The following is a 53067-nucleotide window of genomic DNA, read 5'->3' as shown; positions in this document are numbered from 1 at the left end:
GATAGCGGCGGGCTCTACCTGCTCGTCCAGCCCAATGGCTCGAAGCTGTGGCGCTACAAGTTCCGTATCAATGGCATCGAAGGTAAACGCGCACTGGGCGCCTTTCCGGAAGTCAGCTTGGCGGACGCCCGTGGACTCCATGCAGAGGCACGGCAGTTGGTAGCCCAAGGCACCACCCCCTTGCAGGCGCAGCAAGACAAGGAGATCTCACAAGCGCAAGAGCAGTTGGAACGAGTCAAGGGAACGTTCTCTGCCATCGTGTCGGACTGGAATACAGCGACGTCGGCAGACCTGCGAGCGTCTACGGTGAAGCAGCGCAACCGCGAGATCAACAATGACTTGCTGCCGAAACTGAAGAATCGAGCGATCGGCAGCATCACGCGGCTCGAACTGACCGCGCAGTTGAAGGTGGTCGAGCAACGCGCGCCGGAGGTCGCACGCAACCTGCGCAATCACTTATGGGGCATCTTCGAGTACGCCATCGATTCAGGACTGATCGAGAACAATCCGGTGCCACCCGTGCGCGTGATGAAGAAGCGCACCCAGACCAACCACCCCGCCCTGTCCGAAAGGCAGATCGGCGTCTTTCTGCGGACGCTGGATGGCAGCGGCAGGATTAACGAGGAAACGCGCATCGCGATGCTGCTGGTGCTTCTGACCGCCTGCCGCAAAGCCGAAGTCATCGAGGGCCGATGGGATGAAGTGAATCTGAAAGGCGCGCAATGGGAGATTCCTGCCGAGCGAATGAAGGCCAAGCGAGCCCACTGGATACCGCTGTCTACACAGGCAGTTGCGCTGCTCACTCGTTTGCGTGAGCTTGTGCCCGCAAACAGGGAACACCTGTTCCCCAACCGCGTGGACCCGCATCGGCCAATGGCCAATCGCAGCCTGAACGCCTTGATGGAGCGACTGGGTTTCAGCGGGGAAGGAACTCCGCACGGTATGCGCGCGTCGTTCAGCACCCACTTCAACAGCCTCGGCGGCAACATCGACGTGATCGAACACTGCCTCGCGCACGTGCCAGCGAATGCCGTGCGTGCGGCCTACAACCGCCATGCCTACCAAGATGAGCGGCGCGCGATGCTTCAAGAATGGGCGGACCGTCTGGACCAATTACGCAGGGAATGCGCAGCCCCCAAAAATGAATGCGCCTCAGCCGCTCCCTTGACTCTCACGGACACGACCAAATCCAAGCCGCGCCACACCCGCGCTCGTTCTGCGCGAGCCGCTTCGCGCCCAAACGTCAAAGCCGGGCCGTTGCCGGCCTCGGTCGTCGCCTATTGATCCGGCCCTGTGAAGTCATCACTTTTTCGTTGCTCTGTCACAGGATAGGTGAAGAGGAAAACTTCAAAGTTCACAGGGCCGGAGCAATAGCTAGGCGACGACGCTCCCCGAAAAAATCCGATGACGACGAAACCACTCATTCCGCTGCTCGACTATCTGCGCATTCATGCGGTCATCAGATCGGTCCTGGACAGCGTTGATGCGCATACGGCCCATGCGTGCATGTTCTTCAGCATCGCGGGCGCTGCCATCCTGCGCGAGTTCTACAAGAAGGATGCCGTGCAGCTCGCCAGTGCGGCATTCTTCCTCGTCAACGAACAACAGCGGAATGTCATCTCTTTCGCCACATTGACAGAAGGACAGGTTCAAAGCTCGGACACGTCGTTTCACGCGTGGATACAGTGCGATGGATATGTAATCGATTTCATGGCGCCAATATTCCCGGAAGCCTGCACGTCCGCCGGCCACCCGTTCATCGCACCGCGGCGCATGTTTCAGAAGAAGTGGGCCGATATGGCTTCCAGCCATGAGCATCTGGATCAAGAAGGTGATTTCCACCTGGTGCCGAACCCCGAACTGACCGTCAACCTTCGGCAATCGTTTCTGAAGAAGCCTGCCGGGGCAGATCTCGTCAACGTCTGCCTACACTGGTACCGGAGACCACCGAAATCGATTCTTCCCGAGTTGCGAATGCAAAACGACTTGGGGGAAGTGACTCGGATCAAATTGAACAACAGCGCGGTTTCAGGCGCTTGGTGAATTCAATCCGTGGCTCACATCAATCCCTTTAGTTCGCAGTGTTGATTGTATGCAGCTGGCGATCTCATCTTGAATGCACCGCTTGAAGCGGGCATCGTCCCCACGATGGAGGATCGTGGAGACGATGGAAAATTCTTTGAATCAAGACCGCCCACGGCGGCGTGAGTACAGCAAGCAATTCAAGGCAGAGGTGCTGGGCCGCTGCGCCCAGCCTGGCACCAGCGTAGGCGGCGTGGCCCTGGCGCACGGCCTGCACTCGAACATGGTGCACCGCTGGATCCGTGAACAGCGAGAGCGGCAAGCAGCGGTACCGCCCGCATTCGTGCCTTTGACTGTCCCATTCATTCCAGCAGCGCTCCCTGCCAGGCAGGCTGAGCCTGCTGGCGAGCAGTCCTTGCCCGAGGTTGATCTGCAGATTCAGCGCGGCGAATTGCTGGTGCGCCTGCAATGCCCGCTATCGCAATGCGGGGCAATTCTGCGCGAGCTCTTGCGATGATCCGCATCGACGCCGCCTGGCTGGCCACGGCCCCGCTGGACATGCGCGCCGACACCGACACGGCCCTGGCCCGTGTCGTCACCGTGTTCGGTGCCGCTCATCCCCACCATGCCTACTTGTTCGCCAACAAGCGCGCCTTGCGAACTTATCAGTCAAAAGTCGGCTGAGACGCCTTAATAACCGCACCATCCCCCGTAACCCAGGCGTCGTAGCCACCTGCCATTGAAACTACATGAAGGTATCCCATGCTTTGCATGGTGGCTGCGGCAAGCGCGGAACGTCCGCCCGTCTTGCAGTACAGCAATGCGCTAATGTCTCGTCGCTCCAATTCCGGTGTCCCTGACAACTTGAACTCGAGCAAACCCCGCGGAATGTTGATGGATCCGGCCAAATGCCCCGCTGCGTATTCATCCGCCTCACGAACGTCGATGATTACTTCAACTGAGCGAAGAGCATCTGGAGCATGCTCGACGGCTACCTCGGTGCATTGAGCCTTCGCTGCGAGGACGAGATCGTGTGCTGTTTTCATAGGTTTGCAATAAGACTAGGTTGAGACGGACAAAGTGTGGATCGTGTAAAAGCACTGAACGCAGCCCCGAAGGGGATCAGTCAAACGACTCCTCTCGATTCGCTTTCAGAAAGCAAGGGTTCGCACGCCGGGTTTGAGGAGATGGGCAGCGACTTCGGCGGGTTTTGCTGGGGTCACACCTGTGAGCAAGTCGGCGGGCTGACGACCCGTGTTTGGCAAGTAAAGCGCACACACCTCTACCTTAGCTCCGGCTTTGATTAAGCCTTGAAGCATTTGTTGCGGTGTGACGTTGCGCGGTTTGAGGCTGGGCATGGTCTGGCCATTGACAGCGATGTCACCGGCTGCGTCACACAGCAGCACGCGCACGTCGACCTTCTGTTCTAGCGCTTGTCCGGCAAGGACGAGACCTGCGCCCTGTGCCATGGCTGCGCCCGAATGTATGGACACAAACAACTCGTCGGCCTGCGCCACGAGAGCTGTTGACATAAGGATGGTGGTGATCAGGAAAGACTTCTTCATGGTGTGTAACTCCAGTGGGTTGGAAAAAAATCGCGGGAAAAAAGAGACGAAGTGCGAATTCAACGGCGTGGTGCGGGCTCGTGAAGCTGATTTCAAGGTGCCTGAATCGCTGCGGGAAGCCCCAACGCCAAGCGAAGTTCGGTGGAATTGCGTACCGCATCGAGGCGCGTAATGCGGCCATATTCAAGTCGTAGCAAGGTGGCGGCACCTGGCTGGCGGGGTAGATCGGCGATCTGGGTCACTTCATTGGCATCTCGCACCAGGGCGATCGAGAAAGGAAGTGATCGAAGCTTGGGAAGCGCAAACATGCTTGTGACAAGTGCAGGCATTCCGCTGATATCAGCAAGGTATATCAGTCGCATGCCATCCACTACGTTGACCGGTTGAGTCGACAAGACGGCGCTGACCATGTCGCTCACCGACTTTTCACTGGCGAATAGCACCCACTGGGTATCAGAAGGAATAACCACTCGTTTATCGTGCTGATCTTTGAGCGTCAATGTGGGAAGTACAGATCCCACTGAAAGTGGCGCTGCCGCTAGCGTTCCGTGCAGCGACAGCAGTACGGAGCTAAGCACCGCATAGGATCTGAGTGCGCGCAATAGCCGCCGGAGCGGACTCTGGGATGCCGCGTTCATGGTGCTCACTCCAGGAGATTGGTCAGGTGATGGTCAGTCATCGCGGGCATCCTTTGATGAAGTAGTCCGTGTCGATCAGGTGATCGGCCATACTGGAAAACACTCGCTCGATGGATGTTCGCAAGGCTAGGTCATCCACCTGTTCGGCCAGCGCCAGTTGCATGCACAACAGCCATTCGTCACGCACTGCCGCGTTGATGGCATAGGGCGAATGGCGCTTGCGCAGCCGGAGATGACCGCGCTCCCGCTCGTACAAGGGTGGACCGCCGAACCATCCGCTGAGGTACTTGAACAGCCTGTCGACGCTGCCTGACAGGCTGCTCGGATGAAGCTGGCGCACGGCATACGCTTCGGGCAACTCGTCCATCAATTCGTAGAAACGGTCTACCAATCTTCGGATCGCCGGCGCACCACCAAGGCGCGTATAAACGCTGTCGGGAACGATGTTGGCTGTAATGGTGTCGGCAGAGCCGCAAAAGGTTGTCATAGGGTGTAAGTGGACAGCGTAGCGTCGCGCATTGACGATGCATTGGCTTCATTTTTGGGGGTGCGCACGCGCGCAAGAAACTCATCGCGCGTGGTATTGCCAAGCCAGGGGTGCCAGCGTCGCTGCTCCAGCACGTTCGACACGACGCGGCCCTGCTTGGCGTGGCCGTAGAAAAGCAAGGTCTCACCAGGCAGGGTGAATACATGGCGGGTCGCGCTGTCCCATAAGGCTTCGGGCAGAGCTGGTCTCGGTTGGTGTGGGCAAGCATCCACCGTCAGCAGATCGCCGCAGAACAGCCGATCGCGCCACAAGTAGCTCACGCAGCCCTCAGTGTGACCCGGAGTGGACATGACTCTCAGCAGTTCGTTGCCAAACATCAGCGCACTCGTTTCACAAGCTATCTTGTCGCTTGCCTCGACCGATAGCACCTTTTGCATGCGTTTCGCGCCAAGCGCGTCTAATGCAGCGGACTCACCTGGAAGGAGTGCGTCATGCTCGTGAGTACGCAGCAACCAGCACAAATGCAACTGGTGTTCTTGCAGCATGGCTCTGAGCAGGGGTACATCTGTGCCGCGTGGATCCAGCAGAACGCACTCGCGAGTGTCAAGATCGGCAAGCAGATAGCTCATTGCACCATCGGTCTCGTCAGGGAGTATTCGAAAGTACATAACGTAGGTTAGGTCGCAGCCGTCAAAATTGCTGGATGTGCGATAACTCGACTCATCTATGGCCGAGCTCGCGGCGTATGGTTAGTAATGGCAAGGCATATGCGGCGACAGCGCCGCCTACGGCCATAGCCAACCCAATCAACGTGACCCAGTCCACCCAATAGCCTAGGTCGGACAGCGTAGAGCTCAGTGCTTGTGGAAGCAAAAGAAACGCTGCGAAGGCGGCAATGCACCCAATCAGGAATGCTGACGGCAAGCTAGCGCTCCATCGGGCACCAGCGGATCGCAACGTGATGCCCATTAACACCAGCCACAACAATGATGCTGCTAGCAACATGGGCCAGACGCTTAAGGCAACTTCCCAGAGAATATTCAGCATCAGCCAGAGTTCATACATGGTTTGTATCCTTGAGTTGTTGGTTCCAGTACCAGGGCTTCAGACCCGGCCCTTTAGTACGGATATGTATGCTGGTTTGAGCATGCGAACCTTCATCAGCCATGCGAAAAAACTGTCCTGTAGCGGTTCGATCATTGGTAGCGTAGGGGTGAGGTTGCCCTCGTAGTCGAACTCGATCAGCATGGCAGAGCCCTCGCGCGTGATTAGCGGGCAAGAGGTGTAGCCGTCAAAGTTCTCGTTGGCTACGCGCCCAGCAATCACTTCCACCAAGTTGTGCGCCACCAGTGGGGCACTCTTCTTTACCGTGGCGGCGGTCTTACCGCGTGGCGTGCCATTGATATCGCCGATGCCGAACACGTTAGGAAACCGGCGGTGCTGGAGGGTGCGTTTGTCCACTTCCAACCAGCCACCTGTGGCAAACGGGCCATCCTTCCATGCCAGCTCGCTGTTCTTTACGGCATCTGGAGCGCGTGTAGGGGGCACCACATGGATAAAGTCATAAGGCATCTCCTGCGTCTGCCCATCGGGGAAAGCAAAGGTGGCGCGACGTGCACCGATGTCGATAGCGGTGAGCTTGCGAGAGAAATCCACGTCGATTCCCAGGTCACGCCAGCGTCCGAGGACGTTGTCGTTGACCGCCTTAACCCCAAACACGTTGCCCAGCGCTGACTCAAAACGGATCTTGGATGTCCCCAAGGTGCCCGCCTTGAACAGTCGATCCCGCAGCATGAAAGTCATTTTCAGGGGCGCACCTGCACATTTGAGTGGCGTAGAAGGCAGCGTCATTACCGCGTTGCCCCCTTTGGCGGCGAACGCTTGCATGGTCGCCCATGTGGCCTGTGCAGCCTCTGGGCTCGGGTAGACGCTGGTCAGACCTTCGCGTCCGATGGCTGATATATCCATCCCGGTTATCTGGGCGTAGTCCAAATAAACGCCGATGCCAACCACCAGGAAATCGTAGCGAATGCGTTGCCCGCTCACGGTACTAACGGTGTTTGCCGCAGGATCAAAACTGGCAACCATGTCTTTCACCCATTCGATGCCAGCGGGCAGGAAGTCTGCATTTCTGTCGCGCACCTTAGACACAGGCCAAACACCCGACGCAACCAGGGTGTATCCAGGCTGGTAGTTGTGTTCTTCTTTGCGGTCGATGATGGTGATCTTTGCACCGTCAAGCAGCTTAGACAGCCTGTTGGCGACTGCGATGCCGCCCAGACCGCTGCCAGCTATCACGATATGGGCTTTTGTTTTTGTGGCCACATCAGCCAAAGCCGGGGCAGTCAATGTCGGAACGAGTGGCGTAGAAGCCAGAGCCTGCAGCCAGCGCCTACGTGTCGAATTCGTGTACGCAGCATACTGAGTGTTCATCATTTTTGTCTCCTATTGATCCGGCCCTGTGAAGTCATCACTTTTTCGTTGCTCTGTCACAGGATAGGTGAAGAGGAAAACTTCAAAGTTCACAGGGCCGGAGCAATAGTTAGGGTGGTTGACGACAAAAGGGTTTGGCGCAAGCTCGAAGCTTGTCTTTGCCAAGCCAATTTAGGTTTTCAGCACCCACCGCAGCACCATGGCTACTGCGGTCAGTACTGAAATGCTCGCGAGCCAGATGCCCGCCATCCAGAGCAGGCGGCGCCAAAGAGGTGGCAAAGGCTCATCGGAGCTTGCCGAAGGGATGTTGGGCCAGCGCAGAAGAGGAATCTTCATGCGTGGTACCCGTCTGAGTTGACCTTGCCGCGGAACACCCAGTAGGACCAGGCGGTATAGCCCAGGATCATGGGCAGCACGAAGGCCGTGCCCCAAAGCATGAAGACCTGGCTGCTGCGGTCGGTGGCGGCTTCCCAGATGGTGACGGCTCCGGGAATGACATACGGGAACACACTAATGCACAGGCCCACGAAGCTCAGCAGGAAAACTCCCAACGTGAGTAGGAAGGGCGCGGTCTCATGGCCGGCCTTGAGGCTGCGGACAAAGGCCACGCTGGCCAGTGCAACCATCAACGGCACGGGCGCCACCCAAAACAAGTTGGGCAAGTTGAGCCATTTACTGAAATAGTCGGCGCTCAGGAACAAGGTTGCTATGCTGACCGCCACGATAGCTGCCAGCGTAGCGCCGCCCAGCCACCAAGCCATGGATCTGGCCTGGCGTTGCAGTGAACCCTCCGCCTTCATCACCAGCCACGTCGAACCCAACAGCGCGTATGCCACCACAAGACTCAAGCCGGTGAGCAGTGTGAAGGGCGTGAGCCAGTCCCACCAGCCACCCGCATAGGATCGTCCGCTGATGGACACACCTTGCAGCAGCGCGCCGAGGATGACTCCCTGCGAGAACGCGGCCAAAAACGATCCACCGGTGAAGGCTAAATCCCAGAATTTTTGATGACCCGGATCTCGCCACCGGAACTCGAAGGCTACACCGCGGAACACCAGGGCCAACAGCATGGCGATGATGGGCGCGTACAGGGCGGAAAAGATCAGGCCGTAGGCCAGCGGAAAGGCAGCCAGCAACCCGCCGCCGCCCATCACCAGCCAGGTCTCGTTGCCGTCCCAGACCGGTGCGATGCTGTTCATAGCGGTATCGCGGTCATGGCCTACCTTGAAGGTGTTGAACAGGATGCCGATGCCGAGGTCGAAACCGTCGAGTACCACGTAGATGAAGACGGCCACCACAATGATGAGGGCCCAGATGATGGTCAGGTCGATGTTCATACGGTTCCCCTTATTCGTTGGCCAGGGCATCGGGGTGCAGCGCTACGGCGGGCGTGGTGCCAGCGGCGCGCGCGGGGATATTGGGCGGTGCCGACTCGTGTACCACCGGCGGCTTGGCCATCAGCTTCAGGATGTAGAGGACGCCGGCGCCGAAGACCGCGAAGTACACGACCACAAAGGCCACCAGCGAAGCTGCCACGGCCGGTGCTGCCAGAGGTGAAGCCGACTCGGCCGTGCGCATCAGACCCTGTATGGTCCAGGGCTGGCGGCCCACCTCAGTAGTGATCCAGCCCGCGAGCACCGCCACCAACCCCGAGGGGCCCATGGCCAGCGCAAAACGGTGCAGCCACTTCCATTCGTACAGGCGGCCGCGGGCACGGGCCCACAGACTGAGCATACCGAGCCCGGCCATCAGGAAGCCCAGGCCGACCATGATGCGAAACGCCCAAAACACCATGCCCACCGGCGGATGGTCGGCCACCGGCACGGTGTCCAGACCCTGCATGGGCGCGTTGAGGTCGTGCTTGAGGATTAGCGAGGACAGCTTTGGAATCTGCACCGCGTAGTCGACCCGGCCTTCGGCGCTGTTGGGAATGCCGAACAGGATCAGGGGTGCGCCTTCCGGGTGGCTCTGGTAGTGGCCTTCCATGGCCATCACCTTGACCGGCTGGTGCTCGAGCGTATTGAGCCCGTGCAAGTCACCCAGAAAGATCTGCAGTGGTGCCACGATGGCTGCCATCCACATAGCCATGGAGAACATGAGGCGGGCGCGCGGATTGCCGCGGTCTTTCAGCAGGTGCCAGGCGCCGACCGCGCCCACGAGGAATGCGGTGGTCAGGTAGGCGGCGGATAGGGTGTGGACCAGTCGGTAGGGAAAGCTGGGGTTGAAGATGATGGCCAGCCAGCTGCCAGCGGAGATGAACTGCCCGTTGGCGTTGATCGCGTAGCCCGCCGGGGTCTGCATCCAGCTGTTGACCGAGAGGATCCAGAACGCCGATACGAAAGTGCCCAGGGCGACCATCAGCGTGGCGGTGAAGTGCAGCTTCTTGCCCACGCGGTTCATGCCGAACAACATCACACCCAGGAAACCGGCTTCGAGGAAGAAGGCGGTCAGCACCTCGTAGGCCATCAGCGGGCCGATGATCGGTCCGGCCTTGTCGGAGAACACCGCCCAGTTGGTGCCGAACTGGTAGGACATGACGATGCCCGAGACCACGCCCATTGCAAACACCAGCGCGAAGATCTTGATCCAGTAGCGGAACAGGTTCATGTAGTCTTCGCGACCGGTCTTAAGCCACAGGCCTTCGAGCACCGCGAGGTAACTCGCTAGGCCGATGGTGATAGCGGGAAACAGGAAGTGGAAACTCACCGTGAACGCAAACTGGATGCGCGCCAACAGGAGTGCGTCGGGCAGGTCAGACATCGGGTGTTTCCTTGAATCGGTGAAGTGGCAGACGCCTTTCACTTATCAAGAGCCGTGCCAACAGGCGCAGGTATAAAAAACTTAACGAATTCAAAGCTCCCGGCGTGATAGGCAGCCCGACTGCCAAGACGCAGCCGGTTTTTTTCTGCCAAAGCAGTCAGTTGCCTGCCAAAATGGCAGATCAACTTGGCAGCGATTGACCGCAGGTTCCCGCTGGAATCCAGTGCAATGTTCCGAAAGACCCACCCGATGGCCCACGTGTTGCCCGAACTGCTCTCGTACCTGGAAAGCCTGGCCGAGCCACACATCCTGCTGGACCGCCAGTACCGTATCCTGGCCGCCAATGCGGCCTACCGTAGCCAGTTCAGCCCGCGCGCCTCGGTGGTCGGGCGCACTTGCTACGAGGTATCCCACCACTTCAGCGTGCCGTGTGACCAGGCGGGTGAAAGCTGCCCTCTGGCGCGTGCGCGCGAGTCGGGCCAGCGCGAACGCGTGCTGCACCTGCACCACACGCCCCAGGGCGAGTCGTACGTGAACATCGAGCTGGTGCCACTGCTGGATGCCACGGGTGAACAGGCATATTTCGTGGAGAAGATGGAGCCCTTGCGCGTGGCCCAGGGTCAGCCCGTGCGGCAGGGACTGGTGGGCCGTTCGCCGGCCTTCCAGCGCATGCTGGAGCTGGTGGCTCGGGTTGGGCCGTCGCAGGCCAGCGTGCTGCTGCTCGGAGAGTCGGGCACCGGCAAGGAGTTGGTAGCCCAGGCTGTGCACGATGCCAGCCCGCGCGCAACCCACCCGCTGGTGGTGGTGGACTGCGCGAGCCTGCCCGAGACCCTGTTCGAGAGTGAACTGTTCGGCCACGAACGAGGCGCCTTCACTGGTGCCAATACCAGCAAGCCCGGGTTGGTGGAAGCCGCCAGTGGCGGTACTTTGTTTCTGGATGAAGTAGGCGACATTCCGCTGGCCATGCAAGTTAAGCTGTTACGCCTGCTGGAGAGCGGCACCTACCGCCGCGTTGGCAGCAACGAGCTGAGGCGCACCGATGTGCGCGTGGTCTCGGCCACACACCGCGACCTCAAGGCCATGGTGACCGACGGGCGCTTCCGCGAAGACCTGTATTACCGGCTCAGCACATTCCCCATTGCCCTGCCGGCGCTGCGGGAACGGGGAGACGACATTGCGCTGCTGGCGGCAGCGCTGCTGGAGCGGGTGGCGCCGCAACGGCGTCTGAGCCTGTCTGCAGATACGCTGGCCTTGCTCCAGCGCTATCCGTTCCCGGGCAATGTGCGTGAGCTGCGCAATGTTCTGGAGCGCGCCGCCTTGCTGGCCGACGGCCACAGTATCGAGCCAGTGCATGTGGAGCGCGCACTGGGTACCGACGCGAGGCCTTCGCCGGTGGCATTGCAACACGCAGAAGCGCCGGAGGCCACAGCATCCGGCGCGGAGTCTTCATTGCGAAGCGTCGAGCGTGCCGCCCTGCAGGCCCAACTCAAGGCCCACCGCGGCAGCCGCGCCGAACTGGCGGAAAAACTCGGAATTAGCGAGCGGTCTCTCTACCGCAAGCTTCGCGAGATCGGTGACGCCCCTGACGCGGCTTGAAGCACGGAACCCGGGCTGCCAGGTTCAGAGCTTACGGGTCGAGAAGTACCAGTCTTTCATGGCGTAGCCCTCGCCCTTGCGCGCTTCGATAGCGGCCGGTGTCTTGGGTGGCGGCACGATGACATCGCAGCCCGGCGTCCAGCCTTCGGGGGTGGCGATCTTGTGGGCGTCGCTGGTCTGCATGGCGGTCAGAAGGCGCACGAATTCGTCGATTGAGCGGCCATTGCTCATGGGGTAATACACCATGGCGCGCAGCTTGCCTTCGGGGTCGATGAAGAATGTGGCGCGCACAGCTTGGGTGTCCGCCGCGCCCGGGTGGATCATCCCGTAGGCACGTGCCACATCCATCTTGATGTCGTCAATGATGGGGAAGGGAATCTCCACGCCGAAGCTAGTCTTGATGCTTTGCATCCAGGCCAAGTGCGAGTAAATGCTGTCGATAGACAGACCCAGCAGTTCGCAGTTCATGCTCTTGAAGGTGTCTGAAGCCTTGGCGAAGGCGATGAACTCGGTGGTACACACGGGCGTGAAGTCAGCTGGGTGCGAGAACAGGATCAGCCACGTGCCTTTGTAGTCGTCCAGGCTGCGCTCGCCGTGGGTCGTGTTGGCTTTGAACGCCGGTGCGGCTTCGTTAAGGCGGGGAAAGCTTGAGTTTGATGCGTTTTCCATGAGGGACTCCGTTGGAAGGTTGAACAATGAACCGAACAGCGGTTGGCTGTTCGATGGGTTCAGTGTCGACCCACCACGGAACACCGCTCATGACATGGATCATGGCGGCGTTTGTCATATCCTATGACGCTAATAGCCTCAGGCGGCTGCGCTTCAAAGGTTGGAGCCGGGTTGCAGCAGCGATTCGTCCATGATGCGGTACAGACGGCCCAGTTTGTCCACTGGCTGCAAGGCACCTGCTTTCACCAACGCAGAAATTTCGCGACTCACCGTCTCCTGTTTCAGGTCCATCATGGCGCCCATGTCCTCGCGCGAGAACAGCGTGACGAAGGCCGGATCGGTGGTGTGGCGCATCTTGAGGATGAACTGGCAGACCCGCTGTTGCGCGGTGCCGAAGTTGATCGAGGCCAGCCAGTCGTCGGCTTCTCGCAGCGCCTTCTGCCACTTGTCGAGCAGGCCTGCGTGCATGCGCGGCGAGTTCAGATTCAGCTTGTGCACCACCTCGGTTGGAATGCGGCACAGCGTCACATCAGTCAGCGCGGCCGCCTCGCTGTCGTAGCGGCCGGTGGTCAGCGCCTCCAGGCCGACCACATCGCCCGGACGCAGCAAGCGCAGGATGCGTCGGCGCCCGTCACCTGTGATTCGGGACAGTTTGAGCATGCCGGAGCGCAATGTGAAGATGCCACCCGCTGCGTCCCCCTCGTTGAACAGCACCTGGTGCGCCCGGTACGCCATGTCATCAATGGGCGCGTGGATGAGGGCAAAGTCCTCCTCGTTGAGGTTGGAGAACAGGGCGACCTCACGCACTGCACACGACCTGCAGTCGGAGGTGCCGCGCCAGGCGGATTGGGTATGAATGGGGATCATGGTTGATGTGAAACTGAGGCTTGGACAAGGTTCGAGGCGTGTAGACGTATCGCTGTTGGCCGGACGCCATACCGCGAGGCTAGGCGATCCACGGCAGAAACCAGCACGTGTCCCGTCGGTAGGCCGCATAGCCCGGGTGCGCCATAAGCATCCAGCGCTCCTCCAGCACAGCCTTGCTGACCAGCACGGCAACCAGCGCACCGAGGGCCAGCCAGGCCAGCCAGGTTGTGTTGGCCCATGCGGCTGCAATGCCACACGCCATCACCGCGGTGTACATCGGGTGGCGGATCCACCGGTAGGGGCCCTGCTGGACCAGTCGCGCTCCGGCGCGCGGTACAGGCCTGATGTTGAAGTTGCCCGGCCGGTTGGTTGACACTGCCCAGATCCCCACAAACGCGCCTGCGACTGAGGTAACCCAGGCACCAGCAGGCGCCTGGTCCGACAAGAATGAAGGCAATCCCAGCCACGCCAGCAGCACGATCAACCCGAATTGCAAGGCCACCAGGACGCTGCCCAGCGTGCGTTGCACACCGTTATCGCTCATGTCGACCCCCCGTTTTCACAGGCGACGCGCGACCATGCCGATCAGCGCAGAGCGGCCATGGTGACCGCTGCCCTCGGCCAGCTCGGCTTCGTATTCGCGCAAGGTGTCAATGTCGAGCTCGCTAAAGGCTTCCCGCAACAAGGATTCTGTGTAGAGGTGCGACACCAAGGGCGGCCCCCCTGTGCGGTAGTCAAGCTGCCGGGGGGTGTAGCCCTGCAGCACGAGCCATCCGCCGGGTTTCAGGGAGCGCACCATGCTGGCAAACAGGCGCGCGCGCAAGTCCGGATCGGCAAACTGCACGAAGATGGCCGCAACCCCGTCGAGGGCAGCGTCTGGCCAGGCGTAGGCATCACAGTCGGCCACTGCGAAGTTGACCGTCACGCCCCGCTGCGCCGCGAGTTCCCGGGCTTTGGCCACGCCGGTTGCCGCGATGTCGAATGCATCAACCTTCAACCCTTGTTCCGCCAACCAGACACTGTTGCGACCTTCGCCATCGGCCACGCACAGAACCTGCTCGCCTGGTGACCAGACGTGGGCATGCTCGCGCAACCATCCATTGGGCTCGGCGCCGAACAGGAAGCCGGGTGCGGCGAAACGCTGATTCCAGGTGTTGGCTGGATCGCTGAACGCTGGGGTGTTTTTCGAGGTCATGTTCTGGGTGGGGGTGCTCATCTGGGGGCGGTTCGTAGTTGGCGCAGGCGACTCTCCAGCGCGGCGGGGTTGAGGATGCCGAAATGTGCATCGACTTGTCTGCCCTTGGCATCAAAGAAGAGCGTGATGGGCAGACCGCGTGATGCGATGGCTTGTCCGAGCGAGGACCCGCTGTCCAGCAGCACCTCGCGCAGGGTGAAACCTTGTTGGTGCAGGAAGCTTTGCACGGTGGCGGGCGATTCGCCCTGGTTAACGAAAAGAAAGGCCACCGTGGGTTCTCGCTGCTGAGCGGCCGCCAGCATCGGCATTTCCGCCCGGCAAGGACCGCACCAGCTGGCCCACAGGTTGACCACCACTGGACGCCCGCGCGCAGCCTCGGTGAGGCTGAGCACCCGTGCATCCTCGATCCGAACCAGTTGAACGGGGGGCAGGCTGTGGGTACCGGCCAGCCCGCTGGCCAGGGTTGCCAGCCACCAGAAAGCGACACCCGCTGTGCTGCTCACCGCCAGCGGCCTGCGCAGCCAAGGCGTGACCGAGCCGCGCCATGCCAGCCACGCCACCCCAGCCACCAGCCCTGCCGGCGCACTCCATCCACCATCGCGCAGATCGAATGCCGCCCACGGCGATGCAAGATATGCATCCGCGTGCCACACGAGGTAGGCCAGCCGCGCCGCCACCAGACCTAACAGCGCCGCGTGGGTAACCGTGCGTCCCGCCTGTTCTCCCGGTACCTTGTCCGCGCCCTGGCGAGCCAGGCGACTGGCCAGCCACGAGCTCCCCCAGATCGCGATCAACAGAAGAACGGACGCCAGAGGCAGGGCAATTGGGCCTAGGGACAAAGACAGCATGGATTCAGTCGGCTCCGGTTCTCGGAGCGGAGGTGGCCGTTTCAATTGCGCGATGCAGAAAGCTCACCAGGGCGTGCACGTGGGGTGCCATGGCTTCGCGCAGGTCGTGGTCTCCTTCCACCAGCAGCAGACGCGCATTGCTGGATGTTGCCAGCAGACGGTAAGCATCATCCACCGGAACGGTGCGGTCCCGCAGACCATGCACCAAGAGGATTGGACAGCGCACGGCAGGCAACGTTCCCAATGGAGCAATCTCGTCAAAAGTGACGCCGATGACCCGCTGCACATGCCGCATCACATACCAGCCAAGCAGTCCATATGGGATCTGCTTATCTGCCATGAAGCGGCGCATCACCTCGGCGGGATGGGCAAACGCAGACAGGCTGACCACAGCGCCGACGTCATGGTGACGTGCGGCATGCAGCAACGCTGCAGCCGCTCCAACCGAGTGGCCCAGCAGCGCTACGCGGTCAGCGGCGATGTTGGGTTGGTGCTTGAGCCATGCGAGACCAGCGGCAATGTCTTCGGCGAAGCGCGGCATCGATGTGAACGTCTCATCGTCGCTGTGCCCATGGCACCGGGCGTCCAGCAGCAACACAGCAAATCCGGCGGCGTGCAGCGGTGGCACCACGGGTCCCATCATGGAGGCGTTGGCGCCCCAGCCGTGCATAACCAGCACTGCAGGTGCTGGCGCCGCTACGGTTTGCGGTGGTGACACCAACCAGGCGGCCAGGTGTTTGCCACCCGCAGTTGGGACATGGACTTGCCGAACACGATCCGAGGTCAAGCCAAATGCATCGTCCAAGGGCTCATGAGGCACTCGCGGCGCGCGCAACCCGCGCACGATGCCTCTGTGGGCCAACTTGCGAAGTGCCCAGACGCCGCCCAGCGTGGCCGCTGCCCCAAGCACCGCGGTCATGGGCGCCCGGTCAAATCGACCTGCCTCACATCACAACCCGTCGCGGGTTGGTACGGGTCACAAAATGCCGTGATGTTCGGCCGATCACCGCGCCGAAGATCACATGGCCGATAAGGCTGGGTAGCACGGTGGAGGCTCCAAGTTGCCAGGGAAGCGGGTCGTTGAAATAGATCGGCAATGCCAGCGAGTTGATCGCCACATAGTAAGCCGCCCCATACGCAGCACCGGTCATTACTGGCCATCGTCCGGCTTGGGTGGCCAGAAAGACGAGGAGCAAAGGCAGCGCTGAAACCCAGCCGATGACTAGGTGTTGCACAAAAAGTAACCAGGGTTGGGGGGCGCTGACGTACAGCCCCGCGAATTTCGGGCCGTAGTGGCCGATGCGCAGGCCCGCCGCTTTGAAGATCGGACTCAGCGGAACGATGGCCACGGAGGCGATAGTCCCAGAGCGGAAGCTTTCGACAAGGAGGGCCTTGATTTTCATGGCGCCAGCTCAGGATTGATCGCGCAGGGTGTGGCCGGCAGCATCGATCACCGTGACCCGCACCGGGACAGCCTGGCGCACGCTTTGGGTGACGGTGCAAAACTCCTCGAATTGCGTCAAAGCCCGCTCCAAGTGCTCCAGCGAATTCGCCACTACCCCAAGGGTGATAGTGGAGTGGATACTCAGAATACGCAGCCTTCCTTCGGGGTTGCGCCCCACCTCGGCCGTCACCTCGCAGCGCAGCGGTTCGGGTGCCTGCTTGAACTTGCGCAGCGCAAAAAGAAGTGAGTCGCTCAGACAGTTGCCCACCGCGGCACACAGCAACTGCGCAGGAGACGGGCCACCCCCCCTTACCTAGCGGTGCGGGCTCGTCGGCAATCAGGCTAGAAATGCCTTCACCAAATCGGATCTCAAAACGGTAGTCGGCCTGCTGTTGGTGCGAAACGGATACTGTAGTCATGCGGGTAATTTCGATAAGTTTGGGCGAATGTGCTCAAGGGGCGTTCACCCTGATGGGCAGATCGGACTCAGCCCTCCTTACAACTCACTTCTTCAGGGAGCAGGTGTTAAAGCCGAAGATGGCATAGGGTGGACACCAGCCGATCAGGCCAGTGAGTAAGGGCACGACACCCAGGTAGCCCCACATGCCGATGGTGTTGGTAGCCGCACCCGCAATCAAGGCCAGCCCGATGAGGATGCGCAATGTGCGGTCAATGCCGCCGACGTTCTTGGTCATGGTAATTCTCCAAAAGTAAAAATGGATGGCTAAATAGCCATGGGCGCACTTGATCAAAGTGCGTTCAAGGGGATCTTCAGATACGCGACGCCGTTGTCTTCTTTGGGCGGCAGCTCGCCAGCGCGGATGTTCACTTGAACCGATGGAAGGATCAAGGTGGGCATCTCCAGAGTGGCATCGCGCTTCGTGCGCATGGTCACGAATTCGTCTTCGCTCACGCCATCATGCACGTGGATGTTTTTGGCTCGCTGTTCCGCCACCGTCGTATCGAAAGCCACCGGTCGGTCGCTGGGAGGGTAGTCGTGGCACATGAAGAGTCGTGTTTCTGGTGGCAGGCTCAGCAGCTTGCGGGTGGACGCGTAAAGCGCGCGGGCGTCGCCGCCGGGGAAGTCGCAACGCGCAGTGCCCACGTCTGGCATGAAGAGGGTGTCGCCCACAAACACCGCTTCACCAAAGCGATAGGCAGCACAGGCTGGCGTGTGACCTGGCACGAACATCACCTCACCAGACAACATGCCCAATGGGATGCTTTCTCCCTCCTGGAAAAGATGGTCGAACTGCGAGCCATCCTGTTTGAAACTCGGCTCCAGGTTGAAAACGCCCTTGAACACCTTTTGAACTGCAGTGATGTTGCCTCCAATGCCGATTTGGCCGCCGAGATGGGCCCGCAAGTACGGTGCGGCCGAAAGGTGATCAGCGTGTGCGTGAGTTTCTAGGATCCATCGCACCTTGAGCTGATGGGTGTGCACATATTCGATCACCTTGTCAGCAGAGGTGTGCGCTGTGCGGCCCGACTTCGGGTCGTAGTCGAGCACTGAATCGATGATCGCTGCTTCGCTGCCAGGGCCGTTGTGCACAACATAAGACACCGTCCATGTAGCGGGGTCGAACATTCCATGCACATGAGGCTGAGGGGTTGATGTCGGTGCGGTTGTCATGGGCGGCTCCTTTCAAATAAGCTAAAGATAATATATTGACAAATAGTTTATTTGTCAATATATTATTTCTGTCGTATGGAAAGTTGTAGGCCGCCACACCCCTGGAAGAAGTACCGATGAAGAACTCCGTGATGGACCTGGAACAAATGCAGTTGGCCGCGGACCGGGCCTGCCGAATGATGAAGGTGCTGGCTAACCCTGACCGGCTACTCATCCTGTGCCAGCTCTCACAAGGGGAACGTAGAGTTGGTGAGCTTGAAGATTTGTTGGGCATCGCGCAGCCTACTTTGTCGCAGCAACTAACCGTGTTGCGTGATGAGGAGCTGGTGAGCACCCGCCGTGAAGGCAAAACTATTCACTATGCATTGACCAGTCCCAAAGCGCTAGCAGTGATTCAGGTGCTGTACGAGCAATTTTGTGTTTGCGAATCGGAGTGAGCCATGACGATTGATTGGACCAATTTCACACCCTGGGCTTCGCTGTCCGGCGGCATCCTGCTGGGCGTAGCCTCGGCCTTCTTCATCCTGGTCAATGGCCGGGTGCTAGGCATCAGCGGCATCCTGGGTGGCCTGTTACCACCTAAGCTGGGAGACGTCGGCTGGCGAATCGCCTTCCTGCTGGGCATGCTGGCCGCACCGCTCGTGTACGGCTTGCTGGCGCCTGCCGACTTTGTGCAGGCGCCACGCATCGACGCCGGTTTCGCCACCATCGTGGGAGCCGGGCTTCTGGTAGGTCTGGGCACACGCTACGGCTCGGGCTGCACCAGCGGACACGGCGTCTGCGGTCTTTCGCGCCTGTCGCCCCGCTCACTGGTGGCCACACTCGCGTTCATGGGTGCGGGTTTCGCCATGGTATTCGTGGTTCGCCACGTTCTGTAAGGAGCATCTACATGCACCGCATCACCGAGTTCTTTGTGGGCCTACTGTTCGGCCTGGGCCTGCTGCTCTCCGGCATGACCGACCCGGCAAAAGTGCTGGGCTTCCTCGACCTATTCGGCATCTGGGACCCTTCGTTGGCCTTCGTCATGGGTGGCGCGATTGCCGTGGGCTTCTTCGCCTTTGCGCTGGCGCGCAAGCGAACCACCAACTTCATGGGCGGTGCCCTGCACCTACCGAAGTCAACGCAGATCGACAAACGCCTGCTTATCGGCGGCCTGACTTTTGGCGCGGGCTGGGGTCTGGCAGGTTTTTGCCCTGGTCCGGGTATCGTGTCAATGGCCTCGGGCGAGCTGAAGGCTGCGGTTTTTGTGGCGGCCATGCTCTTCGGCATGGCAATTTTTGAAATCGCCGAGCGCGCAGGCTCGCGTCGACGTATGGGAGCATGAGGTGACCCCTTTCAACGCCGTACCTCTCTCCGAAACCTTGTCGGTCACCGGGCAAATCTCTCCAGACGACCTTCAGGCGATTGCTGCCGCCGGCTTCAAATCTCTAGTCTGCAACCGTCCAGATGGTGAAAGCCCAGGGCAGTTCAGCTCACAGGATATTGCGACGGCTGCACACGCAGCCGGACTGAAGCTGGCCTATCTGCCCGTAGTGTCGGGTAGCGTTCGCGCGCAGGACGGACGCGATTTTGGTGACTTGCTGAAACAGTTACCTGGCCCTGTACTGGCCTACTGCCGCAGCGGTACGCGATCAGCCTTGCTTTGGGCGCTTTCTCAAGTGGGTTCGAAACCCTGGCCAGATCTCGTACAGCGGGCCGCCCAGGCCGGATTCAACCTGACCAGTTTGGTGCCACCCGTGCCGCCATCGAAATCATGATGTTTAACGCCTGCACAGGTATCTTTCCATGATCACAATGCCATCCTGGCGCCGCGTGTTGCCTTCACTGCCTGTGTTGCAATGGGGTCGAGCGTACAACCGCGAGGCTCTGGTGAGTGATGGCGTGGCGGCACTCATCGTCACCATCATGTTGATCCCTCAGAGCCTCGCCTACGCCATGCTCGCGGGCTTGCCGCCCGAGGTGGGTCTTTACGCCAGCGTAGCGCCGCTACTGCTATATGCGGTGTTCGGCACCAGCCGCGTACTTGCGGTGGGGCCGGTGGCGGTAGTCTCGCTCATGACAGCTGCTGCCATTGGACACCACGCCCCGGCTGGTACACCCGAATACTGGGCAGTAGCCATCACGCTGGCTTTTCTTTCGGGCCTGCTGCTGCTGTCCATGGGGTTGCTACGTCTTGGCTTTCTTGCCAACTTCCTCAGCCACCCGGTCATCTCAGGCTTCATTTCGGCATCGGGCATCCTGATCGCGGCCAGCCAGCTCAGGACGTTGATGGGTGTGAGCGCCGAAGGGCACAATTTCCTGGATCTGAGCCTGTCCTTGATGTCACAGCTCGGCCAGGTGCATGTGCTGACCCTGGCCATTGGAGCTGCAACCGTCGCGTTTTTGTTCTGGGTGCGCAGCGGTCTCAAACCCTTGCTGCAGCGACTGGGCATGAAGCCGCGCGCGGCCGACGTGGTGGCCAAGACTGGGCCGGTGGCTGCCATCGCCGTGACAACGCTGCTCACCTGGGCGCTGGACTGGCAAGTTCAAGGCGTGAAGATCGTGGGCGCCGTGCCCCAGGGTTTGCCGCCGTTCACGCTGCCTCTGTGGGATCTGGGTCTGTGGCAGGCGCTGCTAGTGCCGGCACTGCTCATCAGCGTGGTCGGCTTTGTGGAGTCGGTATCGGTCGGGCAGACGCTGGCGGCCAAACGGCGCCAGCGCATCGAGCCCGACCAGGAACTGGTGGCGCTCGGATCGAGCAACCTCTCGGCGGCGTTAACCGGAGGCTTTCCGGTCACGGGTGGCTTTGCACGCTCGGTAGTTAATTTTGACGCCGGGGCGCAAACACCCGCCGCGGGTGTGTTCACCGCGGCCGGTATCACACTGGCCTCGCTGTTCCTTACGCCCGCACTGTACTACCTGCCACAGGCCACGTTGGCCGCCACCATCGTGGTGGCGGTACTCTCACTGGTGGATTTCAGCATCCTGCGCAAGACTTGGAACTACGCGAAGTCCGACTTTTCTGCAGTTGTGGCCACGCTGGTGGCCACCCTCACTGTGGGCGTTGAGACCGGGCTGATTGTGGGGGTAGGAGTGTCCCTGGCGCTCTACCTCTACCGCACCAGTCGCCCGCATATGGCCGAGGTGGGTCTTGTCGTCGGCACCGAGCATTTTCGCAATGTGCAGCGCCATGCAGTGGCGGTGAGCCCACGGGTGCTGAGCCTGCGGGTGGACGAAAGCCTGTACTTCGCCAACTCACGCGCGCTGGAAGACCGCATCAATAGCGCCGTTGCAAGCCGCCACGGGTTGGGGCACGTGATATTGCAGTGCTCGGCCATCAACGATATTGATGCGAGTGCACTGGAAAGCTTGGAAGCTATCGATCTGCGCTTACGCGGGGCTGGCGTGCGGCTTCATCTCTCAGAAGTCAAGGGCCCTGTGATGGACCGTTTGAGAAAAACCGAGTTTCTGAATGGCCTCAGCGGGCAGGTGTTCCTTTCCCACTATCAAGCTATCTTTGAACTGGCGCCCGAAGTGATCGCCTGATTGCACCCATGTTGCATCCATCCGATCTAACCAGCGACCCCTATGTCACGACAGGACTTGATACGTGCGCGTTGCTGTGTTCTTTAAACCCTGTATCTAGCACTCGATTGACTAGAAAAGAAACGATGCTGGCGGTGCCATGAGCAAAGCCGCGTAGCTGCATCAATAAGCCATTTATAAAAATACACTATGAACCACCTCAAAATTGGCACCCGCTTGGGATTGGCATTTGGCCTCATCCTCTTGATCACGATGTAGAAAAGGGAGAAAAGCCACCGGCATCGGGCCACTTGAAGGGCAGCCAGAGGCGTACCGATGGTCAGGGCTTCAATCGTCGCACGCACTTGCGCCCAGTGTTCGTGAGGCAGAAACCTGCTGGTCTTGGCGGGTCGCGCCACGGACTTGCGGCGCCGCAAAGCAAGGGGATTGCACGCAAGATACCCGGCTTGAACCAGCCAGTTAAAGAGACTGTTGAGGATCGACAGCGCCTGGCGCTGGCTCTGCCGGTCCAGCGGCTTAGCGAAAGGGCGCCAGTGGGATGAGGACCTCCGCGCCTTCTGTGCGACCTCCATGACCCAGCGTTCAGCCGGTTGCGGATCTTCCAGAAAGGCTTCATAGGCCAGGAAATCCTCGTGGGTCAAATCGGACAGGGCCTTTCCATGCTGGTGCACACACCAAAGCAGCAGCCTTTCCGCTTCTTTTCGATAGCTGGCCAATGTGGCCGGTGAATGCTTGTAGCGCGCCAGCCAAGCCAAAACCGCAGAGCGATCGTCATTGGCTGCGACCTAGGGCATACCCTGGGCCCGATTGCGGCCACTCTCTCCGGACAGGTGAAGGGGTAGCACCAAGCCGTCCAAGGGCTCAAGATGCGCAAAAACGACCGGCGTGACGCTCAAACTGCTCATGAGCCAAATTCTATGGACATTAGTCCGAAAAAATCCACTCGGGGTGACTCGCCTTCTACGGCGCAGTACAGTACAGGTACACAGATCAGTTTTCGAAGATTTCGCAAAACTTCGCTAACCTACTGATCTGTAAGTACTTTCTACCACTTCAACCTTCGATCAGCTTCGCACCGCTTACCCAGACTAAGCACCTCACACAGCGACTGCGCATGCTCCGTCTCGATCAAGGTCTTCAACTGCTTGCAGACCTTCGCAAGTCCCTCGAAAACATCGAGCCCATAGGGCACATAGGAAAAGTCGTCCTCACTGTCGAGATAGGCCCGCGCGCAGCGCGAGTCGAAGATCGCGAACGATGACAGCGCGGCGGGAGCCGCCTTTCCGTGGGTCCATTGCACATCCTGCGCGACGCCATCCACTGCAATCTCGAAGGCGGCTTAGGCCATTCCGGCCTTGCCTGTGGGGAGGTGGGCGTTCGGGTGGATCGCTTCCATCTGATCTCGGGTGCGGCAGGCGCGCTTGAGCACGCGCGAATATCCCGATTTGCCTGAACCGTTGTCGCCGTAAATGACCGTCATTCCGGCTGCACTGAACGGCAGGTGCTGGTTATCGGCAATCGCATTGACGTGCCGCAGGTTCTTCATGGCCCGCAGTTCGACGTGCGTCGTCACCTTGACCGGCGCAGGAATCTGGTCGGCCGTGAGGGGCTTAGGCTTGCGGTCCTTCGGATCGGAAATGCCATGTGCCATCTTGAGCAACGCGTATAGATCATCCAGGTATTCGGTCGTCAGCGTCAGTTTGGCCAGCAAGCGTGCCACGGCATCGCTTTGCCATGGGGACAGTCCTTGGGTCCAGCCCAGTATTTCCTGCAGTATCGACATTGAGTCTCCTCCAGTTGTCACTGTAGCTTTCCCTTTTGGGCTGACTCAGCATCTGAACGCCGGGTTTGTTCACTGCAATATTCTCTGTTGCAAACAGAAACATTATGACGTCCCTGCGCGATAGCGCCGTCGGGCTCGCGGGCGTTGCCCCACGCCTCGTGTCGAGTCGCGGCCGTTCGGCTTTGATCCCTGACGCCTCCGGCCTTCTCTTCGTTCACGACCTGCGCGCTGCGCTTGCCCCAGGATGGTGCATTGAGGTGGTGGGGTGGACTTGCTGTTCCCTTCAACGTACCACGCTGTTCTCGCTGTCAAGGTCTGCGCGCACTGCCCTGCGGTTGGTCGCTTGCGTCCTGGCGGCCGTCTGCGAACCCTGACACCTGCGCTGCAGCGTGTTGGGGCCGGTCTCGGGCAATTCCGCCCGCTACAGACCGGAGCAGACCATGTCGCAGCTTTCTCTTTCCATCGAATCGTCCCTTCTCGTTCGCGATGTCGCGGGTGAGTACCGTCCGGCGAACGCGGACGAGGTGCTGCAGGCCGCGCAGCGGCTGCTGGGTGCGCAACTGCGCGGGCGTGAGGTGCTGACGTCGCCGCAGGCGGTGCGGGACTTCTTGCGGGTCAAGCTGGGTGCGCTGGAGCACGAGGTGTTCGCGGTGCTGATGCTCGATGCGCAGAACCGCCTGATCGAATATGTCGAGTTGTTCCGGGGCACGGTGAGTCAAGCATCTGTCTATCCGCGCGAGGTGGTCAAGGAGTCGCTGGCGCTCAATGCTGCGGCGGCGATTTTTTGCCATAACCATCCCTCGGGTGTCGCCGAGCCGTCGCGGGCCGATGAGGTGCTCACCTCCACGCTGAAGACGGCGCTGAGTCTGGTCGATGTCCGGGTGCTGGATCACCTAATCGTCGCCGGCAACGACGTGGTGAGCTTCGCTGAACGCGGGCTGCTGTGAAGCAAAGGGCCTACGGCCCTTTGCTTTTTCTCCCAGACCGTGCGCGCTGCGCGCGTGTCCTGACTCCGGGCGATCGGCCATTCGGCCCATCCCCGCCGCACTGCGTTTGGAGCCCCTGCAATGCCGCCGAACAGGCTTTGCCTGATCGGCCAACCGCCATCCAGCCAGACGTGCCGTCGGCACGTGGGGGCGCTCGCCGCGCGGCGTTGGTTTCGGCGCATCCCCTTGCCCTTCGGCCGCTGTTCGTCTTTCCCCAAGTTCATCGCTTTCTCCCGCGACCGTAGCCCGCAGTGCCTGGCCGTCAAGGCGCGCAGGGCCGTGTCCTCGCCTTCGGCTGCGGGCCGCACCAACCCTGCGCTTCTTCCTTGACGGCCCGTCCCTCGCTGGCCCGGTTTTTCGCGGGCGATGAACTAAGGAAAGACGGCGGCAAACAGGGACCGGCCCAGGTCACTGCGCCGAACCAACCAAAGCCACAACGGGCTCCGAATCTTGGAATCCGGTCAGCTTTGAAACCACAGCAGCAACCTTTGGAGAAAGATCATGCAACTCGCATCACGTTTCGCTTCCCGTTCCCTCGTCCTGCGCAGCGAACATCCGCTGTCGGATGACCAAATCCGCACGGTGGCCCCGTCCATCTTCGCGGACGCTCCCCACGAAAGCCGTTCTCAGCGGTATGCCTATATCCCCACTGCCACCGTGCTGAACGAGCTACGGAAAGAAGGCTTCCAGCCCTTCATGGTGACGCAGACCCGCGTGCGCGATGAAGGCAAACGCGAACACACCAAGCACATGGTCAGGCTGCGCCACGCGGGCCAGATCAACGCGGCCGAGGCCAACGAAATCATTCTGCTGAACTCGCATGACGGGACAAGCAGCTATCAATTATTGGCTGGCATGTTCCGCTTTGTTTGCAAGAACGGGCTGGTCTGCGGCGACACCGTGGCGGATGTGCGTGTGCCCCACAAGGGCGACGTGGCCGGACAAGTGATCGATGGTGCATATGAGGTTCTGCACGGTTTCGACCGTGCGCTGGAGTCCCGCGAAGCCATGCAGGCCATCACGCTGGATGCCGGGGAATCGGAGGTTTTCGCCCGTGCCGCGCTATCGCTCAAGTACGACGACCCGGACAAGCCCGCGCCCATCACGGAAACCCAAATCCTGATGCCGCGCCGCATCGATGACCACTGCCCCGACCTCTGGAGCGTGTTCAACCGCACGCAAGAAAACCTCATCAAGGGCGGTTTAACTGGCCGCGCCGCCAATGGACGCCGCCAGAGCACCCGCCCGGTGCAAGGCATCGACACCAACCTGCGTTTGAACCGCGCCCTGTGGCTGCTGGCCGATGGCATGCGCCAGTTGAAAGCCTGATTTCCCCCGGAGGGGCGCAGGCCCCTCCATTTCTGCCCTTGTTTTTCGTTGCTTTTCTTTTTTATACCGATAGGAGCTACACCATGAACGCCGTTACCCATCAAGAAGCCCAAGCCCTGCATGCCGTCATCCCGGCGCAGCCCGCGCAGAACATGCTGCTGGTGCCGCTGTCGCAGCTTCGCCCCTCGCGCCGCAACGTGCGCAAGAGCGCGGGCCAATCCATCGACCCGCTGGCATCGAGCATCGAGCGCGTGGGTCTGCTGCAAAACCTGACTGTGATTCTTGCCAGCGATGGCGAGCATTACGAAGTGGTGGCCGGTGGCCGTCGCCTGGCAGCTTTGAAGCTGCTGGCGAAGAAGCGCCGCATTGCGAAGGATTGGCAGGTGCCTTGCCTGCTGGTGGCCGATGCGTCCGCCCGCACCGTGAGCCTGACCGAGAACGTGCAGCGCGAAGCCATGCACCCCGCCGACCAGTTCGAGGCCTTCGCCGCCTTGATCGCGGAGGGTCGCTCCATCGAAGACATTGCCGCAGACTTCGCCGTCACGCCGCTGGTGGTGCAGCGCCGTCTCAAGCTCGCCAACGTGTCGCCCCGGCTGATGGCCGACTATCGCGCCGATGCCGTGACGCTCGATCAGTTGATGGCCCTTGCCATCACCGACGGCCACGCCGCGCAGGAAAGCGCGTTCTACGATGCGCCGCAGTGGCAGCGCAACCCGACCGCATTGCGCGAGCGCCTGACCGAGCGCGAGATTGGGGCATCCCATGCGCTGGTGCGCTTTGTGGGGCTGGATACCTACGAAGCCGCAGGCGGCGGCATCCGCCGTGACCTGTTTGCGGAAGGCGATGCGGGCGTGTATGTGACCGATACCGCACTGCTAGAAACACTGGTGCGCGAGAAGCTGGGAAGCCACGCCGCCGCCGTCCGCGCCGAGGGCTGGGCATGGGTGGACGCCACGCCCGCCATGACCTATGCCGATCTGCAAGCCTTCCAGCGCGCACCGAGGGAACAGCGCACGCCGAGCAAACGCGAGGCGCAGCACATCGAGAAGCTGGAAGCCAAGGTGCAGGCCATTGGCGAGGCCGTGGATGCCGCGCTGGAAGCCGACGACGAGGACAAGGCCGAAGTCTTGCAGGAGGAAGGCGAGTGCCTGGGCCAGCAGTTGCAGGCGCTGGAAGATGGCTTGATGGACTACAACGCGAACGCCCGCGCAGCCGCCGGGGCCATCGTCACCATCGACCGCAACGGGGAGGCAGTGATTCATCGCGGACTGCTGCGCGAGGCCGGGGCCAAGGCGCTGCGCACCTTGGAAAAGCTGCGCCAAGGTTTTGGCAACGCGGAAGGCGAAGCCGAGAACGATGTTGAAGGCGAGGCTGCCGAGCAGCCCAAGGCCGTCAACTTGTCCGACCGGCTGGCCAAACGCCTGAGCGCCCACCGCACGGCGGCGCTACAAATCGAGATGGCCCGGCATCCGCAGGTGGCGCTGGCCGCGCTGGTGCATGGCATGGTGCAAACCGTCTTGCAGGACGGCTACGGCCACGATCTGCCGCTGGGCGTGCGCCTGACTGTGCAGGACAGGCTGGAAGGCGTGGCCCCGGACTGGCCGGAGTCTCCCGCCGCCGTGGCGTTGCGTGAACTGCAGCAGGCATGGGGCGAGAAGCTGCCCGAGAACAGCGCCGAACTGTTCGCCGTACTGCTGGCAATGGAGCAAGGCGAACTGGTCAAGCTGCTGGCGGTATGCGTGACATCCACGGTGGACGCAGTGACGCCCCGCGCCACGCTGCACCAGCCCGGCGAGAAACTGGCGCAGGCCATGGGGCTGGACATGGCCGCATGGTGGAAACCGACCGCCGAAGGCTACTTCAAGCACGTGTCCAAAGTCGTGATTCTGGATGCCGTGGGCGAGTTCGCACCGGACCACGTCAACCGACTGGCGAAGCTCAAGAAGGCAGACCTTGCCAGCGAAGCCGAGCGGCTGGCCAAGGGGACGGGCTGGATGCCTGTCCTTTTCAAGGCCAAAGGCCTGCAAGAGGTGGCGCAGGAGGACGCGGCAGCAGATGCAGAACCGGATTCCGCCGCAGCGGCAGATAGAGCGGCCGAGGCATTGGCCGCTTGACCCTCATCGCAGAACAGCGCCCCAGTGCAAGCCGGGGCGCTGGCCTGCAAGGAGCCAGACCATGCCCGCCACCAGCCCCATGAGCATGAGATGGCGGCTATCTATGCGCCCGGCACTGTGCGCGCCCGCTGCTGGCACGGTAAGGGTGATGTGCGCGGCTACCGTCCGCCTTCCGGCTGGACGGCCCGCGCCGACCTGACCGACATTCATCCCATCACAGGCCACGCTTTGCCGCGTGCCGTGTGGTGGATCATCGAGACGAAGGAGTAAGGCGGCCAGCACCGGCCCATGGGCGTGGTGCCCTCCGGCCGGTGGATTCAAAAATCCGGGCGCGGCAGTGGCCGCGCCCGGTATTGAAGCCCAAACCACACTGCCGCCGCCTTCGCTTCTGCTCGGGCGGCGGCGTTGAAGGCATCGCTGTATGCGCGATGCCTTCGAGCACTGGCCCGTGCAAAGCCAGTGCCATGCTCTGGGTCGATCCCATCATGGGCGTGGTCGGCGCGCTGGTGATCGCCCGGTAGTCATGGGGCTGATTCAAGATGCTGGCAGCGTGTTGCTCGGCGCCGCCACATGCCCTGCTGGCCTTGGGCGTGTCGGCGCGATGCGCCGCCGGGCTTTCGGGCTGCGCCCCGTGCCGTCTTTGCCGTCACGGCCATTCGGCTTCAATCCCTCACGCCTTCGCGCCTGCGGCGCTGCGCGCTGGCGCTTGCCTTCAAGGGATCGGAGCAAGGCCCATCCCCGCCGCGTTGCACTTGGCGCCCCTGCAAAAGAGCCGAACCGGCAGCGCCGGATCGGCCAAGCAGGTGCCCAGCCGCAATGGACGAGGCGCGGGCGTTACGCCGTGGTTTGCTGCGGCAGGTTGTGCAGATGCGTGCCGTCCTCAACGCTGTTGGTTCTTGCCCCTCACGTCACGAAGGACGGTTCACTGACACAACGCCCGGCCTTGCAATGGAGCTTCCACACCACGCCTCAAACATAGCGCCGCAGGGCGCGGCAGGGACGTTCTCGCCCGTCGTTGGGTTGTTGGTCTTGCCCGCGTCAGGGTGCGAGCCGGTGAAGCTGTGCAGCGGGGATGCCGAGCCGGGCCAGTCTCCTTTCGGGGCGAATCGGCCCAAGGCGTCCTTGTCTCGCTGTGAATCCTGGCGGGGGCGCGGCTGCGCCTCGTGCTTCATGGCTGCAACCGTCCGTCGCAAACAATTTCCCCGGCACGGTGTGCCTTCCTCGCGCAGCAAATTCTTTGCGCCTCCCGGCCCTCCACGATGTTGCGGCCGCAAGCGGTGCAGCCAGCCCGTCCCCCGCCGGACGGATCACAACAAGGACGCGATGGGCACGACCTTGCAACCCCGAAAGGAAACTTCATCATGGCCAACATCGGCACCTTCACCCCAGACAAAGACGGCTTCACCGGCACGCTTCGCACCCTGACGCTCAACGTCAAGGTCAAGTTCATCCCGAACGACAAGACCAGCGACAACGCCCCCGACTTCCGCATCCAGGCAGCGACTGGGCTGGAAGTCGGCGCGGCGTGGAAGAAAGTCAGCCAGGCCGAGCGGCCCTATGTGTCGTGCAGTTTGGACGACCCTTCGTTTCCTGCCACGGTCTACGCCCGCCTGATCGAGGGAGAGGACGGCACGCACAACCTGATCTGGTCGCGCAGCAAGGGCGACTGATCGTCAACCCGTTCCCCCGCCCACCGTGGCGGGGTGTTCTCTGGCGGCAGTGCTACGACTCGGCAGCCGCAAGCCGGCTTTCCGTCGCCGTCATCAAATCGGCCGAACTGCAACCCAACGCCCGTGCGATCTTGAGGATGATCGCCAACGTGGGCATGTGTTCTCCGCGTTCGATCTTCCCCATGTGCGAGCGCTCGATGCCCGCCAGATAGGCCAACGTTTCCTGGGCAACCCCTTGCTCTGTTCTGGCCGCACGCACCGCCGCACCGAAGGCTTGTGCCGGTTCGGCCTCGAAAGTGGTTGCGCCGGCCGGTCGGCCACGCTGGATTGATCGCTTCTGCATACACAGAAGGGTCGATTCGCAGCACAATTAAAACCACGTTATCTTTAACTCATTCTTTGATTTCAACCTACCATGTCGGGTGACGCTCTCATTCTTTCTTGTGCTTCTCCGCTTAAACCCAAAGCCGGTTCCGTATCTCTGTATTTGCGTGCGTTCGTTGACTTCCAACTCTACGTATTTGCGGATTTCCGTAAATCCGCAATCACATATCTGAGGTTCCCAGTGCATCCACCAATGCGGCTTCGTGCATCGCCGGCTTTGTGGGCATCCTGGCTACCACCGCTTTTTCCAGGTTCACCCCTCAGCGGACAAGTGCGCGAGCCTGGCGCACGCCGCTTGACGTCAACCCCGGCCCACACCGGACCGTGTTGGGGTATGACGGCCGCGCTCTGCGCGTGCGCCCCAGTTGCCTCGCTCCGCCGTGGAGCGAACCCTTCAAAGGTAGCAACCATGATCCAAGCTCTCCTCACCGACGAACAACGCACTCAACTGCTGGCCAATGGCCGGATCACAGCCGAAGGCGGCGACCATGATCCGCAGCCCGTCGTCAAGCTGTTCACGCCGGATGCGCACGCAACCTGGCTGCTTACCGAGCTTGACCCCGAAGATGGTGATACGGCCTACGGCCTACGGCCTCTGCGACATTGGCATCGGCATGCCCGAACTGGGAGCGGTAAAGATTTCGGATCTGGCGTCCATCGTCGGGCCGTTCAAGCTGCCCATCGAACGCGACCTGTATTTCACGGCGAAGCGCACGCTATCGGAGTACACGCGGCTGGCCCGAATCAATTGTTCGATCATCGACTGATCGAACCCGATAGCCCGCTTCAGAGGGTCATCCGAACGCTGTAAAGCTGGGCCAATGGCAGCGCACTGTGTCTATTTCGGTCTGAGTTCAGACCCTGTTCGCATCAATCCGCACTCTGCACTCGATCGGTGCAATGGTGGCCCAAATGGTCATGATCTTCGGCCCGCTTTGCGGCACCGTTGTTGATGCTGCACAGCAATATCGGTTGTGCAGCCGTCGCATTCGGACAAATCCAGCAACGCTTCGGAGACCATCGGTCTTGACATCGCCATCTTACAGAAACTCACATATCGTTTTGACGATGACTCCATAGCTTTCTAAATGCTGGTGCCTGTGGCGACTGTTCCTGCTGTCCAACAGGGGGATCTCCATGGCAGAAGCAATTTCCGATCAGTGGCATCCCAGCGCCGCGTATCTCTATGTTCTTCATTTGGACGGCCCCGCCTTGGCCTGGGAATACCTGCGGCGCGCCCCAGACTATCGGCGCGACTGGCTTCGCCGCTGCCGACATCCCGACACCGCGCTGCTCTGGGGTCTGCGCCTGCTGGAAGATCCTGGCCTGGATGCGCGGACCGCACACCCGACTTGGTTCCCCGACCACGACACGGTGGTGCAGCTCTACCCCGATGTCGATCCACCGCTCGATGCCTTGCCTTTTGAGTTCTGGCGCATCCCAGGCTACAAGCAACTGATCCATGATGGCCGGCGCCTGTTGTTGGTGGCCCGTCTGCCGGGCTATTGCCTGCGGCTGGCACTCGCGCCGGCGCTGGATGAAGGCATGGCCTACGTCCACGCCTTCCGCGCCTGCCATTCGCCCTGCGCCCGGTATCGCGCGTTGGCGGACGAATTGGGCAAGCTGGCAGCAGCGCGTGTCGAACCTGTCGCGGCGACGAAATGCCGCCCAAGCCAGACCATGCTGCTGGAGCTGCACACCTTGCAGGCGCTCGACGGCACCCTGGCGGGTGCGTCCCTTCGCACGGTAGCCGATGTGCTGTACGGCCCCGATGCAGTGGCCACCGACTGGCACGCGGACGGCGACCTGCGCGCCCGCGTGCGCCGCCTGGTACAGCGGGGCAAGAAGCTGATGCGTGGCGGATATCGCCGCCTGGCACAGCTTCCGCCGCTGGACTAGGGACGTTCTGCGTTCGCTGCAAAACATCCCTGAGCAGGACGCCGCCCTTTCTTGAGACTGGCCTCCATCCGGTCGCGCTGTTGTGGCCGGCGACCCTGACCGATGGAGGTTCACACCATGAGACCAGCTCCCTTGCGGCCCGCCGCCACACCCCCACCCGCGACCACGCAGCCAGCCCGTTACCTCACCAACGATGAGGCCGCCGACTTCTTGCGTCTCTCGCCGCGCACGCTGGAGAAGCAACGTGTCATCGGCGGTGGCCCACGCTTTCGCAAGTTCGGCCGGCGCGTGATGTATTCCGTAGCCGATCTGGAAACCTGGGCGGACGCTCGCAGTTTTGAGGCCACGTCCGACCCGGAATATGCCGAGCACCACTCGGGAGACAGCCGCGATGGTCAACATGGTCGCCGCTGACCATCGACGCGCCGGCAGCCATCGTCATGTCCAGCCCATCGCTGCCGCAGGTGCAGCCGATGCAGCAACGCGAACAGCTCGACCTGTTCCACGCGCTGCCGGGCGACATGGCACCGCGCGACGCCCAGGACTTGATGGCCTATCCCTTCTTCTCCCTGGCGAAGTCGCGGCGTATTGCGCCGATCGACTTCCGCTCCGGTGGCGTGACCGTGCGGGTGGAGGGTACGGCCGAACATGGCATCGCAACGATCTGGGATGCCGACATCCTGATCTGGGCAGCCAGCCAGATCGTCGAAGCCAAGGATGCCGGTCTGCGCCCCTCGCGGCTGATGCGCGCCACGCCCTACGAGATCCTGCGCTTCATCGGGCGCGGCAAGTCGCTGCGCGACTACCAGCGCCTCAAGGCGGCCCTGGATCGCCTGCAATCGACCACGATTGCCACGTCGATCCGCGAAACGACAGGCAGGCGCCTGCATCGCTTCTCGTGGATCAACGAGTGGAAGGAACTGGCCGACGTCAATGGTGTACCTCTGGGCATCGAGCTGATCCTGCCGGACTGGTTTTATGCGGGCGTGCTGGATGCGGCACTGGTACTCACCATCGATCCGGCGTACTTCAAGCTCACTGGCGGCATCGAGCGCTGGCTGTACCGGCTGGTGCGCAAGCATGGCGGGAAGCAGGAATACGGCTGGCAGTTCGACTTCCGGCACCTGCATCGCAAGTCGGGCAGCACGTCGCGCTTCTCGGACTTCGCTTACGACCTGCGCGCTTTGGTGGCACGCCAGTCCTTGCCGGGCTATACCTTGAGCATCGAACAATTGCCCGGCGAGGCGGAAATCCTTGCCTTCTGTCCCGTGCTGCATACGGCACGGGGATAACTCCGGCAATGCCTGTGCATAGACTCGTGCTATCAGGAGTAAGGGGTATCGTGCTATCGGGAGTACGACTGTCGTGCTATCAGGAGTACGAACCGCCCGCAAACCCAATAGCCGCGCGGGTTTCGGCCCCCCTTAACTCCCCTAACTTCAAATACCTAACTTTTAGTAGGAGCGCGCCGTTTCGGTGGACAACTGCTGAAAACCAAAACCGAAGTCAAAACCCAAGACGTTTTGCCAGGCAGAAAAAGACAGGCTTTCCACATCGGAGGGCCACGCCATGATCGTCGCCTTGCTCAATCAAAAAGGCGGGGTTGGCAAAACCACGCTCGCCACCCATATCGCCGGTGAGCTGGCGATGCGGGGGCAATCGGTCATCCTGCTGGATGCCGACCCGCAGGGTTCATCGCTGGACTGGACACAGCGGCGCAGCCAGCAAGGATTGCCACGGCTGTTCAGCGCTGTCGGTTTGGCAAGGGAAACCCTGCACCAGGAGGCGCCTGAACTCGCCAGGCGCGCCGATCACGTCGTGATCGATGGCCCGCCCAGGATCGCAGCGTTGGCGCGCTCCGCGCTACTCGCTGCGGATTGCGTACTGATTCCAGTCCAACCCAGTCCCTACGACCTCTGGGCCAGCGCCGAGATGGTGGCGCTGATTCGCGAGGCGCAGGTCTTTCGGCCGCAGCTGGCAGCGGCCTTCGTCATCAACCGGCGCGTCAGCACCACGGTGATCGGACGTGAGGCGCGCAGCTCGCTGGCCGATCAGCCCCTGCCCGCGCTGCGCGCCGAAGTTCGTCAGCGCATCGTCTTTGCCGACAGCGTGGCCGCCGGCCGACTGGCACGCGAACTGGCGCCGGACGGCGCGGCCGCACGCGAGATCGCCGCGCTGGTCGATGAACTGCTTCGGTTGTCACCATGAGCGGCGCGCCCAAAAAAAGCGCCTCGCGCATCCCCATCGGCGCTCGTCCGCCGGCGAATCCGCAAGCGCAAGCGTGGATTCGCCAGGGCGACGGCAGTGACATCCACAAGGGTGACCTGTACACCGCTCGATTGACCCTCGACGTAACGCCCGCGCTGCGCGCTCGCATCAAAGTTTCCGCCTTCACACAGAACAGCACGGTGGCCGAGTTGCTGCGTGCCTTGCTGGAGCGGGAGTTCCCGGAGAAGACACCATGACTGCAAACAACCAGGTGCAAGCAGCCGCTGACACGGCTGCGCCATCGCCCTCGCCATCGTTTTCCGCACTCGCAAGGCAGTCCAGCAACACGCCGCTGACCCGCGTGGCGCTCGCTTTCGTGAGCCAGCGCATTAATCTCTATCTGCGCTTTGGCAACCCGGCGCACACCCTCCAGCTCGACCGCTGGCGACGCAGCGCGGTGTTCCTGCCGGCGTCCATCCTCTGCCGTATCCGCTGGGAGTCCAACGACTACGGCACTACGCGCTGGCAGCTCATGGTGATGCAGGCCTGCACGCCATTGGATACCGTGCAGCGCATTCCTGGTGTGCAACCCGGCGCACGCATCCTTTTGCACGCAGAGGGCGAGCAAAAGGTGCACGACACGCTGGCGAGGATCGACGCCATCGAGGCTCTGGGCGTCGCCACCATCGACGTGTCACCCGCGTACTGGCGTACGCTGGGCAACCGTCTGGCGGCTGGCCTGCCGCTGCCCGACTACACCACCGAGCGGCACACCGCATGGTTGGCCGGGAGGGCACTGCAATGACGGCCACTACGACGACCATGCCTCGTTCACGCCTGCGTGCTCGCATCGTGCTGGCGGCCCTGTCTGTCTGCAGCCTCGCTGCGCTGGCCTGGGCATCCTCCGTGCAGCCTGCGGCGCGTTTCGTCTACAACCCGTCCGACAGTGTGCCGGTCGGCTGGTATCGCATAGCGCCAGCCGAATCGCCGCCGCGTCCTTTGTCCGTGGGCAGCATCGTGCTGGTCCGGCTTCCGACAGACGTGGCCGCGCTCGCTGCGCAGCGCGGCTACCTACCGGCGCACATCCCGCTGCTCAAACGTGTGAGCGCGCTCGCGCCACAACACGTCTGCATCGTTGGCGGCGTCGTGCAGATAGACGGCGTGCCTGCGGCCGCCGTGCTGCCTGCCGACCGCATGGGACGGCTGCTGCCGTCGTGGCCGCAGTGCCGACCGCTTGCCGAAGGTGAGCTGTTCCTTTTAAGCGCGACCCATCCGGCGTCGTTCGACAGCCGCTATTTCGGGCCGATTTCTGCATCCGCCGTGATCGGCATGGCGCAGCCGATTCACCTGGAGAAGCGACCATGACCTTGCCCGACTGCCGGCCTCGCTGGCGCATTGACCGTCGCTTCGCCTACCTCACGTCCGGCGCGCTGTCGCTTGTCATTGACGTGCTATCAGGCGTGCCACTGCGCATGCGCTCGCCGCGTCGCAGTGCGGGCAGCGCGAGCGCACCCGCGTCGCGCTTCGCACCTCACCCTCTGTTGTACTGCGTCGTGCGTTCCCCCGTGCAGATCGCTTGCCCCGAACGCTCCATGCCTGCGGCATGGCGGGCGTTCGCCGCGCGGCAGGCTGGGCCCTGCGCAGCGCCGCCGGGGCATCGCATTCCCGTGTCGTCAGGCCGGGAAAAGATGCAGGGCAAGATTGAAGGGTCCGGCACGCTGCCGGCCCATGAGCGAGTCTGCACGTGGGGTTGGCGCGGCACGCGCCTTTGGGCGGCACTGTGCCGCGAGGGTCGGCAAAGCCTTGTGGGCATTGGAGAATCTGCGTGCATGGCACGCCGTGATTCGATGGCTTTCGCTGGAGCAACGCCATGAGCAAGCGTGGCAACTCGGACGGTGACGATCATTTCCGCATCCGACCGGGCACCCCAAAGCAGCGCGGCCAGGCCTTTGTCTCGCAGGTATTGCGCCAGACCACCAAGGCCTCCAACGCCACCGGCGGGCAGCGTGGCAAGGGCGGCAAGACGCCGGGTTCGCGGCTGGGGCGCGGCCATGTGGCAGCGCGCTTCACCGGGCAGGTGCTGTCCGCACGTTCCAGGCGCGTCACGGTCAAGGTGCGGCTGGTCTACCTGAAGCAGGCAGGTGTGCGATCGACCATCACGCACCTGCGCTACATCGAGCGCGAAGGCGTGGGCCGCGAGCAGGACACCAGCGAGGCCTACGGACCGATGACCGACCGCGCCGACTTGCCTGCTTTCGAGGAGCGCGGCCGGGAAGATCGGCATCAGTTTCGCCTTATTGTCTCGCCCGAGGATGCCGAACAGCTCGACGACCTGCGCACCTATACCCGCCACCTGATGGGCCGCATGGAGGCCGACCTTGGCAGCCGCCTGGATTGGGTAGCGGTGAACCACTGGAACACCGACAACCCGCATACCCATATCGTGCTACGCGGCAAGGATGACACCGGCAAAGACCTCATCATCTCGCAGGCCTACATCACCCGCGGCATGCGCGAGCGCGCTGCCGAGCTATCCACCGAATGGCTGGGGCCGCGTACGGAGCTGGAGATCCAGCGCACGCTGGTGCGCGAAGTTGATCAGGAACGCTGGACCAGCTTGGATCGCACCCTACAACGTGAGGCACGGGACGGGCTGAACCATGTCGATCAACCAGCCGGCGATCCGAAGCTGCGACAGCAGCGTGTGTTGCTGGTGGGCCGTTTGCAGCGGCTTCAACGCATGGGACTGGCGACTGAAGAACGTCCCGGCGTCTGGGCGGTCCACGTTGACGCCGAACAGACTCTGCGGGCACTGGGCGAGCGTGGCGACATCATCCGCACGATGCAGCGGGCGATGGGCAACCAGCAACGCGACCTGGCCGTGTTCCAGCCGGGCGAGGACAGCCGCTCCATCATCGGCCGTGTGGCCGCCAAAGGCCTGGCCGACGAGCTGCACGACAAGGGCTATCTGGTGGTCGATGGCATTGACGGTAAGGCGCACTACGTGGCATTACCAGCCAAGACCGAAGTGGAGCAGTTCCCGATCGGTGCAGTGGTCGAAGTTAAAGGCTCGGCCAGCGTGCGTGAGACGGACAGGACCATCACCGCGCTGGCTGCCCATGGTCTGTACCGTACTGATCATCATCTGACGATTGCCCAATCACAGTCCACACCGGAGCCGCGCGAGGTGGTCGATACCCACGTTCGGCGACTAGAAGCACTGCGCCGACTCGGCATCGTGGAGCGCATGGCGGAAGGTGTTTGGCGGGTACCGGATGACCTGCCCGAGCAGGGCCGTCAGTACGACGCACAGCGCCTGAGTGATGTGGCGGTGGAACTACGTTCGCACCTACCCATCGAGCAACAAACCCGTGTGATCGGCGCGACTTGGTTGGACCAGCGACTGATCTGCGACGGCAAGGGTGTAGGCGATCTGGGCTTCGGCAGCGAAGTCAAGGATGCGTTGCAACAGCGCTCGGACTTCTTGATCCAGCAAGGCTTGGCCGAGCGACACGGGCAGCGCGTGGTCCTGGCTGGCAAACTGCTGGCGACGCTGCGCGGGCGGGAGCTTGCGACTGCCGGTCGGACCATCGCGGCCGAGACGGGCTTGCAGCATCGACCGGCGGCCGATGGCGAGCGCGTCAGAGGCGTCTACCGACGCAGTGTGATGCTCGCCAGCGGGCGGTTCGCCATGCTCGATGACGGGTTGGGGTTCCGACTGGTGCCGTGGAAGCCAGTGATTCAGCACCGGCTGGGACAGACACTGGTGGCGACGGTGCGCGGAGCCGCGGTGTCGTGGGAGGTTGGACGGCAACGTGGGCCGGCGGTCGGTTAGATCATCTAATCCCGCCGGTCTACAAGACCATGTCCCTAAAACGAGAACTCGCAGTCGGTGACAGTACTTACCTACAGCACAAAGAAGAGATAAGCAGCCTATCGGCCATCAAGCAATTTGTAACGACCCATTGGCCCCCATCAGCAGGTCGATAACGTCCGGCGCAGAAATGATCTCAAAGCGCGGATCCATCTGCTCGGCGCTCATGCCGTTGTGAACCATGCAGGACTTACAAATGGCGATGCGCCCGCCTTTGTCCAGGTACTTTTGCAGCAGATCGGCCACGGCTTCGAAAGGTGGACCGATATCCATGCCGTTTGCCGCATCTGGCCTTCCCAGCTCAACCGCCTCGACCATCAGGATGATGCAGGCCGTATGGCCCTTGAGCAGAGCATTGAGCGCCATCGTGAAGGCTACGGTCACCTTGTTGGGATTGCCCTTGCCGTCAAAGAGGGTGGTGACGAAATCAGACTGTTGCATGTTGGTACTCGGTGGATGGTTGGTAATAAACGGGGCATGCCAAAACATGCCGTCGGCAGTTACGGTGCGGGTTTCTCGGCTGCCGTAGAAAACTCGTTGAAGGCGGCCACTGCATTGGCCGCGTACATCGCGGATGGCCCGCCCCCCATGTAAATCGCCACGCCGAGAGCTTCATTCACCTCTGCGGTGGAGGCACCCAGCTTGACCAAAGCCTTGGTATGGAACCCGATGCAGCCATCACAGCGTGCTGCCACACCCACGGCCAGCGCGATCAACTCCTTGGTCTTGGCGTCCAAAGCACCATCGGCCATGGCTGCTTTGCCCATGTCGCCAAAGCCTTTCATCACCTGGGGGAGCCCTTTGTGAAGTGGGGCCAGATTGCCCATGATTTCGTGCGTAAGTTCTCTATAGTTGCTTGTCATTTCAAAGACTCCTGGTTAATGGGAAAGTACAACTGATCGGGCTTCAGGGTGCCGGCAGATCGCCCACCACCCCGCGATGGTGTAGAAGACGATGGCAGCACCGACCAAGCCCAGGCCAAACACCAGCGCGATCAAGAGCCAGTCGGCGGGGCCGCCGGCATCCGTGAAACCGGAAGAGGACACGTTCGCCATCAGCATGAGCGCAAAGACGCCACCGATCAGTCCCAAAGCTTGCGAACGCACGAACCTTCGGGACACGATCTTGCGCTCCCGGACCAGCAAGAGCATGAACGCCAGCGTGCCCAGCACCATGATGGCAACCAACGGCCAGAGCAGCGCCCCGAGCATTTCCTGGAACACCGACAGCAGGATGAGTGGATCAAGTTCTTTCATGGTCAAGACTCCTTATGCGTTGCCGCGCAGCATGCTGATGTAGGTGGGCTTGAGGGCCATGGTCTTCATGACCCAACTGATCCACAGCTCTTCGAGCGGCGCGATCAAGCCCGGGAAGGACGGCACCAGGTTGTTCTGGTAATCGAACTCCACCAGCATCGCCTGGCCCAACCGGGTGATCAGTGGGCACGAGGTGTAGCCGGTGTAAAGCGCATCGGAGTTCTTGCCCGCGATATCCGCCAGGAGGTGGTCCACGGCCACAGGCACCTGCCACTTCACGCTGGCGGCGGTCTTGCCCTTGGGGACGCCCGCGATGTCGCCCACGCCGAACACGTTGGGGTAGCGCACGTGGCGCAGCGTGCCCTTGTCCACTTCCATCCAGCCTTCGGCGGCCCAGGCACCCGTCTGCCACGGCAAAGGACTGTTGCGGATGACCTCGGGCGCGCGCATTGGCGGGATGACGTGGATGAAGTCGTAGCCTTGTTCTTCCATGCCCCCAGGCGTGCTGAAGGTGGCGATGCGCTTGCCCGGGTCGATGGCCTTGAGCACGCGCTCATAGTTGACCTGGATGCCACGTTCCTGGAACAACATGCGCACCTTCTCTGAAACGATGGGCACGCTGAACAACACCTTATTGTTGGAGTTGTAGACCACCTCGGCCTTGCTGCGCTGGCCGCGCCGCGTCAAGTGATCTTCGGTCACGAATGTGTATTTGAGTGGCGCTCCAGCGCATTTCATTTCGGTGGACGGGCGTGTAAAAACACCCCTGCCGCCCTTGTCTGCAAAGGCTGACATCGCCTGCCAGGTGGCCTGGGCACCCGCTGGGCTGTGGTAGATGCTGCCGATGCCGTTTTGGCCAATCAGCTTCTCGTCCATGCCTTCGATCAGGCTGTACTCCAGCACCATGCCGGTAGCGACCACGAGGAAGTCGTAGGGATAGGACGCGCCGCTGTCGGTGACGACCCTATTGCCCTGCGGATCGAACTCAGCCACACGCTCCTGTACCAGCTCCACGCCCTCAGGTAAATATTCCGCAGTGGTGGAGGTCACGTAGCCCACGGGCTTGATGCCCGCCCCCACCAGTGTGAAGCCGGGTTGGTAGAGGTGCTCCTTGCGCGCGTCGATCAAGGTGATCTTCGCGCCGTCCAGCGAAGCGGCCAGACGAGACGCTGTGGTCAAGCCCGCCGCACCAGCACCCGCAATGACGATGCGGGCCTTGGTCTTTGTTTTGTCCGCTGCGCGGGCTGAGACTGGCTGGAGCAAGGTGCCCGCAGTCCCCACGGCGCCCAGCATCAGCAAGGCGCGTCGACGGTTCAAGGCATTTGGTAAATCGATGCTTTCGGAGATGTCTTTGTATTTGTCGTGTTTCATGGTTTCAGCCCTTTCACTTCGGAGCGCAGTAAATGTCCCAGAGCGTGCGCATGACACGCATGACGTTGTCATTGGCCAGCCGGTAATAAACGAACTTCCCCTCCTTCTCGGTATCGACCAAGTTTTCCTGCCGCAGCACGGCCAGTTGCTGCGACAAGGTGGGCTGGCGAATGCCGGTGATCGCTTCAAGTTCGCCCACGTTGAGGCGCTCGGACGCGATCTGGCATAGCAGCAACAACCGATCCTCATTGGCGAGCGTCTTCAACAACGCGCAGGCCTTACCCGCATGCTCGCGAAGCTGTTCCGGTGTCTGTAGATGGCTTTTCTTGCTCGTCATGTGAGTTGCTGATTCAATTGATATATAAAAGTATAAACTATAAATATAGATATTGAAATCGGGCCAACGCATGGGACTCAACGATCAGCGAAACACCAGAAAACCATTCTTCTCAATCGGGCGCTGGCTCCCGATCCTGTCGTGGGCAAGCAGCTATGACCGGAGCCAGTTCTCAGGCGATCTGTTGGCAGCCGGCATCGTCACGCTGATGCTGATGCTGATGCTGATGCTGATGCTGATGCTGATGCTGATTCCCCAAAGTCTGGCCTACGCCCTGCTGGCCGACCTGCCACCTCAGGAGGGGCTGTATGCCAGCATGCTGCCCCTGCTCGCCTACGCGCTCTTCGGTAGTAGCCGAACGCTGGCGATCGGGCCAGCCGCAGTGACATCACTGATGACGGGGGCAGCCATCGGCCAGGTGGCTGCCGCAGGTTCGGCAGCGTCTTGGGAGGTGGCATTGGTTCTGGCCTTGCTTTCGGGTCTGATGCTGACCGCGATGGGTGTGCTGCGACTGGGACTCCTGGCGAATTACCTGAGTCACCCAGTCATTTCCGGCTTCATATCGGCGTCCGGCGTGCTGATCGCCTTCGGCCAGGCCAAGCATGTGCTAGGCGTTACAGCCTCGGGCGACACTCTGCCCGAATTGCTACCCGCGTTGTGGCGCAGCCTGCCCCATACCCATGTCCCCACGTTGCTGCTCGGACTGGTGGCACTGGTTTTTCTGTGGTGGTCGCCTAGCAGGCTCAAGCCCTGGCTGCGTCGACAGGGCGTCGGGTCAAGCATGGCCGACGCACTCTCCAAGGCGGGACCGGTGGCGGCCGTCACGGCGACCTGCGCGCCGGTGCGCTGCTTCAGGTACGGCGCGGCGCTCAGATGATCCGCATGGGCATGGGTTTCCAGTATCCACGCAATCGCCAGATCCTGCTCGCGCGCGGTTGCCAGAACCCGGTCGGCCGAACGGGTCGAGGCCTTTCCGCTGCGGTGGTCGTAGTCGAGCACCGGGTCGATCACGGCGGCTTGCCGCGTCGCGGGATCGGACACCAGATACGTCACCGTGTTGGTGGCCTCATCGAAGAAGGCCTGAGTCTGGGCGGAAGAATGCATGGCGCGCCTTTTTGTCGGATGTTGTTTGAACGTTTATTAGCTTATGCTAAATTAGCTTTTCATTAAATACTACTAGCCATGGCACTGAGCAAGAAAGACCAGCAGTTCCTCCAAGACGGCGCAGCCAAGGCTGCAGCCATGCTGCGCGCCGTCGGCAATGAAAACCGTTTGCTCGTGCTCTGTCTGCTGATCGAACACGGGGAGATGACGGTGGGCGCGCTGCACGAGAAGGTGGCACTGAGCCCGTCCGCCTTGTCGCAGCACTTGGCCAAGATGCGCGGCGAAGGGCTGGTGACCTTCCGGCGCGAGTCGCAAACCCTCCACTACCGCATCGAAAACCCGGATGTGGCCAAGCTCATCGCCACGCTCAAGAACATCTTCTGCCCATAACCTCAGCCAGAAAGCAACACCCATGTCTTTGAAATCCATTTCTCCCCAAGACGCTCGCGACCGCATGAACCAGGGTGCGATCCTGGTCGACATCCGCGCCTCGGATGAGCATGCCCGCGAACGCATCGCGCTGGCGCACCATGTGCCGATGGAGCGCCTGAAGAACGGCACCTTGCCCCTTGAAGGCGCTTCGGCGGTCATCTTCCACTGCCGCTCGGGCAACCGGACACAGGTGAATGCGCAGGCGCTGGGATCGTGCACAGCGTGCGATGCCTATGTGCTCGAAGGCGGACTGGATGCCTGGAAGAAGGCGGGGCTGCCAGTGGTGGCGGATGTGTCGCAACCTCTGGAGCTGCAGCGACAGGTCCAGATTGCGGCGGGTTCGTTGATCATGGTCGGTGCAGTACTTGGGGCCACGGTGTCGCCCTGGTTCCATGCCCTCTCGGGTTTCGTCGGGGCGGGGCTGGTGTTTGCGGGAGTCTCTGGCTTCTGCGGGCTGGCCCGCTTGCTCATGAAGATGCCGTGGAATCAAAGAGCCATGACCACATAAATGCGCCAAGGTGCTGAAGACCCATTTTTTCAGAAGGAGAATTTATGAAATTCAACGTAAGTGGTTTGGATCGCGTGCTACGCGTCATCGTGGGTGTAGTGTTGATTGCACTCGCGGCAACAGGCACTGTGGGGTGGTGGGGATGGCTGGGCATCATTCCGCTGCTGACAGGGCTGATGCGCTTTTGCCCAATTTACCCGCTCCTAGGATGGAGCACGTGTCCATTGAAGACCAAAAAGTAAAGGGCGATCCTAGATAAGGTCATGACCTAAGCAGTATCGAATGCCTCTGAAACGCTGCAGATTTAGTAAAAGGCATCGGTTAAATCTGGCACAAATTTCTTGTGCTCGAAATGATCTCCAGGTCTGCAGCTGGTTTGATAGGCATCCAGCCCAATCCCGCTGTCTTGCCATTTTGGTGGCGTCAAACGGTACTCGCCGTCGAGCGAAACCTCGCCCACGCCCATTGGCTGATCGAAATGAAGTCGGATGTAGGACAACAAGGCTGCACAGGAGTCTTAAAGAGAGTACCTCACGCAATTTTTGCGACATCGGATTCGATCATCGGGTTTTTCCTGAAACGGCAATTTCAATCGTAATTTGCAGGAGGCAATGACGTGGAACTCCGACACCTTCGCTGTTTTGTCGCGGTCGCAGAGGAGCTGCACTTCGCTCGCGCCGCCGAGCGGCTGCACATCGAGCAATCACCGTTGTCACGTACCATCAAAGAGTTGGAACGGCACTTGGCCGTACGATTGTTTGAGCGCACCACGCGCAGCACGCGCTTAACATGGGCCGGCACGGTGTTTCTGGATGAAGTCCTTCGCATCTTCGCTTATATCGACCAAGCCAAGACCAGTGTGAAGGCCGCTGCTACCGGCTACCACGGACGTCTGCGCATCGCTCTATCCGACGGCATTCCGCCGTCGCGTGTTTCCGCCTTGCTGGCACAATGCCGCAAGGACGAACCGGAGGTGGAAATACGTCTTTCCACCGTCTCGCTGTCGCATCAGATCAAGGGGCTGAAAAGCGACCTTTTCGATGTGGGATTCGCCAAGTCCGATGCCCTGGGCGAAGGCTTCATCGCCGAACCGGTTTGGCAAGATCCGCTGATGGTGGCCGTGCCGGCACTCCATCCGATCCTGGCGCATCGGCACCTGCCATTGGACGAGGTCGTGCGCTATCCCTTGGTACTCTGCCATCCAGAGGCCTGCGAAGGTTTCTGGCGACAGCTCCAGCACGTACTACGTGCCACCGATGTCCGGCTTAACGTGACTGATCGCGTACCGACCCTGGACTTGATGATGACTCTGGTGGGAGCCGGCTATGGCCTGGGCTTCGCCACCGAAGTCCAGATTGCTGGGTACTGCAACCCGGATGTGATCGCCCGGCCCTTGGCCGGGCGTCCTCCGATGCTGACCACCTATCTGCTGCGCATGGATGCTGAGCCATCTGAGCAGTTGAGTCGCTTCATTGACAGAGTGAACCCGCCAGATGGATGAACCATCTCAGAGCCCCAACATCATGCGACGAGAGGCCGTGCCATGAAGACGATTTCCGTATTGACGCTTGCCATTCTGCTGACGGCCTGCAGCCAGTCCGTTCCAACAGAGACGGTCGAATCATTGGTGGCCAATCCCGAACGACTGAAGGAACTGCGGCAGCAGTGCAAAGCTGACCGAGCGAAGCTGGGTGACACGTTGTGCAATGCGGTGGCCGAGGCCACGCGCAAGCGGTTCTACGGCAATGGCAACGTGCCCTATAGGGGTCGTCTCAGAAAACGGAAAATAAAGCACGCTAAGCCGGTGGCAGCGGTCGCAATGGCCTGAACTTCCCCGCACCGACCTTGGCACTGCTGCGCCATAGGTAATCGCCGGTCAGGTTGATATGCTCCCACCCCAGCGGGGACAGATATTGCAGCAACGTGTCGTCCAGCGCCTTGCCGTGGGCACGCAAAGCACTGGTGGCACGCTCCAGATAGACCGTGTTCCACAACACGATGGCCGCCGTCACCAGATTGAGGCCGCTGGCCCGGTAGCGCTGCTGCTCAAAACTGCGGTCGCGGATTTCACCCAATCGGTAGAAGAAGACCGCCCTGGCCAGCGCGTTGCGCGCCTCGCCCTTATTCAGCCCCGCATGGACGCGGCGGCGCAGCTCCACGCTTTGCAGCCAATCCAGAATGAACAGCGTGCGCTCGATGCGCCCCAGCTCGCGCAGGGCGACGGCCAAGCCGTTTTGGCGCGGATAGCTGCCGAGCTTGCGCAGCATCAGCGAGGCCGTCACCGTGCCCTGCTTGATCGAAGTGGCCAGCCGTAGGATTTCATCCCAATGAGCGCGAATAGCCTTGATGTTCAGCCTGTCGCTGCTAATCATCGGCTTGAGTGCATCGTAGGCAGTATGGCCCTTGGGAATGAACAGCTTGGTGTCGCCCAGGTCGCGGATGCGCGGCGCGAACCGGAATCCCAGAAAGTGCATCAGGCCGAACACATGATCGGTGAAGCCCGCCGTGTCGGTGTAGTGTTCCTCGATACGCAAGTCAGACTCGTGGTACAGCAGGCCATCGAGCACATAGGTCGAGTCGCGCAAGCCGACGTTGACCACCTTGGCGCTGAAGGGCGCGTATTGGTCGGAGATATGGGTATAGAACGTCCGCCCAGGGCTACTTCCATACTTCGGATTGATATGCCCGGTGCTCTCTGCCTTGCTGCCGGTTCGGAAGTTCTGGCCGTCCGACGATGACGTGGTGCCGTCGCCCCAGTTTCCGGCGAAGGGTTGTCGAAACTGTGCGTTCACCAGCTCGGCCAGCGCCGTCGAATAGGTTTCGTCGCGAACGTGCCAGGCTTGCAGCCAAGACAGCCTGGCGTAGGTGGTGCCAGGGCAGGACTCGGCCATCTTGGTGAGCCCAAGATTGATACCATCAGCCAGAATCGTCGTCATCAGCAAGGTTTTGTCCTTGGCCGTGTCGCCGGTCTTCAGGTGTGTGAAGTGGCGCGTGAAGCCCGTCCATTCATCGACCTCCATCAGCAACTCGGTGATCTTGAGGTGCGGCAGCAACATCGCCGACTGGTCAATCAAGGCTTGCGCGGCGTCTGGCACCGCTGCGTCCAGCGGCGTGATCTTCAGGCCCGATGCAGTGGTGATGATGGCGTCCGGTAAGTCGTTGGTCGCCGCCATGCGGTTGACTGTGGCGAGTTGCGCCTCCAATAATTCCAGTCGGTCATGCAGATATTGGTCGCAGTCGGTGGCCACGGCCAGTGGCAATTCGCTGGCCAGCTTCAGGGTGGCGAACTTCTCGATCGGCACCAGGTATTCGTCGAAGTCCTTGAACTGGCGCGAACCCTGCACCCAAACATCACCAGAGCGCAGTGCGTTCTTCAGCTCCGACAGGGCGCATAACTCGTAGTAACGCCGGTCAATACCCTCGTCGGTCAGAACCAGCTTTGCCCAGCGCGGCTTGATGAATGCGGTTGGCGCATCGGCGGGCACCTTGCGCGCGCTGTCGCTGTTCATGCCGCGCAGCACGTCGATGGCATCGAGCACACCCTTGGCGGTGGGCGCGGCGCGCAGTTTGAGCACGTCCAGGAACTGCGGCGCATAGCGGCGCAGCGTGGCGTAACTCTCGCCGATATGGTGCAGGAAATCAAAATCGGCAGGCCGCGCCAGCGTTTGCGCCTCGGTGACGCTGGCGGCGAAGGTGTCCCACGGCATGACCGCTTCGATGGCGGCGAACGGATCGCCGCCGCTTTGTTTGGCTTCAATCAGCGCCTGACCGATGCGCCCATACATCCGCACCTTGTCGTTGATCGCCTTGCCGGAAGCCTGGAACTGCTGTTGATGCTTGTTCTTGGCCGCATTGAACAGCTTGCCGATGATACGGTCGTGAAGGTCGATGATTTCATCAGTGACGGTGGCCATGCCCTCGATGGCCAGTGCTACCAAGGTGGCGTAACGCCGCTGCGACTCGAACTTGGCCAGGTCGGCGGGCGTCATCTGGCCGCCTTCGCGGGCGATCTTGAGCAAGCGGTTTTGGTGTACCTGCCGTTCGATGCCAGCAGGTAGGTCAAGCGCCTGCCAGGCTTTGAGGCGTTCGATGTGTTCAAGCATGTGGCGCGAGTTCGGCTTGGCGGGCGATTGGCGCAGCCACGCTAGCCACGTCATTTTGCTACCATCCTTGCGCTTGAGCAGTTCGTCCAGGCGCTGGCGATGGACAGGTATCAAGGAATCGGCCAATGCCGCATGGATGCTTCGGTTGGCACGGGTAATGGCCTCGGCGCTTGCGCGCTCGATGGCATTCATGGCGGGTAGGATGATGCTCTGCCGCCGCAGGTTTTCAACAAGGGTGCTGGCCAGCACAATGCCTTTGTCTGTTTGCAAGGCCAGTTCGGTCAATGTATGCACGGCTTGCCGGTAATGACTCATGGTGAAGGGCTTGAATCCAAACACCGTTTGCAGCTCGACCAAGTGCTCCCGCCGTGTCTGCTCGCGCTGGCCGTAATGGTTCCAGCTTTCCACCGGCACCTTGAGTTGTGCGGCCACCATGCGCAGCAGGGGCAGAAATGGAGGATCATCGACGCCCAAGAAGATGCCAGGGAATCGCAAGTAGCAAAGCTGCACGGCGAAGCCCAATCGATTCGCGGCGCCGCGACGCTGACGGATCACCGACAGGTCGGTTTCGTTGAACGTGTAGTGCCGTATCAGTTCGTCTTTGGCATCTGGCAGTGTCAGCAGACTTTCGCGCTCGGTGGCGGACAGGATTGAGCGGCGTGGCATGGTCAGTCTTCCCGCAGGTACTGGTACAAGGTTTCGCGGCTGATGCCGAAGTCACGGGCCACCAAGGTTTTCTGGTCGCCTGCCGCAACTCGCCGTTTCAACTCGGCAATTTGTTCGCTGTTCAGCGATTTCTTTCGTCCCCGGTAGGCCCCGCGCTGCTTAGCCAGCACGATTCCCTCGCGCTGACGTTCGCGGATCAGAGCGCGCTCGAACTCAGCAAAGGCTCCCATGACCGACAGCATCAGATTGGCCATCGGTGAGTCCTCGCCGGTGAACGTTAGCCCTTCTTTGACGAACTCCATGCGCACGCCCCGTTGTGTCAGCCCTTGGACGATGCGGCGCAGGTCATCAAGGTTGCGTGCCAACCTGTCCATGCTATGCACCACCACGGTGTCGCCCTCGCGGACGAAGGCCAGCAGCCTTTCAAGTTCGGGACGTTGTGTGTCCTTGCCTGAAGCCTTATCGGTGAATACCTTGCCGACTTCTATTTGTTCCAGTTGTCGATCAGGATTCTGGTCGAAGCTGCTGACGCGAACGTAGCCGATACGTTGACCTTGCAAGATGCCTCCAAAGGTAAAAATGTCAGGATGAAATCTATTACCCTTGGCTGAATGTGTCAATAAATATAAATTAATACCCTACTCTGACGTTGTTTGTGCTCAACATCTGACATCAGGTTAGGGTATAGTCTTAACTGACACCACCTCCCAGGGCCTGATATAAAGCAACACTATCGACTAGGCGTTGTGCCTGGACCGCAACCATATTGATCCGGATTGACTGTGCCTGTTGCTGCGCGATGAGCAGTTGCAGGTAGCTGGCCGCGCCCAGCCGGTATTGCCGCTCGACCGACTGCAAGGAGGCCTGTGCAGCCATATCAGCGGCAGCGAGGGCAGTCAAAGTTTGTGCATCGCTTTCCACCGCGCGCAGGGTGTCGGCGACGTTACGCAAAGACTCCAATACGACGCTCTGGTAATTGGCTACGGCGGCATCAAAAGCGGCGAGCGCCGCTCTTTTTTCAGCGGGTAGCCCTGGATTAAAAAGAGGCTGGGTGAGCTGCGCAACCAGGCCCCACACTGCCGAGCCACCACCGAACAGGGCACCGGTGGTCAGCGCCTGAGAACCAAGGTTGGCGCTCAGGTTGATCTGTGGGTAGAGCTTGGCGACAGCCACACCATAGTCTGCATTGGCCGCATGCAACAGCGCCTCTGACGCCTGGATATCCGGTCGGCGGCGCACCAGTTCTGAGGGCACGACGAGCGGCATCTCGACGGGTAGAGTGAAATCGGCCAGAGTGAAGGCCGGGATGCCACCCGTGCCTGGGGCACGACCGGCTAGCACCGCCAGTAGATGTTCGGTTTGTTGCAGTTGTTTACGCAGCGCAGGCAGTTCTGCCCGCGTTTGCTCCGCCTGAGCTTGTAGGCTCAACGCTTCATCAGGTGAGGCCTGACCGATACGCACGCGTTCATGGGCTAGGCGCAGTTGCTCATCCTGCACGCGCAAAATGGCAGTAGTGGCTTCTAGTTGCGCGGCGAGGCGTGCTCGGGTAATGGCAGCGGTTGCCATGTTGCCGGCAAGGGCCAGGCGCGCAGCATTCAGTTCGAAGCGACGGTAGTCGGCGCGAGCAGCCAAGGCTTCGAGTGCGCGCCGGTTGCCGCCAGCCAGATCGAGGTTGTAATGCACGCCAACGCTGGCGTTGTAGAGGCTGAATTGACGTGCCTCTCCGCTCAACCCTTGGCTACTGGGACTCATTTGCTGGCGCTGAGATCCCAGTGCGACATCTACCTGTGGATATTGCGTCGAGCCCGCCTGTGCGGCAAGAAGCTCCTGCGCCTGTCGCAAATTGGCGCTGATGCTCGCCAGCGTCGGGCTGACATGGAAAGCTTCGTTTATCAGTCCGTCGAGTGCGGATGAACCCAAGCTTTGCCACCATTGCGTTTCGATCGGAAGCCCTTCGACTAGACGTTGTGTTTCGCCGAACTGCGTGGGAGCGGACACGGTTCTATCAGCTATCGGTGTTGCAGTGTAGCGAGCCACATCGGGTGCGGTGGGACGCTGAAAATCAGGGCCGGCGGCGCAGCCGGCCAGACCGGCGGTGACCAGACCAGCTACCAGGTAAGTTGCCGCAAGCCGTCTTTCGAGGCTGATGGGGCGCTGGCATGTTTTAGCGTGCTCCATAAAAATGCTCCACGAAAGGTTTACGGAAAGCTTGGTGGCAGCCCAAGCAGCTTTCCTGCACGTGGGCGAATGATTGGATCACCGCCTTGCCGTCGCTGCTCGCAGCAGCCAGCTTCATGGCCAGCGCCGCCTCGTGAGTCTGCGCGTCAAAGTTTCTGAACTTGGTCGCATCAGCGCCGAGGTAAGCAAGGATGCGCATTTTTTCAGTAAGCGGTGGCTCGGGGTGTGCAGCAACTTTTGGGGCGAGCTGAACGACCTGAACCCATTCCTCCTGCGAAATCGCACCGGTAATAGCCTGCATGTTGCGCCCGAGTTCCTGCATGATCTTGCGTAGCGCCAGTGGCTCAACCTGGGTAGCGTCACCAGCCCAAGCTGGCAACTGAAAACCCCATAAAAGCAGGCAGGCCGTAACGGTCAGGGTGATAGTTCCAAATGCGTGGCTGTGTTTGCGGTGGGTCATGAAATTCTCCTGTAATTCAATCGTTCTCTCATTCGAACTCCCGCCCTTCGCCAGCTTCCTCATGGGTCACGCCGTCGCGGATGTGGTAGATGCGCTTGAATGTGGGGATGATCTTTTCGTCATGGGTGACGACGATGATGGCGGTCTCGAACTTCCGGGCCATGTCGTTGAGGATGCGGATTACAGCCATGGCGCGCTCGGAATCCAGCGGCGCAGTGGGTTCATCGGCCAGGATCACCGGCGGACGATTGACCAGTCCGCGCGCGATGGCGACCCGTTGCTGCTCGCCACCGGAGAGTTGCGAGGGCATTGCGCGAGCTCGGTGTTGCACATCAAGCGCTGTGAGCAATTCCAGTGCCTTCGCGCGCGACTCTCCATTCGCGACGCCTGCAAGCATCGGCAGCAGCGCCACGTTGTCGGTGACATCGAGAAACGGAATCAGGTACGGCGCCTGGAAAACGAAACCGATCTTGTCACGCCGTAAGGCGCGCAGGTCGCGGACTTTCCAGCCATCGGCGTAGATCACTTCATCGCCCAGCGTCATGCGACCGGCGGTCGGTTCGATCACCGCACCCAGACACTTGAGCAGCGTGCTCTTGCCGGACCCGGAAGGGCCGATCAGTCCCACCACTTCACCAGGCGCAACATGCATATTCACGTCTCTCAAGGCAAAGACAGCGGTGTCACCATCGCCATACCGCTTGCTTAAACTTTCGATGTGTATCCCTTTGCCACTCATCTCAACCTCCAATGGCTTCGGCCGGATCGACCTTGAGTGCCATGCGAATGGCGACGAGGCTAGCTAGAACGCAGATCACGAGCACGGCAAAAAAACCGGCGACAGAATCCATTGGCGTGAGCAGGACATATTTTGGAAAAGCCGGTGCTGAAAAGGTGGCTGTGATCTTGCCGACCACGAAGCCAATCACGCCCAGGGCGAGCGCCTGCTGCATGATCATCGCGGCGATGGTTCGGTTGCGTGTGCCGATGAGCTTCAACACCGCGATCTCACGGATTTTGTCCATCGTCAGCGAATAGATGATGAAGGCAACGATGGCCGCGCTAACGATGGCCAGAATCACAAGGAACATGCCGATCTGCTTGGCCGAGGTGGCAATCAGCTTGCCGACGAGGATGTCTTCCATCTGTGCCCGGGTGTAGACCGTCAAACGCTTCCAGCGCTGGATGGATTCGGCAACCTCGTCCGGCGCATGACCAGGTTTCAGAGTGACCAGCACGGCATTGACGAACGCGTTGCTGCTCTGTGAAGCAATCACGGCATCCAGCAAACCTGGATCACCGGGTCGATTGAAGACCGGGTTGGCTTCGGTGCGACGCCGGCTTTGCCAGATGGCATCGTTGTCCTTGAGGAACTGGGCCTCCTGGGCATCTTTGAGCGGAATGAATACCATCGGGTCGCCGCTGGACGACACCATGCGCCGTGTCAGCCCCACGACGGTGTAATGATTGCGGCGAATGGCAAGACGATCTCCCAGTTTGAAGCCGGTGGCGATGTCGGCCACAGCCTCGTAGTGACCGCGCGTGATCTGGCGTCCAGCGACGAGATAAGGAGGCCATCCGGGTGTAGCCCCCAACGCACCGGGCGCGATGCCGACCACCATGGTGCGTACATCACTCTCGCTCTTGCGTACCTGCATGGTCAGGTAGGTCGCGTTCGCTGCCTGTGAGACTCCCGGCATGGCGAGAATGGCGCGATACACGTCATCGTTGAGGCTGGACGACTCCGCATAAGGACCCAGAGTATCCTTTTGCACCACCCAAAGGTCAGCGCCACTGTTGTCGAGCAACGCCTTGCCGTCGTCCACCATGCCTCGGTACACCCCAGCCATGACTAGGGTGACGCCGATCAGCAGACCCAGACCGATGCCGGTGAAGACGAATTTCCCCCAGGCATGGAGAATGTCGCGGCCGGCCAGGCTGATCATCGTGAAACTCCCGGGATATGCTCGACCACATGGATGCGGCTGCGCGCCGTCAGTGCCTTTTCGCTATAGGTCACAACCTGGTCCCCATTCTTGAGCCCTTCGCGCACCTGCACGTAACCATTGAGGTCGGAAGTGCCGAGCTTGACCGGGGAGAAATGCAGATCACCATCCACGATTTGCCAGACACCAACTTTATCGCCTTCACGCTGGACGGCAGCGTTGGGGATCAGTGGAGCGGCCGGGAGCGCCGGCAAGTCAACCGTGACTTCGGCCAGTTCACCCACTGGTGGCAAAGGTTCTGGTTTGTTATCGAATGTCACCTTGGCAAGCGTTTCCTCGGTTACCGCGTCGGCCTTGGGTTCCACCCGCAGCACGCGACCTTTCAAGGTCTGGCCACCACGCGAACGCAGGACGATATGAGCCGGCAGCCCCCCAGCCAGCCCCGATGCGCTGATCTGGTCGAAGCGCACATTGATCCACAAACTCTTGGGGTCGATCACTTCCACCACGGCCTGGCCCGCGACGATGGTCGTGCCGGGATCGGCATCGCGCACGGCGACTACACCGTCGACCGGCGCGATCAGGCGCAGATTGCTCCGCTGCGCGACGAGTGCTTCGCGGTCGGAGCGTGCCCGGGCAATATCTTCCCGAGCGGCGGATAGGGCGGCATCGGCGATCTGCAGTTCCTGCCGCTTGGTGGTGACGATTTCCTCGCTGGTCGAGCGCACCGCAAACAATTGCTCATAGCGGCGCGCCTGGGTTTGCGCGTAGGCTTGC

Annotated in this window: 68 protein-coding genes and 3 pseudogenes (2 of these 71 cut by a window edge); 34 read left to right on the top strand and 37 right to left on the bottom strand. The window is 61.1% G+C overall.

Annotation, left to right across the window (positions count from 1 at the left end):
* The 4 genes from G518_RS33380 to G518_RS39775 form a co-directional block, all read left to right on the top strand.
* Positions 1-1284: the 3' portion of a tyrosine-type recombinase/integrase gene (locus G518_RS33380; RefSeq protein WP_084651300.1), read on the top strand. The gene continues 60 nt to the left of window position 1, outside the view; 1284 of the gene's 1344 nt are visible here — the last part of the coding sequence; its start codon lies beyond the left edge, outside the window; it ends in the stop codon at positions 1282-1284.
* Between the two features lie 120 nt (positions 1285-1404).
* Entirely contained in the window at positions 1405-2043 is a 639-nt protein-coding gene (locus G518_RS0101225; RefSeq protein ID WP_028600964.1) for a DUF2026 family protein, read from the top strand.
* A 124-nt stretch (positions 2044-2167) separates the two neighbouring features.
* Positions 2168-2539, top strand: coding sequence for an IS66-like element accessory protein TnpA (gene tnpA, locus G518_RS0101220; RefSeq protein WP_036593152.1), 372 nt, complete (start codon positions 2168-2170; stop codon positions 2537-2539).
* A complete protein-coding gene (locus G518_RS39775) occupies positions 2536-2706 on the top strand; it encodes a hypothetical protein (protein ID WP_211231654.1) in 171 nt (56 codons plus the stop codon). The genes tnpA and G518_RS39775 overlap by 4 nt, the downstream gene beginning before the upstream one ends.
* On the opposite strand, the gene G518_RS0101210 is transcribed toward G518_RS39775, so the two are convergent.
* The 10 genes from G518_RS0101210 to G518_RS0101165 form a co-directional block, all read right to left on the bottom strand.
* Positions 2688-3068 carry a rhodanese-like domain-containing protein gene (locus tag G518_RS0101210; protein WP_028600962.1) on the bottom strand — a complete coding sequence of 127 codons (381 nt, stop codon included), beginning with the start codon at positions 3066-3068 and terminating at the stop codon, positions 2688-2690. The genes G518_RS39775 and G518_RS0101210 overlap by 19 nt on opposite strands.
* Before the next feature lie 105 nt (positions 3069-3173).
* On the bottom strand, positions 3174-3587 hold the full coding sequence (locus G518_RS0101205; protein WP_028600961.1) for a DsrE family protein: 414 nt from the start codon (positions 3585-3587) through the stop codon (positions 3174-3176).
* A gap of 92 nt (positions 3588-3679) precedes the next feature.
* Positions 3680-4225, bottom strand: coding sequence for a hypothetical protein (locus tag G518_RS33370; RefSeq protein WP_051235781.1), 546 nt, complete (start codon positions 4223-4225; stop codon positions 3680-3682).
* Between the two features lie 37 nt (positions 4226-4262).
* Positions 4263-4712, bottom strand: coding sequence for a group II truncated hemoglobin (locus G518_RS0101195; protein WP_051235779.1), 450 nt, complete (start codon positions 4710-4712; stop codon positions 4263-4265).
* Positions 4709-5380 carry an MBL fold metallo-hydrolase gene (locus G518_RS33365; RefSeq protein ID WP_245597863.1) on the bottom strand — a complete coding sequence of 224 codons (672 nt, stop codon included), beginning with the start codon at positions 5378-5380 and terminating at the stop codon, positions 4709-4711. The genes G518_RS0101195 and G518_RS33365 overlap by 4 nt, the downstream gene beginning before the upstream one ends.
* Before the next feature lie 52 nt (positions 5381-5432).
* Complete coding sequence (locus tag G518_RS0101185; protein ID WP_028600959.1) at positions 5433-5777, bottom strand: hypothetical protein; 345 nt, start codon at positions 5775-5777, stop codon at positions 5433-5435.
* 39 nt (positions 5778-5816) lie between these two features.
* The gene (locus G518_RS0101180; RefSeq protein ID WP_156909230.1) at positions 5817-7145 is read right to left on the bottom strand and encodes an NAD(P)/FAD-dependent oxidoreductase; all 1329 of its coding nucleotides are present in this window, start codon (positions 7143-7145) and stop codon (positions 5817-5819) included.
* A gap of 171 nt (positions 7146-7316) precedes the next feature.
* Positions 7317-7481, bottom strand: a complete 165-nt coding sequence (locus G518_RS39055; RefSeq protein WP_084651298.1) for a DUF2474 domain-containing protein — start codon at positions 7479-7481, stop codon at positions 7317-7319.
* Positions 7478-8482 (bottom strand): cytochrome d ubiquinol oxidase subunit II, encoded by a 1005-nt coding sequence (cydB, locus tag G518_RS0101170; RefSeq protein WP_028600956.1) that lies wholly within the window; start codon positions 8480-8482, stop codon positions 7478-7480. The genes G518_RS39055 and cydB overlap by 4 nt, the downstream gene beginning before the upstream one ends.
* Positions 8483-8492: 10 nt before the next feature.
* Entirely contained in the window at positions 8493-9905 is a 1413-nt protein-coding gene (locus G518_RS0101165; protein ID WP_028600955.1) for a cytochrome ubiquinol oxidase subunit I, read from the bottom strand.
* A 249-nt stretch (positions 9906-10154) separates the two neighbouring features.
* On the opposite strand from G518_RS0101165, the gene G518_RS0101160 reads away from it, so the two are divergent.
* Positions 10155-11501 carry a sigma-54 interaction domain-containing protein gene (locus G518_RS0101160; protein ID WP_028600954.1) on the top strand — a complete coding sequence of 449 codons (1347 nt, stop codon included), beginning with the start codon at positions 10155-10157 and terminating at the stop codon, positions 11499-11501.
* Positions 11502-11525: 24 nt separating this feature from the next.
* Here the strand turns inward: G518_RS0101160 and G518_RS0101155 are convergent, their stop codons facing one another.
* The 10 genes and pseudogenes from G518_RS0101155 to G518_RS0101110 all read right to left on the bottom strand — a co-directional run bounded on the left by G518_RS0101155 (position 11526) and on the right by G518_RS0101110 (position 18157).
* A complete protein-coding gene (locus G518_RS0101155; protein WP_028600953.1) occupies positions 11526-12170 on the bottom strand; it encodes a peroxiredoxin in 645 nt (214 codons plus the stop codon).
* Between the two features lie 153 nt (positions 12171-12323).
* Complete coding sequence (locus tag G518_RS0101150; RefSeq protein WP_028600952.1) at positions 12324-13037, bottom strand: Crp/Fnr family transcriptional regulator; 714 nt, start codon at positions 13035-13037, stop codon at positions 12324-12326.
* A 79-nt stretch (positions 13038-13116) separates the two neighbouring features.
* Positions 13117-13581 (bottom strand): methyltransferase family protein, encoded by a 465-nt coding sequence (locus tag G518_RS0101145; protein WP_028600951.1) that lies wholly within the window; start codon positions 13579-13581, stop codon positions 13117-13119.
* A gap of 15 nt (positions 13582-13596) precedes the next feature.
* A complete protein-coding gene (locus tag G518_RS0101140) occupies positions 13597-14253 on the bottom strand; it encodes a class I SAM-dependent methyltransferase (RefSeq protein ID WP_245597862.1) in 657 nt (218 codons plus the stop codon).
* Positions 14250-15080, bottom strand: a complete 831-nt coding sequence (locus tag G518_RS0101135; protein ID WP_028600949.1) for a TlpA family protein disulfide reductase — start codon at positions 15078-15080, stop codon at positions 14250-14252. Before G518_RS0101135 ends, G518_RS0101140 begins: the two co-directional genes overlap by 4 nt.
* Before the next feature lie 4 nt (positions 15081-15084).
* Positions 15085-15999, bottom strand: coding sequence for an alpha/beta hydrolase (locus tag G518_RS0101130; protein WP_028600948.1), 915 nt, complete (start codon positions 15997-15999; stop codon positions 15085-15087).
* A gap of 25 nt (positions 16000-16024) precedes the next feature.
* Positions 16025-16483 carry a hypothetical protein gene (locus G518_RS0101125; RefSeq protein ID WP_028600947.1) on the bottom strand — a complete coding sequence of 153 codons (459 nt, stop codon included), beginning with the start codon at positions 16481-16483 and terminating at the stop codon, positions 16025-16027.
* Between the two features lie 9 nt (positions 16484-16492).
* Positions 16493-16943 (bottom strand): annotated as a pseudogene (locus tag G518_RS33360) (OsmC family protein).
* Between the two features lie 84 nt (positions 16944-17027).
* Entirely contained in the window at positions 17028-17219 is a 192-nt protein-coding gene (locus G518_RS0101115) for a YgaP family membrane protein (protein WP_028600946.1), read from the bottom strand.
* Positions 17220-17272: 53 nt separating this feature from the next.
* Positions 17273-18157 carry an MBL fold metallo-hydrolase gene (locus tag G518_RS0101110; protein ID WP_036593150.1) on the bottom strand — a complete coding sequence of 295 codons (885 nt, stop codon included), beginning with the start codon at positions 18155-18157 and terminating at the stop codon, positions 17273-17275.
* 116 nt (positions 18158-18273) lie between these two features.
* Between G518_RS0101110 and G518_RS0101105 the strand changes: the two genes are divergently transcribed.
* The 5 genes from G518_RS0101105 to G518_RS0101085 are packed head-to-tail and all read left to right on the top strand — an operon-like array spanning position 18274 to position 21682.
* Positions 18274-18594 (top strand): ArsR/SmtB family transcription factor, encoded by a 321-nt coding sequence (locus G518_RS0101105; protein WP_028600944.1) that lies wholly within the window; start codon positions 18274-18276, stop codon positions 18592-18594.
* Positions 18595-18597: 3 nt separating this feature from the next.
* Complete coding sequence (locus G518_RS0101100; protein ID WP_028600943.1) at positions 18598-19035, top strand: YeeE/YedE family protein; 438 nt, start codon at positions 18598-18600, stop codon at positions 19033-19035.
* An 11-nt stretch (positions 19036-19046) separates the two neighbouring features.
* Positions 19047-19481 (top strand): DUF6691 family protein, encoded by a 435-nt coding sequence (locus G518_RS0101095; RefSeq protein ID WP_008903067.1) that lies wholly within the window; start codon positions 19047-19049, stop codon positions 19479-19481.
* Position 19482: 1 nt separating this feature from the next.
* On the top strand, positions 19483-19914 hold the full coding sequence (locus G518_RS0101090; protein ID WP_036593147.1) for a protein tyrosine phosphatase family protein: 432 nt from the start codon (positions 19483-19485) through the stop codon (positions 19912-19914).
* 37 nt (positions 19915-19951) lie between these two features.
* On the top strand, positions 19952-21682 hold the full coding sequence (locus tag G518_RS0101085) for a SulP family inorganic anion transporter (RefSeq protein WP_036593299.1): 1731 nt from the start codon (positions 19952-19954) through the stop codon (positions 21680-21682).
* Between the two features lie 1045 nt (positions 21683-22727).
* Here the strand turns inward: G518_RS0101085 and G518_RS40595 are convergent.
* Both G518_RS40595 and G518_RS39050 read right to left on the bottom strand, forming a co-directional pair.
* Positions 22728-23003, bottom strand: coding sequence for a hypothetical protein (locus G518_RS40595; RefSeq protein WP_028600940.1), 276 nt, complete (start codon positions 23001-23003; stop codon positions 22728-22730).
* A gap of 18 nt (positions 23004-23021) precedes the next feature.
* Complete coding sequence (locus tag G518_RS39050; RefSeq protein ID WP_028600939.1) at positions 23022-23465, bottom strand: ATP-binding protein; 444 nt, start codon at positions 23463-23465, stop codon at positions 23022-23024.
* Between the two features lie 104 nt (positions 23466-23569).
* Between G518_RS39050 and G518_RS40325 the strand changes: the two genes are divergently transcribed.
* From G518_RS40325 to G518_RS0101040, 8 genes are all read left to right on the top strand, one after another.
* Positions 23570-23839, top strand: a complete 270-nt coding sequence (locus G518_RS40325; RefSeq protein WP_169457880.1) for a hypothetical protein — start codon at positions 23570-23572, stop codon at positions 23837-23839.
* 66 nt (positions 23840-23905) lie between these two features.
* Positions 23906-24412, top strand: coding sequence for a RadC family protein (radC, locus tag G518_RS0101065; protein ID WP_028600938.1), 507 nt, complete (start codon positions 23906-23908; stop codon positions 24410-24412).
* Between the two features lie 120 nt (positions 24413-24532).
* Positions 24533-24781: a hypothetical protein gene (locus G518_RS39770; protein WP_156909229.1), complete on the top strand. Its 249-nt coding sequence runs from the start codon at positions 24533-24535 to the stop codon at positions 24779-24781.
* Positions 24782-24952: 171 nt separating this feature from the next.
* Positions 24953-25780: a DUF932 domain-containing protein gene (locus G518_RS0101060; RefSeq protein WP_028600937.1), complete on the top strand. Its 828-nt coding sequence runs from the start codon at positions 24953-24955 to the stop codon at positions 25778-25780.
* Positions 25781-25863: 83 nt separating this feature from the next.
* Complete coding sequence (locus G518_RS0101055) at positions 25864-27894, top strand: ParB/RepB/Spo0J family partition protein (RefSeq protein ID WP_028600936.1); 2031 nt, start codon at positions 25864-25866, stop codon at positions 27892-27894.
* Between the two features lie 90 nt (positions 27895-27984).
* Complete coding sequence (locus tag G518_RS0101050) at positions 27985-28164, top strand: anaphase-promoting complex subunit 10 family protein (protein WP_028600935.1); 180 nt, start codon at positions 27985-27987, stop codon at positions 28162-28164.
* Between the two features lie 151 nt (positions 28165-28315).
* The gene (locus tag G518_RS40590; protein WP_211231653.1) at positions 28316-28873 is read left to right on the top strand and encodes a hypothetical protein; all 558 of its coding nucleotides are present in this window, start codon (positions 28316-28318) and stop codon (positions 28871-28873) included.
* Positions 28874-29255: 382 nt separating this feature from the next.
* Complete coding sequence (locus G518_RS0101040) at positions 29256-29564, top strand: DUF736 domain-containing protein (protein ID WP_028600934.1); 309 nt, start codon at positions 29256-29258, stop codon at positions 29562-29564.
* 52 nt (positions 29565-29616) lie between these two features.
* Here the strand turns inward: G518_RS0101040 and G518_RS0101035 are convergent, their stop codons facing one another.
* Positions 29617-29907 (bottom strand): helix-turn-helix domain-containing protein, encoded by a 291-nt coding sequence (locus G518_RS0101035; protein ID WP_028600933.1) that lies wholly within the window; start codon positions 29905-29907, stop codon positions 29617-29619.
* A gap of 450 nt (positions 29908-30357) precedes the next feature.
* Between G518_RS0101035 and G518_RS33345 the strand changes: the two are divergent.
* The 10 genes and pseudogenes from G518_RS33345 (at position 30358) to G518_RS0100980 (ending at position 37890) form a co-directional block, all read left to right on the top strand.
* Positions 30358-30715 (top strand): annotated as a pseudogene (locus tag G518_RS33345) (DUF2958 domain-containing protein).
* A 370-nt stretch (positions 30716-31085) separates the two neighbouring features.
* On the top strand, positions 31086-31847 hold the full coding sequence (locus tag G518_RS0101025; protein ID WP_028600932.1) for a DUF2285 domain-containing protein: 762 nt from the start codon (positions 31086-31088) through the stop codon (positions 31845-31847).
* A 117-nt stretch (positions 31848-31964) separates the two neighbouring features.
* On the top strand, positions 31965-32261 hold the full coding sequence (locus tag G518_RS0101020) for a helix-turn-helix transcriptional regulator (protein WP_028600931.1): 297 nt from the start codon (positions 31965-31967) through the stop codon (positions 32259-32261).
* A gap of 26 nt (positions 32262-32287) precedes the next feature.
* Complete coding sequence (locus tag G518_RS0101015; RefSeq protein ID WP_028600930.1) at positions 32288-33139, top strand: replication initiator protein A; 852 nt, start codon at positions 32288-32290, stop codon at positions 33137-33139.
* 277 nt (positions 33140-33416) lie between these two features.
* Positions 33417-34055 carry a ParA family partition ATPase gene (gene parA, locus G518_RS0101005; protein ID WP_028600929.1) on the top strand — a complete coding sequence of 213 codons (639 nt, stop codon included), beginning with the start codon at positions 33417-33419 and terminating at the stop codon, positions 34053-34055.
* A complete protein-coding gene (locus tag G518_RS0101000) occupies positions 34052-34312 on the top strand; it encodes a hypothetical protein (protein WP_028600928.1) in 261 nt (86 codons plus the stop codon). The genes parA and G518_RS0101000 overlap by 4 nt, the downstream gene beginning before the upstream one ends.
* Positions 34309-34860, top strand: coding sequence for a DUF2840 domain-containing protein (locus G518_RS0100995; RefSeq protein ID WP_036593144.1), 552 nt, complete (start codon positions 34309-34311; stop codon positions 34858-34860). The genes G518_RS0101000 and G518_RS0100995 overlap by 4 nt, the downstream gene beginning before the upstream one ends.
* Positions 34857-35420 carry a S26 family signal peptidase gene (locus G518_RS0100990; RefSeq protein WP_028600926.1) on the top strand — a complete coding sequence of 188 codons (564 nt, stop codon included), beginning with the start codon at positions 34857-34859 and terminating at the stop codon, positions 35418-35420. Before G518_RS0100995 ends, G518_RS0100990 begins: the two co-directional genes overlap by 4 nt.
* Complete coding sequence (locus tag G518_RS0100985; RefSeq protein ID WP_051235776.1) at positions 35417-35929, top strand: hypothetical protein; 513 nt, start codon at positions 35417-35419, stop codon at positions 35927-35929. Before G518_RS0100990 ends, G518_RS0100985 begins: the two co-directional genes overlap by 4 nt.
* Positions 35926-37890, top strand: a complete 1965-nt coding sequence (locus G518_RS0100980; protein ID WP_028600924.1) for a relaxase/mobilization nuclease and DUF3363 domain-containing protein — start codon at positions 35926-35928, stop codon at positions 37888-37890. The genes G518_RS0100985 and G518_RS0100980 overlap by 4 nt, the downstream gene beginning before the upstream one ends.
* A gap of 108 nt (positions 37891-37998) precedes the next feature.
* Here G518_RS0100980 and G518_RS0100975 read toward each other — a convergent pair whose 3' ends face one another.
* From G518_RS0100975 to G518_RS0100955, 5 genes are read right to left on the bottom strand one after another with little or no spacing between them, the layout of a single operon-like run.
* Entirely contained in the window at positions 37999-38370 is a 372-nt protein-coding gene (locus G518_RS0100975; RefSeq protein ID WP_028600923.1) for a DsrE family protein, read from the bottom strand.
* A gap of 59 nt (positions 38371-38429) precedes the next feature.
* Positions 38430-38792: a carboxymuconolactone decarboxylase family protein gene (locus G518_RS0100970; protein WP_028600922.1), complete on the bottom strand. Its 363-nt coding sequence runs from the start codon at positions 38790-38792 to the stop codon at positions 38430-38432.
* Positions 38793-38807: 15 nt separating this feature from the next.
* On the bottom strand, positions 38808-39185 hold the full coding sequence (locus tag G518_RS0100965) for a DUF5368 domain-containing protein (RefSeq protein WP_028600921.1): 378 nt from the start codon (positions 39183-39185) through the stop codon (positions 38808-38810).
* 12 nt (positions 39186-39197) lie between these two features.
* Positions 39198-40556, bottom strand: coding sequence for an NAD(P)/FAD-dependent oxidoreductase (locus G518_RS0100960; RefSeq protein ID WP_051235775.1), 1359 nt, complete (start codon positions 40554-40556; stop codon positions 39198-39200).
* A 13-nt stretch (positions 40557-40569) separates the two neighbouring features.
* Entirely contained in the window at positions 40570-40893 is a 324-nt protein-coding gene (locus tag G518_RS0100955; protein WP_028600919.1) for an ArsR/SmtB family transcription factor, read from the bottom strand.
* A gap of 70 nt (positions 40894-40963) precedes the next feature.
* Here G518_RS0100955 and G518_RS33340 point away from each other — a divergent pair, with 70 nt between their 5' ends.
* Complete coding sequence (locus tag G518_RS33340) at positions 40964-41770, top strand: SulP family inorganic anion transporter (protein WP_211231652.1); 807 nt, start codon at positions 40964-40966, stop codon at positions 41768-41770.
* On the opposite strand, the pseudogene G518_RS39035 reads toward G518_RS33340, so the two are convergent.
* Positions 41716-41997: pseudogene (locus G518_RS39035) on the bottom strand (MBL fold metallo-hydrolase); the annotation flags it as partial. The gene G518_RS33340 and the pseudogene G518_RS39035 sit on opposite strands and share 55 nt — an antisense overlap.
* Positions 41998-42075: 78 nt before the next feature.
* Here G518_RS39035 and G518_RS0100945 point away from each other — a divergent pair.
* Genes G518_RS0100945 through G518_RS0100935 form a run of 3 tightly spaced genes read left to right on the top strand, consistent with a single transcriptional unit; the run spans position 42076 to position 43179 of the window.
* Positions 42076-42387 (top strand): ArsR/SmtB family transcription factor, encoded by a 312-nt coding sequence (locus tag G518_RS0100945; RefSeq protein ID WP_028600918.1) that lies wholly within the window; start codon positions 42076-42078, stop codon positions 42385-42387.
* A gap of 22 nt (positions 42388-42409) precedes the next feature.
* Complete coding sequence (locus G518_RS0100940; protein WP_028600917.1) at positions 42410-42937, top strand: rhodanese family protein; 528 nt, start codon at positions 42410-42412, stop codon at positions 42935-42937.
* Positions 42938-42981: 44 nt separating this feature from the next.
* Positions 42982-43179: a YgaP family membrane protein gene (locus tag G518_RS0100935; RefSeq protein ID WP_028600916.1), complete on the top strand. Its 198-nt coding sequence runs from the start codon at positions 42982-42984 to the stop codon at positions 43177-43179.
* 62 nt (positions 43180-43241) lie between these two features.
* Here the strand turns inward: G518_RS0100935 and G518_RS39765 are convergent, their stop codons facing one another.
* Complete coding sequence (locus tag G518_RS39765; protein ID WP_156909228.1) at positions 43242-43439, bottom strand: hypothetical protein; 198 nt, start codon at positions 43437-43439, stop codon at positions 43242-43244.
* 114 nt (positions 43440-43553) lie between these two features.
* Here G518_RS39765 and G518_RS33335 point away from each other — a divergent pair, with 114 nt between their 5' ends.
* Both G518_RS33335 and G518_RS33330 read left to right on the top strand, forming a co-directional pair.
* On the top strand, positions 43554-44438 hold the full coding sequence (locus tag G518_RS33335) for a LysR family transcriptional regulator (protein ID WP_036593142.1): 885 nt from the start codon (positions 43554-43556) through the stop codon (positions 44436-44438).
* Between the two features lie 42 nt (positions 44439-44480).
* A complete protein-coding gene (locus G518_RS33330; protein ID WP_156909227.1) occupies positions 44481-44765 on the top strand; it encodes an EexN family lipoprotein in 285 nt (94 codons plus the stop codon).
* On the opposite strand, the gene G518_RS0100915 is transcribed toward G518_RS33330, so the two are convergent.
* From G518_RS0100915 to G518_RS0100885, 7 genes are all read right to left on the bottom strand, one after another.
* The gene (locus tag G518_RS0100915; RefSeq protein WP_011784759.1) at positions 44734-47706 is read right to left on the bottom strand and encodes a Tn3 family transposase; all 2973 of its coding nucleotides are present in this window, start codon (positions 47704-47706) and stop codon (positions 44734-44736) included. The two genes, G518_RS33330 and G518_RS0100915, sit on opposite strands and share 32 nt — an antisense overlap.
* Before the next feature lie 2 nt (positions 47707-47708).
* A complete protein-coding gene (locus tag G518_RS0100910; protein WP_001162010.1) occupies positions 47709-48266 on the bottom strand; it encodes a recombinase family protein in 558 nt (185 codons plus the stop codon).
* Between the two features lie 130 nt (positions 48267-48396).
* Positions 48397-49884 (bottom strand): efflux transporter outer membrane subunit, encoded by a 1488-nt coding sequence (locus tag G518_RS0100905; RefSeq protein ID WP_028600915.1) that lies wholly within the window; start codon positions 49882-49884, stop codon positions 48397-48399.
* On the bottom strand, positions 49871-50344 hold the full coding sequence (locus G518_RS0100900; protein WP_003056106.1) for a cytochrome c: 474 nt from the start codon (positions 50342-50344) through the stop codon (positions 49871-49873). Before G518_RS0100900 ends, G518_RS0100905 begins: the two co-directional genes overlap by 14 nt.
* 28 nt (positions 50345-50372) lie before the next feature.
* Positions 50373-51083, bottom strand: coding sequence for an ABC transporter ATP-binding protein (locus tag G518_RS0100895; RefSeq protein WP_004393997.1), 711 nt, complete (start codon positions 51081-51083; stop codon positions 50373-50375).
* A gap of 1 nt (position 51084) precedes the next feature.
* On the bottom strand, positions 51085-52290 hold the full coding sequence (locus G518_RS0100890) for an ABC transporter permease (RefSeq protein ID WP_028600914.1): 1206 nt from the start codon (positions 52288-52290) through the stop codon (positions 51085-51087).
* Positions 52287-53067 carry the 3' portion of an efflux RND transporter periplasmic adaptor subunit gene (locus G518_RS0100885; RefSeq protein ID WP_016236501.1) on the bottom strand. 371 nt of this gene lie beyond the right edge of the window, so only the last 781 of its 1152 coding nucleotides appear in the window; its start codon lies off the right edge, out of view; it ends in the stop codon at positions 52287-52289. Before G518_RS0100885 ends, G518_RS0100890 begins: the two co-directional genes overlap by 4 nt.

Source organism: Ottowia thiooxydans DSM 14619 (assembly GCF_000422885.1).
Classification (GTDB): Bacteria; Pseudomonadota; Gammaproteobacteria; order Burkholderiales; family Burkholderiaceae_C; genus Ottowia; species Ottowia thiooxydans.
The sequence above is the reverse complement of the archived record's forward strand: the minus strand, read 5'-3'. Positions and strand labels throughout refer to the sequence as shown.

Excerpts from the sequence above, each read along its gene's own strand:
- G518_RS0101225 (WP_028600964.1), top strand. The coding sequence starts at position 1,405 with ATGACGACGAAACCACTCATTCCGCTGCTCGACTATCTGCGCATTCAT.
- tnpA (WP_036593152.1), top strand. The coding sequence starts at position 2,168 with ATGGAAAATTCTTTGAATCAAGACCGCCCACGGCGGCGTGAGTACAGC.
- G518_RS39775 (WP_211231654.1), top strand. The coding sequence starts at position 2,536 with ATGATCCGCATCGACGCCGCCTGGCTGGCCACGGCCCCGCTGGACATG.
- G518_RS0101210 (WP_028600962.1), bottom strand. The coding sequence starts at position 3,068 with ATGAAAACAGCACACGATCTCGTCCTCGCAGCGAAGGCTCAATGCACC.
- G518_RS0101205 (WP_028600961.1), bottom strand. The coding sequence starts at position 3,587 with ATGAAGAAGTCTTTCCTGATCACCACCATCCTTATGTCAACAGCTCTC.
- G518_RS33370 (WP_051235781.1), bottom strand. The coding sequence starts at position 4,225 with ATGAACGCGGCATCCCAGAGTCCGCTCCGGCGGCTATTGCGCGCACTC.
- G518_RS0101195 (WP_051235779.1), bottom strand. The coding sequence starts at position 4,712 with ATGACAACCTTTTGCGGCTCTGCCGACACCATTACAGCCAACATCGTT.
- G518_RS33365 (WP_245597863.1), bottom strand. The coding sequence starts at position 5,380 with ATGTACTTTCGAATACTCCCTGACGAGACCGATGGTGCAATGAGCTAT.
- G518_RS0101185 (WP_028600959.1), bottom strand. The coding sequence starts at position 5,777 with ATGTATGAACTCTGGCTGATGCTGAATATTCTCTGGGAAGTTGCCTTA.
- G518_RS0101180 (WP_156909230.1), bottom strand. The coding sequence starts at position 7,145 with ATGAACACTCAGTATGCTGCGTACACGAATTCGACACGTAGGCGCTGG.
- G518_RS39055 (WP_084651298.1), bottom strand. The coding sequence starts at position 7,481 with ATGAAGATTCCTCTTCTGCGCTGGCCCAACATCCCTTCGGCAAGCTCC.
- cydB (WP_028600956.1), bottom strand. The coding sequence starts at position 8,482 with ATGAACATCGACCTGACCATCATCTGGGCCCTCATCATTGTGGTGGCC.
- G518_RS0101165 (WP_028600955.1), bottom strand. The coding sequence starts at position 9,905 with ATGTCTGACCTGCCCGACGCACTCCTGTTGGCGCGCATCCAGTTTGCG.
- G518_RS0101160 (WP_028600954.1), top strand. The coding sequence starts at position 10,155 with ATGGCCCACGTGTTGCCCGAACTGCTCTCGTACCTGGAAAGCCTGGCC.
- G518_RS0101155 (WP_028600953.1), bottom strand. The coding sequence starts at position 12,170 with ATGGAAAACGCATCAAACTCAAGCTTTCCCCGCCTTAACGAAGCCGCA.
- G518_RS0101150 (WP_028600952.1), bottom strand. The coding sequence starts at position 13,037 with ATGATCCCCATTCATACCCAATCCGCCTGGCGCGGCACCTCCGACTGC.
- G518_RS0101145 (WP_028600951.1), bottom strand. The coding sequence starts at position 13,581 with ATGAGCGATAACGGTGTGCAACGCACGCTGGGCAGCGTCCTGGTGGCC.
- G518_RS0101140 (WP_245597862.1), bottom strand. The coding sequence starts at position 14,253 with ATGAGCACCCCCACCCAGAACATGACCTCGAAAAACACCCCAGCGTTC.
- G518_RS0101135 (WP_028600949.1), bottom strand. The coding sequence starts at position 15,080 with ATGCTGTCTTTGTCCCTAGGCCCAATTGCCCTGCCTCTGGCGTCCGTT.
- G518_RS0101130 (WP_028600948.1), bottom strand. The coding sequence starts at position 15,999 with ATGACCGCGGTGCTTGGGGCAGCGGCCACGCTGGGCGGCGTCTGGGCA.
- G518_RS0101125 (WP_028600947.1), bottom strand. The coding sequence starts at position 16,483 with ATGAAAATCAAGGCCCTCCTTGTCGAAAGCTTCCGCTCTGGGACTATC.
- G518_RS0101115 (WP_028600946.1), bottom strand. The coding sequence starts at position 17,219 with ATGACCAAGAACGTCGGCGGCATTGACCGCACATTGCGCATCCTCATC.
- G518_RS0101110 (WP_036593150.1), bottom strand. The coding sequence starts at position 18,157 with ATGACAACCGCACCGACATCAACCCCTCAGCCTCATGTGCATGGAATG.
- G518_RS0101105 (WP_028600944.1), top strand. The coding sequence starts at position 18,274 with ATGAAGAACTCCGTGATGGACCTGGAACAAATGCAGTTGGCCGCGGAC.
- G518_RS0101100 (WP_028600943.1), top strand. The coding sequence starts at position 18,598 with ATGACGATTGATTGGACCAATTTCACACCCTGGGCTTCGCTGTCCGGC.
- G518_RS0101095 (WP_008903067.1), top strand. The coding sequence starts at position 19,047 with ATGCACCGCATCACCGAGTTCTTTGTGGGCCTACTGTTCGGCCTGGGC.
- G518_RS0101085 (WP_036593299.1), top strand. The coding sequence starts at position 19,952 with ATGCCATCCTGGCGCCGCGTGTTGCCTTCACTGCCTGTGTTGCAATGG.
- G518_RS39050 (WP_028600939.1), bottom strand. The coding sequence starts at position 23,465 with ATGTCGATACTGCAGGAAATACTGGGCTGGACCCAAGGACTGTCCCCA.
- G518_RS40325 (WP_169457880.1), top strand. The coding sequence starts at position 23,570 with ATGACGTCCCTGCGCGATAGCGCCGTCGGGCTCGCGGGCGTTGCCCCA.
- radC (WP_028600938.1), top strand. The coding sequence starts at position 23,906 with ATGTCGCAGCTTTCTCTTTCCATCGAATCGTCCCTTCTCGTTCGCGAT.
- G518_RS39770 (WP_156909229.1), top strand. The coding sequence starts at position 24,533 with ATGCCGCCGAACAGGCTTTGCCTGATCGGCCAACCGCCATCCAGCCAG.
- G518_RS0101060 (WP_028600937.1), top strand. The coding sequence starts at position 24,953 with ATGCAACTCGCATCACGTTTCGCTTCCCGTTCCCTCGTCCTGCGCAGC.
- G518_RS0101055 (WP_028600936.1), top strand. The coding sequence starts at position 25,864 with ATGAACGCCGTTACCCATCAAGAAGCCCAAGCCCTGCATGCCGTCATC.
- G518_RS0101050 (WP_028600935.1), top strand. The coding sequence starts at position 27,985 with ATGGCGGCTATCTATGCGCCCGGCACTGTGCGCGCCCGCTGCTGGCAC.
- G518_RS40590 (WP_211231653.1), top strand. The coding sequence starts at position 28,316 with ATGCGCGATGCCTTCGAGCACTGGCCCGTGCAAAGCCAGTGCCATGCT.
- G518_RS0101040 (WP_028600934.1), top strand. The coding sequence starts at position 29,256 with ATGGCCAACATCGGCACCTTCACCCCAGACAAAGACGGCTTCACCGGC.
- G518_RS0101035 (WP_028600933.1), bottom strand. The coding sequence starts at position 29,907 with ATGCAGAAGCGATCAATCCAGCGTGGCCGACCGGCCGGCGCAACCACT.
- G518_RS0101025 (WP_028600932.1), top strand. The coding sequence starts at position 31,086 with ATGGCAGAAGCAATTTCCGATCAGTGGCATCCCAGCGCCGCGTATCTC.
- G518_RS0101020 (WP_028600931.1), top strand. The coding sequence starts at position 31,965 with ATGAGACCAGCTCCCTTGCGGCCCGCCGCCACACCCCCACCCGCGACC.
- G518_RS0101015 (WP_028600930.1), top strand. The coding sequence starts at position 32,288 with ATGTCCAGCCCATCGCTGCCGCAGGTGCAGCCGATGCAGCAACGCGAA.
- parA (WP_028600929.1), top strand. The coding sequence starts at position 33,417 with ATGATCGTCGCCTTGCTCAATCAAAAAGGCGGGGTTGGCAAAACCACG.
- G518_RS0101000 (WP_028600928.1), top strand. The coding sequence starts at position 34,052 with ATGAGCGGCGCGCCCAAAAAAAGCGCCTCGCGCATCCCCATCGGCGCT.
- G518_RS0100995 (WP_036593144.1), top strand. The coding sequence starts at position 34,309 with ATGACTGCAAACAACCAGGTGCAAGCAGCCGCTGACACGGCTGCGCCA.
- G518_RS0100990 (WP_028600926.1), top strand. The coding sequence starts at position 34,857 with ATGACGGCCACTACGACGACCATGCCTCGTTCACGCCTGCGTGCTCGC.
- G518_RS0100985 (WP_051235776.1), top strand. The coding sequence starts at position 35,417 with ATGACCTTGCCCGACTGCCGGCCTCGCTGGCGCATTGACCGTCGCTTC.
- G518_RS0100980 (WP_028600924.1), top strand. The coding sequence starts at position 35,926 with ATGAGCAAGCGTGGCAACTCGGACGGTGACGATCATTTCCGCATCCGA.
- G518_RS0100975 (WP_028600923.1), bottom strand. The coding sequence starts at position 38,370 with ATGCAACAGTCTGATTTCGTCACCACCCTCTTTGACGGCAAGGGCAAT.
- G518_RS0100970 (WP_028600922.1), bottom strand. The coding sequence starts at position 38,792 with ATGACAAGCAACTATAGAGAACTTACGCACGAAATCATGGGCAATCTG.
- G518_RS0100965 (WP_028600921.1), bottom strand. The coding sequence starts at position 39,185 with ATGAAAGAACTTGATCCACTCATCCTGCTGTCGGTGTTCCAGGAAATG.
- G518_RS0100960 (WP_051235775.1), bottom strand. The coding sequence starts at position 40,556 with ATGAAACACGACAAATACAAAGACATCTCCGAAAGCATCGATTTACCA.
- G518_RS0100955 (WP_028600919.1), bottom strand. The coding sequence starts at position 40,893 with ATGACGAGCAAGAAAAGCCATCTACAGACACCGGAACAGCTTCGCGAG.
- G518_RS33340 (WP_211231652.1), top strand. The coding sequence starts at position 40,964 with ATGGGACTCAACGATCAGCGAAACACCAGAAAACCATTCTTCTCAATC.
- G518_RS0100945 (WP_028600918.1), top strand. The coding sequence starts at position 42,076 with ATGGCACTGAGCAAGAAAGACCAGCAGTTCCTCCAAGACGGCGCAGCC.
- G518_RS0100940 (WP_028600917.1), top strand. The coding sequence starts at position 42,410 with ATGTCTTTGAAATCCATTTCTCCCCAAGACGCTCGCGACCGCATGAAC.
- G518_RS0100935 (WP_028600916.1), top strand. The coding sequence starts at position 42,982 with ATGAAATTCAACGTAAGTGGTTTGGATCGCGTGCTACGCGTCATCGTG.
- G518_RS33330 (WP_156909227.1), top strand. The coding sequence starts at position 44,481 with ATGAAGACGATTTCCGTATTGACGCTTGCCATTCTGCTGACGGCCTGC.
- G518_RS0100915 (WP_011784759.1), bottom strand. The coding sequence starts at position 47,706 with ATGCCACGCCGCTCAATCCTGTCCGCCACCGAGCGCGAAAGTCTGCTG.
- G518_RS0100905 (WP_028600915.1), bottom strand. The coding sequence starts at position 49,884 with ATGGAGCACGCTAAAACATGCCAGCGCCCCATCAGCCTCGAAAGACGG.
- G518_RS0100900 (WP_003056106.1), bottom strand. The coding sequence starts at position 50,344 with ATGACCCACCGCAAACACAGCCACGCATTTGGAACTATCACCCTGACC.
- G518_RS0100895 (WP_004393997.1), bottom strand. The coding sequence starts at position 51,083 with ATGAGTGGCAAAGGGATACACATCGAAAGTTTAAGCAAGCGGTATGGC.
- G518_RS0100890 (WP_028600914.1), bottom strand. The coding sequence starts at position 52,290 with ATGATCAGCCTGGCCGGCCGCGACATTCTCCATGCCTGGGGGAAATTC.